The sequence below is a fragment of the Micromonospora sp. CA-111912 genome, from assembly GCF_050948415.1.
Classification (GTDB): Bacteria; Actinomycetota; Actinomycetes; order Mycobacteriales; family Micromonosporaceae; genus Micromonospora.
Window position 1 is genome coordinate 3,394,387 of record NZ_CP192007.1, and the last position, 43,114, is coordinate 3,437,500.

37 protein-coding genes (2 of these 37 running past the window's edge) are annotated in these 43,114 nt (G+C 73.9%); 25 read left to right on the forward strand and 12 right to left on the reverse strand.

The features are described from left to right. The 6 genes from ACQPZO_RS13920 to ACQPZO_RS13945 form a co-directional block, all read left to right on the forward strand. Nucleotides 1–1,423, forward strand: the 3' portion of a protein-coding gene (locus tag ACQPZO_RS13920) for a M6 family metalloprotease domain-containing protein (RefSeq protein ID WP_433350388.1). Its footprint begins 623 nt before the window's first position; only the last 1,423 of its 2,046 coding nucleotides appear in the window; its start codon lies off the left edge, out of view; it ends in the stop codon at nt 1,421–1,423. Nucleotides 1,424–1,514: 91 nt separating this feature from the next. Further along, on the forward strand, nt 1,515–1,949 hold the full coding sequence (locus ACQPZO_RS13925) for a hypothetical protein (protein WP_433350389.1): 435 nt from the start codon (nt 1,515–1,517) through the stop codon (nt 1,947–1,949). Further along, on the forward strand, nt 1,946–2,527 hold the full coding sequence (locus ACQPZO_RS13930) for a TlpA family protein disulfide reductase (protein WP_433350391.1): 582 nt from the start codon (nt 1,946–1,948) through the stop codon (nt 2,525–2,527). Before ACQPZO_RS13925 ends, ACQPZO_RS13930 begins: the two co-directional genes overlap by 4 nt. 271 nt (nt 2,528–2,798) lie before the next feature. Next, entirely contained in the window at nt 2,799–4,046 is a 1,248-nt protein-coding gene (locus ACQPZO_RS13935) for a glycosyltransferase family 4 protein (RefSeq protein WP_433350393.1), read from the forward strand. Between the two features lie 45 nt (nt 4,047–4,091). Further along, nucleotides 4,092–4,526, forward strand: a complete 435-nt coding sequence (locus ACQPZO_RS13940) for a VOC family protein (RefSeq protein WP_433350395.1) — start codon at nt 4,092–4,094, stop codon at nt 4,524–4,526. A 119-nt stretch (nt 4,527–4,645) separates the two neighbouring features. Then, on the forward strand, nt 4,646–5,116 hold the full coding sequence (locus ACQPZO_RS13945; protein WP_433350397.1) for a hypothetical protein: 471 nt from the start codon (nt 4,646–4,648) through the stop codon (nt 5,114–5,116). 76 nt (nt 5,117–5,192) lie between these two features. Here the strand turns inward: ACQPZO_RS13945 and ACQPZO_RS13950 are convergent, their stop codons facing one another. Next, nucleotides 5,193–5,723 (reverse strand): SRPBCC family protein, encoded by a 531-nt coding sequence (locus ACQPZO_RS13950; protein ID WP_433350399.1) that lies wholly within the window; start codon nt 5,721–5,723, stop codon nt 5,193–5,195. A gap of 556 nt (nt 5,724–6,279) precedes the next feature. Here ACQPZO_RS13950 and ACQPZO_RS13955 point away from each other — a divergent pair. The 4 genes from ACQPZO_RS13955 to ACQPZO_RS13970 are packed head-to-tail and all read left to right on the forward strand — an operon-like array spanning nt 6,280 to nt 11,494. Next, the gene (locus tag ACQPZO_RS13955; protein ID WP_433350401.1) at nt 6,280–7,779 is read left to right on the forward strand and encodes an O-antigen ligase family protein; all 1,500 of its coding nucleotides are present in this window, start codon (nt 6,280–6,282) and stop codon (nt 7,777–7,779) included. 26 nt (nt 7,780–7,805) lie between these two features. After that, nucleotides 7,806–8,939: a Wzz/FepE/Etk N-terminal domain-containing protein gene (locus ACQPZO_RS13960; protein WP_433350403.1), complete on the forward strand. Its 1,134-nt coding sequence runs from the start codon at nt 7,806–7,808 to the stop codon at nt 8,937–8,939. 9 nt (nt 8,940–8,948) lie between these two features. Next, nucleotides 8,949–10,652, forward strand: coding sequence for a flippase (locus tag ACQPZO_RS13965; RefSeq protein ID WP_433350405.1), 1,704 nt, complete (start codon nt 8,949–8,951; stop codon nt 10,650–10,652). Further along, a complete protein-coding gene (locus ACQPZO_RS13970) occupies nt 10,649–11,494 on the forward strand; it encodes a sulfotransferase family protein (RefSeq protein WP_433350407.1) in 846 nt (281 codons plus the stop codon). The genes ACQPZO_RS13965 and ACQPZO_RS13970 overlap by 4 nt, the downstream gene beginning before the upstream one ends. Nucleotides 11,495–11,578: 84 nt before the next feature. On the opposite strand, the gene ACQPZO_RS13975 is transcribed toward ACQPZO_RS13970, so the two are convergent. Genes ACQPZO_RS13975 through ACQPZO_RS13985 form a run of 3 tightly spaced genes read right to left on the reverse strand, consistent with a single transcriptional unit; the run spans nt 11,579 to nt 14,785 of the window. Then, nucleotides 11,579–13,072 carry a hypothetical protein gene (locus ACQPZO_RS13975; RefSeq protein ID WP_433350409.1) on the reverse strand — a complete coding sequence of 498 codons (1,494 nt, stop codon included), beginning with the start codon at nt 13,070–13,072 and terminating at the stop codon, nt 11,579–11,581. Next, complete coding sequence (locus ACQPZO_RS13980; RefSeq protein WP_433350411.1) at nt 13,069–13,857, reverse strand: sulfotransferase family protein; 789 nt, start codon at nt 13,855–13,857, stop codon at nt 13,069–13,071. The genes ACQPZO_RS13975 and ACQPZO_RS13980 overlap by 4 nt, the downstream gene beginning before the upstream one ends. Then, nucleotides 13,850–14,785 carry a hypothetical protein gene (locus ACQPZO_RS13985; protein WP_433350413.1) on the reverse strand — a complete coding sequence of 312 codons (936 nt, stop codon included), beginning with the start codon at nt 14,783–14,785 and terminating at the stop codon, nt 13,850–13,852. The genes ACQPZO_RS13980 and ACQPZO_RS13985 overlap by 8 nt, the downstream gene beginning before the upstream one ends. 234 nt (nt 14,786–15,019) lie before the next feature. Between ACQPZO_RS13985 and ACQPZO_RS13990 the strand changes: the two genes are divergently transcribed. From ACQPZO_RS13990 to ACQPZO_RS14015, 6 genes are all read left to right on the forward strand, one after another. Further along, nucleotides 15,020–16,264, forward strand: coding sequence for a glycosyltransferase (locus ACQPZO_RS13990; protein ID WP_433350414.1), 1,245 nt, complete (start codon nt 15,020–15,022; stop codon nt 16,262–16,264). Beyond that, nucleotides 16,261–17,253: a sulfotransferase family protein gene (locus ACQPZO_RS13995; protein ID WP_433350416.1), complete on the forward strand. Its 993-nt coding sequence runs from the start codon at nt 16,261–16,263 to the stop codon at nt 17,251–17,253. The genes ACQPZO_RS13990 and ACQPZO_RS13995 overlap by 4 nt, the downstream gene beginning before the upstream one ends. A gap of 2 nt (nt 17,254–17,255) precedes the next feature. Continuing rightward, entirely contained in the window at nt 17,256–18,167 is a 912-nt protein-coding gene (locus ACQPZO_RS14000; protein WP_433350418.1) for a sulfotransferase family protein, read from the forward strand. Between the two features lie 154 nt (nt 18,168–18,321). Next, the gene (locus tag ACQPZO_RS14005) at nt 18,322–20,184 is read left to right on the forward strand and encodes a CocE/NonD family hydrolase (protein ID WP_433350420.1); all 1,863 of its coding nucleotides are present in this window, start codon (nt 18,322–18,324) and stop codon (nt 20,182–20,184) included. Nucleotides 20,185–20,364: 180 nt separating this feature from the next. Next, on the forward strand, nt 20,365–21,081 hold the full coding sequence (locus tag ACQPZO_RS14010; RefSeq protein WP_433350422.1) for a YdcF family protein: 717 nt from the start codon (nt 20,365–20,367) through the stop codon (nt 21,079–21,081). A 252-nt stretch (nt 21,082–21,333) separates the two neighbouring features. Next, the gene (locus ACQPZO_RS14015; RefSeq protein ID WP_433350424.1) at nt 21,334–22,035 is read left to right on the forward strand and encodes a glycosyltransferase family 2 protein; all 702 of its coding nucleotides are present in this window, start codon (nt 21,334–21,336) and stop codon (nt 22,033–22,035) included. 86 nt (nt 22,036–22,121) lie between these two features. On the opposite strand, the gene ACQPZO_RS14020 is transcribed toward ACQPZO_RS14015, so the two are convergent. Next, nucleotides 22,122–22,715: a hypothetical protein gene (locus tag ACQPZO_RS14020; RefSeq protein WP_433350426.1), complete on the reverse strand. Its 594-nt coding sequence runs from the start codon at nt 22,713–22,715 to the stop codon at nt 22,122–22,124. 615 nt (nt 22,716–23,330) lie between these two features. Between ACQPZO_RS14020 and ACQPZO_RS14025 the strand changes: the two genes are divergently transcribed. The 3 genes from ACQPZO_RS14025 to ACQPZO_RS14035 all read left to right on the forward strand — a co-directional run bounded on the left by ACQPZO_RS14025 (nt 23,331) and on the right by ACQPZO_RS14035 (nt 26,336). Next, on the forward strand, nt 23,331–25,574 hold the full coding sequence (locus ACQPZO_RS14025) for a glycosyl hydrolase family 95 catalytic domain-containing protein (RefSeq protein WP_433350428.1): 2,244 nt from the start codon (nt 23,331–23,333) through the stop codon (nt 25,572–25,574). Nucleotides 25,575–25,725: 151 nt separating this feature from the next. Continuing rightward, nucleotides 25,726–26,046, forward strand: coding sequence for a hypothetical protein (locus tag ACQPZO_RS14030; protein WP_350889368.1), 321 nt, complete (start codon nt 25,726–25,728; stop codon nt 26,044–26,046). After that, on the forward strand, nt 26,043–26,336 hold the full coding sequence (locus tag ACQPZO_RS14035; RefSeq protein WP_433350430.1) for a hypothetical protein: 294 nt from the start codon (nt 26,043–26,045) through the stop codon (nt 26,334–26,336). Before ACQPZO_RS14030 ends, ACQPZO_RS14035 begins: the two co-directional genes overlap by 4 nt. A 56-nt stretch (nt 26,337–26,392) precedes the next feature. Here the strand turns inward: ACQPZO_RS14035 and ACQPZO_RS14040 are convergent, their stop codons facing one another. From ACQPZO_RS14040 to ACQPZO_RS14055, 4 genes are all read right to left on the reverse strand, one after another. Then, nucleotides 26,393–26,812: a hypothetical protein gene (locus ACQPZO_RS14040; RefSeq protein WP_433350432.1), complete on the reverse strand. Its 420-nt coding sequence runs from the start codon at nt 26,810–26,812 to the stop codon at nt 26,393–26,395. Nucleotides 26,813–26,833: 21 nt separating this feature from the next. Further along, the gene (locus tag ACQPZO_RS14045) at nt 26,834–27,529 is read right to left on the reverse strand and encodes a hypothetical protein (protein WP_433350434.1); all 696 of its coding nucleotides are present in this window, start codon (nt 27,527–27,529) and stop codon (nt 26,834–26,836) included. Nucleotides 27,530–27,627: 98 nt separating this feature from the next. Further along, nucleotides 27,628–29,685 (reverse strand): glycosyl hydrolase family 28-related protein, encoded by a 2,058-nt coding sequence (locus tag ACQPZO_RS14050; protein WP_433350436.1) that lies wholly within the window; start codon nt 29,683–29,685, stop codon nt 27,628–27,630. 89 nt (nt 29,686–29,774) lie between these two features. Beyond that, nucleotides 29,775–31,463 (reverse strand): discoidin domain-containing protein, encoded by a 1,689-nt coding sequence (locus ACQPZO_RS14055; RefSeq protein ID WP_433350438.1) that lies wholly within the window; start codon nt 31,461–31,463, stop codon nt 29,775–29,777. A 221-nt stretch (nt 31,464–31,684) separates the two neighbouring features. On the opposite strand from ACQPZO_RS14055, the gene ACQPZO_RS14060 reads away from it, so the two are divergent. Next, nucleotides 31,685–32,479, forward strand: a complete 795-nt coding sequence (locus ACQPZO_RS14060) for a hypothetical protein (protein WP_433350440.1) — start codon at nt 31,685–31,687, stop codon at nt 32,477–32,479. 156 nt (nt 32,480–32,635) lie between these two features. Here the strand turns inward: ACQPZO_RS14060 and ACQPZO_RS14065 are convergent, their stop codons facing one another. Continuing rightward, nucleotides 32,636–34,723: a cellulase family glycosylhydrolase gene (locus ACQPZO_RS14065; protein ID WP_433350442.1), complete on the reverse strand. Its 2,088-nt coding sequence runs from the start codon at nt 34,721–34,723 to the stop codon at nt 32,636–32,638. Between the two features lie 324 nt (nt 34,724–35,047). Here ACQPZO_RS14065 and ACQPZO_RS14070 point away from each other — a divergent pair, with 324 nt between their 5' ends. Beyond that, nucleotides 35,048–36,622, forward strand: a complete 1,575-nt coding sequence (locus ACQPZO_RS14070) for a Na+/H+ antiporter (protein WP_433350443.1) — start codon at nt 35,048–35,050, stop codon at nt 36,620–36,622. A 45-nt stretch (nt 36,623–36,667) separates the two neighbouring features. Here ACQPZO_RS14070 and ACQPZO_RS14075 read toward each other — a convergent pair whose 3' ends face one another. Together ACQPZO_RS14075 and ACQPZO_RS14080 are read right to left on the reverse strand one after the other, a co-directional pair. Beyond that, the gene (locus ACQPZO_RS14075) at nt 36,668–38,044 is read right to left on the reverse strand and encodes a lanthionine synthetase LanC family protein (protein WP_433350444.1); all 1,377 of its coding nucleotides are present in this window, start codon (nt 38,042–38,044) and stop codon (nt 36,668–36,670) included. Nucleotides 38,045–38,186: 142 nt separating this feature from the next. After that, on the reverse strand, nt 38,187–39,398 hold the full coding sequence (locus tag ACQPZO_RS14080; RefSeq protein WP_433350446.1) for a DUF418 domain-containing protein: 1,212 nt from the start codon (nt 39,396–39,398) through the stop codon (nt 38,187–38,189). Between the two features lie 213 nt (nt 39,399–39,611). On the opposite strand from ACQPZO_RS14080, the gene ACQPZO_RS14085 reads away from it, so the two are divergent. From ACQPZO_RS14085 to ACQPZO_RS14100, 4 genes are all read left to right on the forward strand, one after another. Beyond that, nucleotides 39,612–40,904: a sensor histidine kinase gene (locus ACQPZO_RS14085; RefSeq protein ID WP_433350447.1), complete on the forward strand. Its 1,293-nt coding sequence runs from the start codon at nt 39,612–39,614 to the stop codon at nt 40,902–40,904. Continuing rightward, nucleotides 40,901–41,566, forward strand: a complete 666-nt coding sequence (locus ACQPZO_RS14090; protein ID WP_405109308.1) for a response regulator — start codon at nt 40,901–40,903, stop codon at nt 41,564–41,566. Before ACQPZO_RS14085 ends, ACQPZO_RS14090 begins: the two co-directional genes overlap by 4 nt. Before the next feature lie 81 nt (nt 41,567–41,647). Beyond that, on the forward strand, nt 41,648–42,541 hold the full coding sequence (locus tag ACQPZO_RS14095) for an ABC transporter ATP-binding protein (protein WP_433350450.1): 894 nt from the start codon (nt 41,648–41,650) through the stop codon (nt 42,539–42,541). Beyond that, nucleotides 42,538–43,114: the 5' portion of an ABC transporter permease gene (locus tag ACQPZO_RS14100; RefSeq protein ID WP_433350452.1), read on the forward strand. The gene runs 491 nt beyond the window's last position; 577 of the gene's 1,068 nt are visible here — the first part of the coding sequence; it begins with the start codon at nt 42,538–42,540; its stop codon lies off the right edge, out of view. The genes ACQPZO_RS14095 and ACQPZO_RS14100 overlap by 4 nt, the downstream gene beginning before the upstream one ends.

The window sequence follows — 43,114 nt, forward strand, 5'->3', positions numbered from 1 at the left end:
CGTCGGCGAGGAGGTCGCCAACCAGTACGAGCTGGTGTTCATCCTCAGCGCGGGCCAGGACGAGTCGTCGACCTGGCAGGAGTTCGGGCAGATGATCTTCCAGAACAAGGAGGACGTGCCGGACGCCTGGGGCCCGCCGGACCCCAACCTGCCGAACTGGGCGAAGACCCGCTACGTGGACTGGACCTCGTGGAAGGCGGCGGCGACGCTGTGGCCGAACGCGGGCGGCGGCTCCTCGACGCAGGGGGAGAGCTCCGGCATGGGCGTCTACGCCCACGAGCTGACCCACCTGCTGGGCATCGGCGACAACTACAACAACCCGTACGGCGAGCCGCTGCGCAGGGCTTACACCGGCATCTGGAGCATGATGTCGCGCGGGTCGTTCAACGGCCCGGGCGGCCCGCACACCCGCTGGCAGATCCCGCCGACCAACGGCGGCTCGATGGGTTCGCTGCACACCGTGCGGGACAAAATCAAGATCGGCCTGCTCGGCGAGGAGCACGTGCTACGGCTGTCCCGGGAGTCGCTCGCCTCCTCGGGCATGGTGGTCGCGCAGGTAACCGCCCGCGCGGTCGACGCCGGCCCGAAGGGCCTGACCGGCGTGAACATCGCGCTGAACAAGGACCTGTCGCCGACGTGCGGCGTCAGCACCGACCCGCTGTGCGACGGCGGCAACTTCAACAACTACACCGTCGAGGTCGTCGACCGGATGGGCGCGGACTCCTTCACCCCGGACAGCGGCGTGCTGCTGAGCAAGACGAAGAACGCCGACAGCGCACCGTTCCAGTGGGTGGTGGACGCCAACCCGCAGGACATCGACATGATCGACTTCTACCGCCCGGACGGCACCCCGCAGAAGATCACCATGGGTGACTACCGGCAGCTCTCCGACGCGCTGTTCCACGCCGGAGCGGACACCGGCAGCCAGTACGAGTACGTCGACGAGGCCAACCGGCTGCACTTCTACATCATCGACCTGAAGCGGGACTCGGCCGGCTCGCTGTCCTACACGGTGGCGGTGCGCTCGCTGGACGGCACCGGCGGGCCGAGCAGCCACGGCGTGACGCTGGGCAAGGGCGAGGCGACCGGCAGCAGCAAGCCGACCAACCGCGGGGCGACCTGCTCGTTCGAGCTGACCAACACCGGTTCGTACTCGGCCGGCGGGCAGCAGCACCCGGAGAACGTCAGCGCGTACCTCAAGTCGGACGTCTACCGCCTGTCGGCGGAGGTGGCCGGCAAGGGCTGGCGGACCTGGCTGCCCAACCAGCTCGCCACCGCGCAGTTCGGCAAGTCCACCACGGTCAAGGTGTCGGTGGGCGCCACCGCCGCCGCCGCGGACGCCGGCTTCGTGAAGCTCACCGCGACCTCGGAGAGCGACCCGACGAAGACCGTGACCAAGCAGTGCCGGGTCGAGAAGTCCTGACCGGCACCCGAGGCTGACCCCGTTCCTTCCGGGGCCGCGGCGACGGCCAGCCGCCGCCGCGGCCCCGGAAGGCGGGCGAGAGGAGGACGACGTGCGGCGAGGCACCATGACGCTGCTGCCCCTGCTGCTGGCCGGCGCGACCGGCTGCGGCGCCGGCGGCGCCACGCAGGAGGCGGTCTCCCCGACGACGGTCCGGGTCCTGGTCCGTGACATCAACATCCGGGCCGAGGGCGTGGACTGCGCCGGCACCGGCCCGTACCTGCACTTCCACAACCGGGCACCGTTCCGCGTGCTCGACCCGGACGGTGCGGCGCTGGCCACCGGGCGGCTGTCGGCGGGCACCGCGGTGGCCGCCTTCGCCGAGGACCTGGGGGTCGAGCGGGTACCCACCTACTGCGAGTTCGCCGTCGGTGTGCGGGTGCCGCAACGGGCCTCCTACCGGCTCGAGGTGGACGGCCGGCCGGCGCTCGACCTGACGCCGGACAGCAGTGAGGGGCCGGCGCTGGTGGCGGTGGTCCCGTCATGAGGCGGGTGTTGCTGCCGCTGCTGCTGGCGGTGGCGCTGTCGGGCGGGTGCAGCACGCCCCCGCCCGAGCAGCCCGCGCCGGCACCCGCCGGTGGAGCGGCGACGCTGCCCGGGCCGGTCCCCGCCGACCTGGTGCTGCGCCCGGCGCCCGGGTCCGCCCCGGCCGCCCCGGCGTTCACCGGCACGCTGACCGACGGCACCCCGCTCGCCGCCGCCGACCTGTGGGCGCAGCGTCCGGTCGTGCTCACCTTCTTCAACTCCTGGTGCACCACCTGCGCCGGCCGCCAGGCCGCCCTCAGCGAGCTCGCCCGCAGCTACCGGGACCGGGTGGTCTTCGTCGGTGTGGCCGGCGCGGACCAGGCCGACGAGGTCCAGGACTACCTGCGCGCCCACCGGGTGGAGTATCCGGTCGTCCTGGACGACCAGCAGACGATCTGGCGCTCGTACGCGGTGCGGGAGCCACCGGCGGTCGTGGTGGTGGCCAAGGGCGGTGCGCTGCTGCGCGGCTGGCCGGGGGGCCTGGACGCCCCGGCGCTCGACCAACGGCTCCGGGAGCTGGTGCTGGCCGACCAGCCGTAGTCAGCCCGACCTCGCCCCGCCCGGCCACCGGAACATGTCCGAGTCGACCGTCGACCGGGTGGAGTCCGGCGGCTCCACCGCCTGACCTGCCCCACAGTCGTCAGAGGACGGACACGCTCCGTTCCCAAGGCGGCGCACCGGGTGCGCGGATGGCCGGACGTGCTGCTCAGGCTGGCTGTCCGGCCCCTGTCCGCCGGTCCACCGATGATCTAGCGTCCCGTGCGTCTGGTGCCTGTTCGCCACCTCGGGCGCAGCGAACCAAGGGGGGACAGTGCCGTTTCGTGAGGACGCCGTCGAGGCGACCAGCCCGTTCCGCCTCGACCGGTCCGGGCCGGGCGCGACCCGGCCGCCGGGCTGGCGCCCCCTGCGGGTGGCGATGATCGGGCAGAAGGGCGTGCCCGCCACCTACGGGGGGATCGAGCGGCACGTGGAGGAGATGGCCAGCCGGCTCGCCGCGTTCGGCCACGAGGTGACCGTCTACTGCCGGGACAGCTACGGCGACGTGTCCGCCGAGCAGTACCGCGGCATCCGGCTGCGCCGGGCCCGCACCGTCGCCAGCAAGCACCTCGACGCGATCGTGCACTCGACCACCTCGACCCTGGCGGCCCTGGCCGAACGGCCCGACATCGTGCATTACCACGGGCTCGGCCCGATCCTGACCGCCCCGCTGGCCCGCTACGCCTCCCGGGCGAAGGTGGTGCTCACCGTGCACGGGCTGGACAACCAGCGGGACAAGTGGGGTCGGGCGGCGCGCGCCGTGCTCGGCACCGCGTACCGGCTCAGCGCGTACGTCCCGGACGCCCGGGTGACGGTGTCGCGCGGCCTGTCGACGCACTACGCGACCAGGTTCGGGCGGCCCGCCCGGTACATCCCCAACGGGGTGACAGCCCCGCGGCACCTGCCGCCCCGCCAACTCGACGGCTTCGGCCTGCGTCCCGGCGGGTACCTGCTGCTGGTCGGCCGGCTCGTGCCGGAGAAGGCGGCGGACCTGCTCGTGCGGGCGTTCCGGCGGCTGTCCACCGACCTGCGGCTGGTCGTCGTCGGCGGCTCCGCCTTCACCGACGACTTCGTCGCCCGGCTCCGCCGCGAGGCCGGCGACGACCCGCGCATCGTGTTCACCGGCTTCGTCTACGGCGAGCAGCTCGCCGAGCTGTACTCGCACGCGGCGGCCTTCGTCCAGCCCTCCCGGCTGGAGGGACTGCCGCTGACGCTGCTGGAGGCCGCCTCGTACGGGCTGCCGGTGGTGGCCAGCGACATCGAACCGCACGTCGAGGTGCTGGAACGCGATGCCCCCGGCCGGCGGTTGTTCCGCGACGGCGACGGCGACGACCTGTTGCGGGCGCTAGCCACCGTGACCGCCGACGGGCCTGCGGAGCGGGCCGGCGCCACGCTGCTGCGTGACCGGGTGCTCGCCGAGTACAGCTGGGACGTGGCGGCCCGAGACCTGGAGCGGCTGTACCTCGAGTTGGCCGTCCGATCGCCCCGCCCGCGCCGCCAACCCGAGCCTCGGCGCCGCTGAACCGCTGGTGGCCCGACTGTCGCAGGTGCGCGATACGGTTCCCCCATGGCAGCCAAGATCGATCTGACGCTCGACTGTGCGGACGCGCAACTCCTCGCCGCGTTCTGGAGGACGGCGCTGGGCTACGTCGACGAGCCACCGCCCGCCCCCTTCGCGACCCGCGCGGAGTGGCTCGCGCAGTTCGACCTGCCGGAGGACGACTCCGAGGACGACGGCGCGTGGCTCTGCGACCCCGACGGCGTCGGCCCCCGTCTCTCGCTCCTCCGGGTCCCCGAGCCCAAGACGGCGAAGAACCGGCTGCACATCGACGTCCGGGTGCCGGGACACGGCGGTCCCGACGAGCGGTGGGCCCGGATCAGGGCGGAGTCCGAGCGCCTGGTGAAGGCGGGCGGGAGCGTGCTGGCGGAGTTCGACGGCCACCACGTGGTGATGGCCGACCCGGAGGGCAACGAGTTCTGCGTCGCCGCAGCCGCGCCCTGATCGGCCGCGCAGCCTCCAGCACGCGCAGCCCCACACCGCGCAGGGGACCGCGCCTGATGTCCTATCTTCCCTACGCCGCTCCGCGTCCACCTGCGGTGGCGGATCGATCGGAGACTCCCATGGGTGTTCTGTACGACTACTTCCGGGCGGCCGACGACGAGGCGGTCGCCGCGTCGATGGCCGCCACGAACGGCGGCCCGCTGGTGGGGGCGGCAGCCCCTCCCGAGGCGGACGTCGTGGAGGCCAAGGCCGTCGACCCCTCGGTGGTGCTCGGCCAGGCCGTGTCGCTCGCCCTCGACGTCCCGTGGGACGTCGGCCTCGTCGGCGACCGGCTCATCTGGCCCGACGCGGTCACCGCGGCAGCGGAGCACGACGGGCCCTGGGTGGTCAGGCTCGGCGACCGCGCCCGTGACGTGCTCGCCGCGCTTGCGGACGACCGGCTGCCGGCCCTCGCCGACCGCTGGTCGCGGATCGACGAGTTGTCCTGGGGCGTGCCGGTGGAAATGCTGCCCGTGCTCCGGCAACTCGTCGGGCTGGCCCGCCGGGCGCAGGCGAGTGGGCAGCACCTCTACTGCTGGATGTCGCTGTGACCGGTTGAGGCTCGGTGCTCTGGCCACGGACGTCGGCTCGGGGCTCCTTGGTCCGTGACCAGAGCAATCAGGGCAATCAGCGGTCGCTCTCCGCGAGCTCCTTGATGTTCCGCAGCCCCGCGTCCATGTTGGTCCGCAGCTGGCCGAGCCGGAAGGCCACCAGATCCTCCTCGCTCTCGGGCACCATGTCGATGAACAGGCTGATCCCGGAACGGGCGGGGCCTATCCGGGCCGTCTGCCGCAACCGGGTGCCGGTCGTCTCGGGCGTGATCTCGAAGCACCAGGCGGCCGCCGGCTCGGTGTGGTTGCCGTCGGGCCCGGCGAACCTGCCGTCCACGTCCAGGACGATCCACCCGAACCGGCGCTGCTCCTCCAGCTCCACCACCCGGCAGACGGTGCGCCACTCGCCGATCTGCTCGTGGCGGTTGTAGCCGACGAAGCTCGCCCCCAGCTTCGGGCTGTCCGCCCCGTCGATCCACTCCACCCGCTGCAGCTCGGGACTGAGCCGAGGAGGCAGGTGGATGTCGGTCACGAGATCCCAGACCCGCGGCGGAGCCGCCTCGATGTAGAGGTCACATTCCACGCTCGGGCCGTCGGTGTATCGCACGTTACCGCCTTCGGTGTCGGGCTGGGTCGCCCCGGTCGACCCGTCGTGGACGGCGGGGGAGCCGGGTGCCGCCACAGGGGCACCGACCGCGCGGCTCGCGGGGTCGGTGCGGTGGGCGGAGGCCGAACTCATCGACGTACGTGACCAGCTTTCTCAGGTTTATAGAGGGTTCCAGGGCGTCCCGTCAATCCTCGTCGTCCCGATCCGGCGACGGGCCGGCGGCCCCCGTCCGTGGGCGGGACACCCCGCTGCCGGGCGGGGCGGCCGCTCAGCGCACGTGGACGAAAGCCCGGGTGCGGTGGGCGATCCGCCGGGCGGCGTGGGCACGCGTCGGTCGGTCGCCGACTCGTGCCCACCCGGTGGATCACGACGCCGTCACTCCTCGTGAGGGGATCATGGGCCGTGTCGCCGTCGGGGGCCGGACGTTACGCCGTCCACGGCCGACGCAACGGCCCATGTTCCCGGGGTGACGGCAACCGTTAGATTAGGCCGTTCTCCCGGTCCCTCGGCGGTGACCGGCAACGGCACCCCCTGGAAACGAGTGGTCGGCGAGCGAGTGGACGGACAGCGACACGGCACGGTGCGTGACGCCGGCCCGCCCGACGGGGCCCGGCGTCGCCCGGCCGGCGACCCGACCGGGCGCCTGTTGACCGGTGGCGCCGCGCTGCTGTGCGCCGCGGTGGCGGTCGTCGCCGGCCTGGCGATGACCCGTGGCGACCGGGTGGGCGTGGTGCTGCCTCTCGTGGTGGTCGTCGGGCTGGCGGTCGGGGTGCTCGCGTTGACCCGCTTCGCGGCGTACGTGCTGCTGATGCTCGCCGTGCGCTCCTGCGTCGACCTGTTCAAGCTCAGCGGCCCGACCGCCGGCCGCGCCGACGCCGGCGGCGCCACCCGGACGCTGGACCCGTCGACGATCCTGGCCGTGCTGTTCCTGCTCGCCGCCGGTCTGTGGCTGGCCGCGCAACTGCGCGAGAGGGGCCGGCTGCGCGGCTCCCCGCTCGGCGTGGCGCTGCTGCTGGTCGGCGCGACCTCGCTGGTCAGCGCGCTGGGCGCCGCGCAGCCCGTGCCCAGCGCGCTGGAGGCGCTGCGCATCGGCACCGTGGTGGTGATGTTCGTCGTCCTGGAGCAGTTGATGCCGGACCTGCCGGCGATCCGGCGGTTCCTGCTCGCGGCGTACGCCTCCCTGGCGCTGGCGGTCGGCTACACCGCCGTGCTGGTCCTGCTCGGCGACCCACCGGCCGAGGTCAAGGGCGACTTCACCCGGATCAGCGGGCCGTTCAGCCAGTCGACCACGTTCGGCCGGTACCTGATGTTCATGGTGATCTTCGGGTTCGGCGTGCACCGGTATCTGGTCCGCCGGCTGCGGGTCGCACTCGGCGTGCTGCTCGCGGCGTCGCTGGTGTTCCTGCTGCTCACCAACACCCGCAGCGCCATCCTCGGCGCGGCCCTGGGCCTGGTCGTGGTCGCGCTGCTGCACCGCAGCCGGCGCCTGCTGGTGGCGCTGTGCCTGGTCGCGGTGGCGGGTGCGGCCCTGCTGCCGACGGTCGCGCAGCGCTTCGGGCAGCTCGCCGACAGCACCGCCGTCGGCGGTGACCCGACCGGCAACACCCTCGCCTGGCGGGTCGACTACTGGTCGGAGATCGTCTCCCTGGCCAACCGCAACCCGGTCACCGGCATCGGGCCCAACATGACCAAGTTCGAGGCCGACGAGGCGAAGAAGCCGCACAACGACTTCCTGCGCGCGTACGTCGAGACCGGTCTGCTCGGCCTGCTCGCCTACCTGGCGATGATGGTCCTCTGCCTGCACGCCGGGTGGACGGCGCTGCGCCGAGCCCCGCCGGGCACGCTGGGCCGGGGTATCGCGGTCGGTTTCCTCGGCTGCGCGGTCGCCTTCGTGGCGGTCAGCGCGGCCTCCAACGTGATCTCGAACGTGGTCACGCTGTGGTACTTCGCGGCGTTCGCCGCCGCGGCCAACGCGATCGCCCGGGGCGTGCCCGCGGGCGCGGACCGGGTCGTGACGCCCGTCGCGCCGACGGCGCTCGGGCGGGGCATCGGATGAGCTACCGGACAGTGGGGAGCGCAAGGGTGGAGATCGTCGACTATCTGCGGGTCGCGCGGCGTCGGCTCTGGGTCGTGGTCGGAGTCCCGGTGGTCGCCGCGGCGGTGGCCGCGCTGGTCGTCCTGCTCGGCCCCCAGCGCTACACGGCCACCTCGTACGTCGCGGCGCCGGCCCTGGTCGGCGGCAACGCGGCCCAGCAGTACACCGGCACGCAGGCGGCCAACCAGTTCGCGGCGGCCTTCGCCGCCGCCGTGACCTCCCCGCAGGTGGTCGACCAGGTGTCGGCCGACACCGGCGTCGCGGCGGGGGATCTGCGCGACGGGCTGACGGTCGAACAGGTCGGGGCGAGCAGCCAGCTCACCCTGGCCTACACGGCGACCAGCCGGTCCACGGTGATCCCGGTGCTCACGGCGACCGGGAAGCGCGCCCTGTCCTTCCTGTTCACCAGCCAGGTCAACATCGCCACCGGCGAGGTGCGGGCGGCCACCGACGAGCTGACCGCCGCCACCCGGGAGATCAACGACTGGGAGAAGACGAACAAGGTCAGTCAGCCGGACAAGCTCTACCAGGCGACCCTGCAGGAGATCGCCAGCATGCGGCAGCAGCAGTTGCAGATGCAGGCCGTCGGCAACGGCCGGGGCGCCGACGCCGCGGCCGGGGCGATCGCCGCCGGGCAGAAGCGGCTGGACGGGCTCGGCCCGAAGCTGCCCGACTACCAGGCGCTACTCGCCCAGCGGGACGGTGCCAGCACCGCGTTGTCCTCCGCCCGGCAGGGCCTCCAGCAGGCCCGGGCCCAGGCCCAGGCCGCCGACCCCGCCCAGGTGACCAGCCTCGGCGAGGTCCAGCCGGTCTCCCGGGGCCGGGCGCTGGCCGGTCTCGTGCTGCCGGTGGCCGGTGCCGGCCTGCTGCTGGCCGTGCTGCTGGTGGCAGTCCTGGAGCAGGTCACCCGCAGCCGTGCGGCTGCGGCCGGCCGGGCCACGCCGGCGCAACGGGCCGCAGCGACGGGGCCGGCCGCGGAGAACGGGCGGGCGGACGCGGTCGGGCCGGCCAGCACGAACGGTCGGGCCGGCGCGGTGAACGGGCGGGCGGACGCGAACGGGCGGCCCGCCGTGCTCGTGCCGCGCGACGCCGACGCCGTGCCCGAGCCGCGGCGCCGGTAGGCGGGCGGCGTGGCGGCCGAACCGGACCGGCACAGGGAACCGGCCGCCCCACCGGGCGGCCGGCGGCCGGCGGTATCCGACCCGCAGCCCGGTCCCGCCGCGCTGGGTGAGGCGGAGCCGCAGGGCGACCGGCACGTCCGGGGAATGGCCCGGGGCGGCGGCCTCAACCTGCTCGGCGCACTGCTCAGCCAGGCCGCGGTCTTCCTGATCATGCTGCTGCTGGCCCGGGTGCTGGGCATCCGCGAGGTCGGCCGGTACGCCCAGTGCTACGCCGTGCTGTCCCTGGCCGGGCTGCTCTCGCTCTCCGGCTTCCGGGCCGGGCTGACCCGGTTCGTGGCGGTGCACCTGGCGGACTCCGACGCGCCCGCGCTGCGCGGCACCGTCCGGCTGGGGCTGGCCATCTCCGCCGCCTCGTCGGTCGTCCTCGCCGCCGCGCTGGCGCTCGCCGCCCCGTGGCTCGCCGCCCGGCTGCACGATCCCGGGCTGGCGACCGGCCTGCGGCTGGTGGCGCTGACCCTGCCCGCCTCGACGATCTGCGAGGCGGCCCTCGCGGCGACCCGGGGCTGGCGGACTCAGCGCCCGTTCACCTTCATCGGCCAGCTCTACGAGCCGGGCACCCGGCTGCTGCTGACCGCGCTCGCCCTGGCCACCGGCGCGGGCCTGACCGGGGCGTACTGGGCGCTGGTCGGGGCCGGGTGGTCCGCCGCGCTGCTCGCCCTGGTCGCGCTGGGCCGGCTGGTCCGCCGGGTGCCGCCCGCCCGCCCGGTGTACCGCCCCCGCCAGCTCTTCGGTTTCTCCACCGTGAGCTGGGTGTCCTCGTTGTCCTCGACCGGGCTGATCTGGGTCGACACCCTGCTGCTCGGCTTCTTCGCCAACCCGGAGATCGGCGTCTACAACGTGGCCACCCGCCTGGTCACCGTCGCGATCTTCGTGCTCGCGCCGATCAACGCCGCGTTCGGCCCGTACATCGCGCACCTGCACCACCGGGGGGAACTGGCCGACGTCCGCCGGGTGTACGCGGTGGCCACCGGCTGGGTGGTCCGGCTGTCCATGCCCGCCTTCGTCGCGTTGCTGGTCCTCCCCGGCGACCTGCTGCGGGTCTTCGGTGGGGAGGTCGCCACCGGCGCGGCGGTGACCGTGGTCTTGGCCCTGGGCCAGCTCGTCAACGCGGCGACCGGCCCGTGCGGCACGGTGCTGAACATGTCCGGCCGGGTGGCGGTCAACATGGCCGACAACCTGGCCGCCCTGGTGCTCAACATGCTGCTCAACCTCTGGCTCATCCCGGCGTACGGCATCGTCGGCGCGGCGCTGGCGTGGAGTGTGTCGCTGATCGTGGTCAACGTCGCCCGGGTGCTCCAGGTCCGCGCGCTGGTGGGTGCCCTTCCATTCACCGTGGGCATGGTCAAGGGGATCGCCGCCGGCGCGGCGGCGCTGCTCGCCGGGCTGTTGGTGCGCTGGCTGCTGCCGGGCTGGCCGTGGCGGCTCGGCGTCGGCCTGCTGGCGATCGTGGCGGTCTACCTGGGGGTCGTGCTGGCGCTCGGGCTCGGCCGGGAGGACCTCATGGTGCTGCGGGCCCTGGTGCGCCGGCGCGGTCGCGGTGCCCCCACGCCACCCCCGCCCGGCGCACCTGCCGACGGCGGCGCACAAACCGACGGTGGCCCACCTGCCGACGGCGGCAGGCCGACCGCCGCCGGCACCGCGGTGGCCCGGTGAGCGCCGGGCCCCGCCGGGTCGCGGTGGACCGGCTGCGCCGGGCGGTACGCGGCACGCGGGCCTGGGTCCGCGCGGCCCGGCCCGGCCCGGTCGGCGCGCTGCCCGACTTCCTCGTCATCGGCGGGCAGCGCTGCGGCACCACGTCGCTGCACCACTACCTCGCCGCGCATCCCGACGTGCGGGCCGCCACCGGCAAGGAGCTGCAGTTCTTCAGCCTGCACGCCGGGCGTGGGCAGCGCTGGTACCGGGCCCACTTCCCGCCGGCCGTCCCCGGCCGGCAGAGCTTCGAGGCCAGCCCCTACTACCTGTTCCACCCCGCGGTGCCGGCGCGGGTGGCCGCGCTGCTGCCCGAGGCCCGGTTCGTGGCGCTACTGCGCGACCCCGTCGAGCGGGCCTACTCGCACTACCTGCACACCCGCTCGCTCGGCCGGGAGCCGCTGGCCTTCGCCGACGCGCTCGCCGCCGAGCCGGGACGGCTGGCGGCGGCGCTGCGCCGGGGTCCGGACACCCCGGCGGCCCACCGGGCCCTGCGCGACCACTCGTACGCCGCCCGGGGCCGCTACGCCGAGCAGCTCGACCGCTGGTTCGCCCACGTGCCCCGGGAACGGCTGCACGTGGTACGCAGCGAGGACCTGTACGCCGACCCGGCGGCGACGTACGCCGGCATCCTGCGGTTCCTCGGGCTGGCGCCGTTCACGCCGGACGCCTTCGCCCAGCACACCAGGCGGGCCGAGCGGGGCCCCTCCCAGCTCACCGACGAGCTGAGGGCCGACCTGACGGCCCGGGTCGCCCCGCACAACGCCCGCCTCGCCGACCTGCTCGGCTGGCCGCGCACCTGGTGACGCCGGCCCGCCGCGCCGGGGTGGGACGGTGCCGACCGGCGGGGGCTGGTCAGCGGGCGGGGCTGGTCAGCCGGCGGGGGCTGGTCAGCGGGCGGGGGCGAGGATCGCGGCGGGGTCGCCGGTGGACCGGATCAGCACCGGCTCCGCCCCGATGGTGACCGGCCCGGCCGCCCGTCGCGGCTCGGTGCCGACCGGGCCGCTGTCCAGGCCCGGCGCGGCCGGCAACGACACGCTCCCGCCGGAGGCCGACCAGAGCACCAGCGTGGTCAGCTCGCCGCGCCGGAACGCCACCCCGGTCAGCCCCTTCGCGGTCACCGGCTCCGCCGTCGCGTCCTCGGCCGCGAGCGCCAGCCCGGCCAGCCTCACCCCTGCCGGACGCACGGTGCCGTCCGGGTCGAGCAGGCCGTAGCGCACCTCGCTGCCCTGCCGGTTGTTCGGGTTGTACGCCAGCGGCAGCCAGAGCACCTGCTCGACGCCGCCGGCCACGAGCTGGACGACCGCCTTGACCATCTCGTCGGCCCGGCTGGCCGCGTCGCCGTCGCCGTCGCGCCAGAACTGGCCGACCTCCCACGCCTGGACCGGCACCCCGGCCGGGGTCTGCTCCCGCAGGTAGTCCAGCAACACCGGCACCCCGGCGAAGTGTTCGTAGAAGTGCAACTGCCGTACGCCGACGACCCGCTCGTCGAGCAGCTCCTCGGTGACCGCGAGGAAGGCCAGGTTCCTGGCGTTCTGCTCGGTGGCCAGGGCGGTCCGTAGCTGCTCCGGCCCGTCCACGGCCGGGATCTGCCGGCCCCGGGTGCCGACCCGGCGCGGGAAGTACGCCCGGTACGCGGCGACCGCCTCGTCCGGCCGGCCGGCCCGCACCAGCCGGTCGGCGACGCCCATCCCGTACGCCACGCTGCTGATCCCGGAGTCGACCACCCTCGCCTGCGGGTCGGCCGACCGGATCGCCTCCGCGGCCGAGGTGACCAGCCGCCGGTAGTCCGCCGGGCTGCCGGCCCAGTACTGCGGCGCGTTGACCTCGTTCTCGATCGCGTACTCCCGCACCCCGTAGGGCGCGTAGCGGCGTACCACGTCCCGGACGAACCCCTGGTAGGCGGCCAGGTCCCGGGGCATCGCCGACTCGGTCTTGTTCGCCTGGCCCCGGGTGTGCTGCGCGGTGCCGCCGGTGGCCCAGCAGACCCCGGTGCGGATCTTCAGGTGCAGGGTGATGCCGAGGCCCCGGCTCTCGCGGGCGATCCGGTCCACCGCCGAGAAGTCGGGGCTGCCCTGGGTCTTCTCGATGTCGCACCAGCTCAGCTCGTGGTACGTCGCCGAGCCGGAGAGCTGCTTCAGGTATGGCACGAACGACTCGTGGCGCGACCAGTCCCAGTGCGCGCCGAACGGGTTCCGCACCCCCGGCGTCGCCGACGGCCCCGGCCCGGCCGTGGGCCCGGTCGTCGACGTCGACGTCGACGTCGACGGGGTCGGCCGTGGCGTGGGGGAGGAGGGGCCGTCCGAGCAGGCCACCCCGGCGGCCAGGGCGAGCGCCAGCGCGCCGGCCAGCAGCGGGGCCCGCCGCCCCGGGCGGCGCGTCACCGGTACCCCAGCTCGCGCAGCGTCGCGCCGGAGAAGACGCGGACCAGCACCCGCAGGAACGGGTCCAGCTCCCGGCGGTACGTGCCGACCCGCGAGCCGTAGATGGCGGCGTCGGTGCGCGCGGCGGCCCGCCGGCGGTCCGCCTCGGCGGTGTACTTGCCCGCCACGTCGTGCTGCTTGCCGTCGTAGTCGAGCACTCCGGCCTCCCAGGGCTCGCCGAGGAACTCGAACAGCGACCGCATCGCCTTCTCCGGGTCGCCGACGGTGTCCTCGTAGCGCAGTTCGTGGTACCGGTCGGCGGGCAGTCGGCTGCCCGCCGCGCGGGCGACGCGGATGTAGCGGGGCCACTTGACCACGCACTTGACCGCCGACCAGTAGCCGAACCGCTTGCGGTGAGAGACGACCACGTCCCGGCCGTCCCGGATGACGTGCACGAACTGCGCGTCCGGGAACACCTCGGCGAGGAAGCCGATCGACAGTGCGTACAGGGGTGTCTTGTCCGCCCAGCGGGTCTTGCCGCGGGACCGGGCGTAGTCGGCGTGGATGCCGCCGAAGAAGTCGGCGATGCGGCCCAGCCAGTACTCCCGGGGGAACCCGAAGCGGGCCAGGCGTTCCCAGTCCCGGCCGACGATGCGCTGCATGTCGGCCAGGAAGCGGGTCTCCGGGCCGCAGGACACCCGGGAGTGCGAGTCGAGCACCAGACGCAGCATCGTCGTCCCGGACCGCTGGCAGCCGACCAGGAAGATCGGCCCCCGGGGCCCACCCTCCGCCGCCGGGTCAGCCACGGCCCACCGCCTGGTCCAGGCCGGCCCGCGCGTCCAGCCGCCCGGCCAGCTCGGTGCACAGCGCCCGCACCCGGCCGTCGAGCTCCAGCCGGGGCCGGCGGGGGACGCGCGCTCCGATGTGGTCGTGCAGCGCCGGGTCGTACGGCAGGTCGAGGAACGCGCACAGCCGCCGCGTGTACGCGGCCGGGTCGGCCACCAGCGCGTCGTACGAGCAGAGCAGCGTGTCGTCGCGGCCGGCCAGTCCGAGGGTGAAGAACAGCGAGTTGCGCACGTACCAGAACAGGGCGGCGGCGGTGTGCGGGGTCATCCGGTCGTAGTCGAAGCCGGCGATCAGCTCGCGGGCCGGCCCGTCCAGGCGCTGCCCCTGCCACCGGTCGCCGATCGTGCCGTCGGCGATCGCCCGCAGCGCCCGCAGGTTGGCGTCGCCGAACTTCGCCACCTCGGAGCGGGCCCGGTCGTCGACGTCCCGGTACGCCCACAGTGCCCGGCCGGGCCGCGGCCCGGCCAGGCCGAGCAGCTCGTCCACCCGGTGCGTGTCGCACAGCGGCTTGACCAGCACGTACCGGTGCCGGCTGCGGTGCACGGCGTCGGCGAGCACCGCGTCGGAGCGCAGCCGGAAGCGGTGGAACACCCGCCGGTCGTTCTCGTTGCGCACCTCGAACGACGGCGCCGCGTCCAGCCCTCGGGCCAGCATGTTGGTGCCGGAGCGTTGCAGGCCGACCAGGTACACGGGCACCGCCCGGCCGGGCGGCTGCGGGTGGGCCCGCCGCCAGCGCCGCTTCGCCAGCGCGGTGCCAACCCGCTGGACCGGGTCGAGCCGGTCCTCCTCGACGAGCCGCCGCACTCCCTCGGTGCGCGCCCAGCGCAGGTGCCGCACCACCCGCCGGGCGGTGTACGCCCACGCCGAGGGTTCGTCCTGGTGGGCCACCGGTTCCTCCTCGGGCTGACGGTCGGGCGGGGAACACGCTACCGGCTGATCATCGTGGCTGGCCAAGTGGCCGTGCGGCCAGCGCCTGATGGGCCGTGTGGTCAGTTGGGGATCATGACTGGACTCGTCCGCCCGGTTTGCATACCGTGGGGCCCCTGGTCACCGCTGCTGCCCGGTGCCCACCCTTCCCCACCCCTGAGCGGCCACTCAGCAGGCCACCCCTGGAGCAGGCCGATGCGTGTCCTCCACGTCAACAAGTTCCTCTACCGCCGGGGCGGCGCCGAGGGCTACCTCCTCGACGTCGCCACACTGCAGCGGGGCGCGGGCGACGAGGTCGCGTACTTCGGCATGACGCACCCCGACAACGACGCCCCGCTGCCGTACGCGCGGCACTTCCCGCCGCTGGTGGAGCTCGACCCGGCGCCGTCGGGGATCGGCCCGCGCGCGACGGCGGCGGCCCGGATGATCTGGTCCCCGGCCAGCCGGCGCGGCCTGGCCCGGGTGATCGACGACTTCCGGCCCGACGTGGTCCACCTGCACAACATCTACCACCAGCTCTCGCCGTCGGTGCTGGCCGCGGCGCGGGCCGCGCGGGTGCCCTGCGTGATGACGCTGCACGACTACAAGCTGGCCTGCCCCAGCTACCAGATGCTGGACCGGGGCGCGGTGTGTGATGCGTGCGTCACCGGCGGCCCGCTGCGGGCCGCCCGGCGCCGGTGCAAGGACGGCTCGTTGCCGGCCAGCGGCCTGCTGGCCGTGGAGTCCTGGCTGCACCGCTCCACCCGGGCGTACGGGCCGGTGCAGGCGTTCGTCAGCCCCAGCCGGTTCCTGGCGCGGGTGATGTGCCGGGCCGGTGTCTTCCCGGACCGGATGCACGTGGTGCCGCACTTCGTCGACGTCGCCGCGATGCCCGTGAAGTCGGCCCCGGGCGGGTCGGTGGTCTTCGCCGGTCGGCTGTCTGCCGAGAAGGGCGTCGACGTGCTGGTCGAGGCGCTCGCCCTGCTGCCCCCCGAGGTGTCGCTCGACGTGGCCGGCGACGGCCCGGCCCGCGCCGGGCTGACCGAGCTGGCGCAGCGGCGGGCACCCGGCCGGGTCCGGTTCCACGGGCGGCTGGACAAGGCCCGGCTGCACGCGCTGGTCCGGTCCGCGGCGGTGGCGGCCGTGCCGTCGCGGTGGAACGAGAACCAGCCGATGGCCGTGCTGGAGGCGTTCGCCTGCGGCGTGCCCGTCGTCGCCACCGACCTGGGCGGGCTGCCCGAGCTGGTCACCCCCGGCGTGGACGGCGAGGTGGTCGTCGCCGACGACCCCGCCGCGCTGGCCGCCGCGCTGCGCCGCGTCCTCGCCGACCCGGCGCGGGCGCACGGGATGGGCCTGGCCGGGCGGGCCCGGGTGGAGCGGGACTTCTCGCCGCAGGCGCACCTGGCCCGGCTGCGCGAGGTCTACGCGACGGCCGCGCGGGCGTTGCGGGAGCCGGCGTGACCCGCCCGGTGCGGGTGCTCTACCTGGCCGGCAGCGGGCGCAGCGGCAGCACCCTGGTCACCACCGTCCTCGGCCAGTACGCCGGGTTCTTCGCGGCCGGCGAGCTGCGTTACCTCTGGCAGCGCGGCGAGGTGGAGAACCGGCCCTGCGGCTGCGGCCTGCCGTTCCGGGACTGTCCGGTGTGGCGGGCGGTGCGCCGGGACGTGCCGGTCGACCGGGCCGGCGGGATCGCCGCCCGGCTGCGCGGCCGGCTGCGGCTGCGCGGGGTGCCCGCGCTGGTGCGCCGTCACCGGCGCGGCCGGCGTGCGGTGCCCGCGCACCCCGACGACGCGGCGCTGGCCGGCCTGTACGCCGCCGTGGCCCGGCACGCCGGGGCGCGGGTGGTGGTCGACTCGTCGAAGCTGCCGCCGTACGGGGCCCTGGTCGGCGCGCTGCCCGGTGTCGAGCTGCGGGTGCTGCACCTGGTCCGCGACCCGAGGGCCACGGCGTTCTCGTGGCGGCGGCGTCGGGGCCTCGACGGCGAGGCCGACGAGCGGCTGATGAGCCGGCCGCCGGTGTGGAAGGCGGCCCTGCTGTGGCTGGTCTGGAACACGCTGACGGCCCGGCTGTGGGCCGGCGACCCGGGCCGTTACCTGCGGGTGCGGTACGAGGACCTGACGGCCGACCCGGAGGCGACGCTGGGCCGGATCGCCGCGTTCGCCGACGCCGACCCGTCCACCGGGACAGACGCCGGCCCGTCCACCGGCCCCGACGCCGGGCCGTTCACCGGGCCCGCGACGGTGCGGCTGGCGCCCACCCACTCGGTGGCCGGCAACCCGTCGCGGCACCGCACCGGCCCGGTGCCGATCGCCGCCGACGTCGAGTGGCGGCGCGGGCTGTCCCGGTGGTCGTACGCCGTGGTGACCGCGCTGACCGCGCCGGGGCTGCGCCGCTTCGGCTACCCGTGGCGCCGGGGCGGCCCGGTGGCACCCCGGCAGGAGGAGGACTGAGGATGTTGGCCGTGGTGGTGGGCACCGGGCGGTGCGGCTCGACCCTCGTGCAGGAGCTGCTGTCCCGGCATCCCGGCGTGGGGTTCGTCTCCGGCGTCGACGACAAGCTGTCCCGGCTCAACCTCACCGGCCGGTTCAACGGGCCGCTGTACCGGCGGTCGGCGCCCCGCCCGGCCGGCATGACGTCGCTGCGGCACAGCCGTCGGCTGCTGGAACGCGGCCGGCTGCGGGTCGCCCCGTCGGAGGCGTACCAACTGCTGGACCGGCACGTGCTGGCCGGCTTCTCCCGCCCGTGCCGGGACCTGACCGCCGAGGACCTCACCCCGCACGTGGCGCGGCGGCTGCGCGCCTTCTTCGACGCCCGGCTCGGGCGGCAGCGCTGCCCGCTGCTGGTGCACCACGTCACCGGCTGGCCGCGCACCGGGTTCCTCCGGGCGGCCTACCCCGGGCTGCGGGTGGTCAACGTGGTGCGCGACGGCCGGGCCGTCACCAACTCCTGGCTCCAGATGGGCTGGTGGGACGGCTGGCGCGGCCCCGACAACTGGTACCTCGGGCCGCTGCCGGCCGACCTGCGCCGGGAGTGGGAGGAGTCCGCCCGGTCCTTCCCGGTGCTCGCCGCGCTCGGCTGGCGGATGCTGATGGCGGCGTTCGCCGACGCCCGGGCCGCGCACCCGCCCGGGCAGTGGCTGGACGTCCGCTACGAGGACCTGCTCGCCGACCCCCGCGCGGAGGCGGCCCGGATGCTCGACTTCCTCGGGCTGGACTGGACGCCGGCGTTCGAGCGGGGCTTCGGGCGGTACGAGTTCCCCGCCGGGCGCCGGGCGGCGTACCACGACGAACTGGGCCCCGCGCAGCTCGCGGCCGTCGAGCGGGCGCTGGCCGAGCCGCTGCGGCAGTGGGGCTACCGGGACTGACCGCCTCCCCCGGGTGAGGGGCCCACCCGTCGGACCGCGTCCGGCGAAGTTCCTACATGTGCAGGTGGTGGCGCTGGTCGCCGGCTCGTAGCGTACGCAGCCTCGGACCTCAAGGAGACTCATGGCTACAGTGGGAACGCGCTGGCGCACAGGCGTGGCCGTACTGTCCGCGGCGGTGCTCGCCGCCCTCGGCGCGGCACCGCAGGCGCTGGCAGCGGACGGCCCGCCGTCGATCGTCGTCCAGGACGGCGTCACCCAGCCGGTGTTCGGCTACGCCGACGCCATCCGGGAACGGCTCTTCATCGACTCCACCTTCGACAGCGACAACGACGGCCTGCGCGACATCATCGCGTTCGACCTGATGCGGCCGGCGGCGACCGCGAACGGGCTCAAGGCGCCGGTGGTGATGGACGCCAGCCCCTACTACTCGACGGTCTGCCGGGGAAACGAGTCCGAGTGCAAGGCGGACCTCGACGGCGACGGGCTGCTGGACAAGTGGCCGCTGTTCTACGACAACTACTTCGTGCCGCGCGGCTACGCGGTCATCCTGCTGGACATGGTCGGCACCAACAACTCCACCGGCTGCCCGACCACCAACGCCAACCAGGACAACCTGAGCGCCAAGCAGGCCATCAACTGGCTCAACGGCCGGGCCACCGCCCGCAACGCCGCCGGTGAGATCGTCAAGGCGGGCTGGCACAACGGCAAGACGGGGATGATCGGCAAGTCGTACGACGGCTCGCTGGCCATGTCCACGGCGGTGACCGGCGTGAAGGGCCTGACCACGGTCGTGCCCATCAGCGGCCCGACCGAGTACTACGACTACGTGCGCAGCAACGGCGTCGTCACCCGGGGCAACAGCTACGTGGCGTCGCTGGCCAACACGGTCACCAACCCGGAGCGCCGGGAGTACTGCAAGCCGGTGCGCGACGCGATGGCCGCCGTCGACGGCGACGAGCACGGCGACTACACCGCCTTCTGGAACGAGCGCAGCTACGTCAAGAAGGTCCCCAACGTCACCGCCAGCGTGCTGCTCTACCACGGCCTCAACGACGACAACGTCAGGCCGGACCACTTCAGCAAGTTCTGGTACGCCCTGGCGGAGAACAACGTGCCGCGCAAGCTGTGGCTGTCCCAGGAGGGCCACGTCGACCCGTTCGACTCGCGCCGCGCGGTGTGGGTGTCGACGCTGCACCGGTGGTTCGACTTCTGGCTCCAGGGCGTCGCCAACGGCATCATGGACGAGCCGCGGGTGGACCTGGAGCGGTCCGCCGACGTGTGGGAGACCCACGCCGACTGGCCGATCCCCGGCAAGGCCGACACCGAGGTGTTCCTCCAGCCCGGCACCACCGGCGCGGGCGGCCTCGGGCTGGTGCCGACCGCGAAGCCGGCGACCGGGGCGTTCCAGGACAGCCGCACGCAGAGCCAGAACACCATGATCCTCAACCCGGACGTGGTGCAGCCCAACCGGCTGGCCTTCCTCTCCGAGCCGCTCACCGCGCCGCTGCACATCTCCGGCACCCCGACCGTGCAGCTGCGGGCCTCCGCCGACCAGACCGACACCAACCTCGGGGCGATCCTGGTCGACTACGGCACCGACGAGCGGGTCGCCCACCGGGCCTCCGGCGAGGGGATCATCACCCTGACCACGGAGGACTGCTGGGGCGAGAGCAGCCCGACGGACGACGGCTGCTACAAGCAGACGACGAAGCGGGTGGCCACGGCCGACTACGAGCTGGTCACCAAGGGCGTGATGGACGCCCAGAACCGGCAGTCGATCCGCGTCGCCGTGCCGCTGGTGCAGGGGGAGTCGTACAACTTCAGCTTCCCGTTGCTCCCGGAGGACTACGTCTTCAAGCCCGGCCACCGGATCGGCGTGATCATCGTGGCCAGCTACCCGCAGTACTCCAGCCAGGCGGACACCACCGCCGCGAACCTGCAGGTCGCGCTGAAGAGCAGCAAGGTCGTCCTGCCCGTGGTCGGCGGCACCGCCGCCGCGCACGCCGCAGGCCTCTGACCTGCTGACCGGCTGGCCGCCCAGGTGGCCCGCCACCGGGGCGGCCCGGCGATCGACCCTCCGCGGAGGACCGTCGATCGCCGGGCCGCCCCGCTTCGTCGGCGGGTGCGGGACGGGTGGTTACCCTTGCCGGGGAAGCCGCCGAGGGGAGGGCACACGTCGCCGACCGCCACCGTGCTCGTGGTCTTCGGACGCGGCGTGCTGCGCGCCGGGGACACCTGGGCGCTGACCCCGGCCAGCATCGCCCGCGTGCGGGCAGCGGTGGACTACGTCGCCGCGAACGAGGCGTCCTTCGCCCGCGCCGCCGGGCAGGGCCGGGCACCCCGGATCGTGTTCAGCGGCGGCTGGGCGGAGGCCGCCGAGGGGGCGCATCCCCCGCCGCAGGGATGGCGGGAAGGCGACCTGATGCTGCGCCAGGCGCTCGCCGCCGGCCTCGACCGGCACGCGGAACTGCGCGCCGAGACACGCTCGCGCAGCACGCTGGAGAACCTCCTGCACACCGTCGAGGACGGCCTGCTCGACGGCCACGCCTTCGGCCCGGGGCAGCCGCTGGGCATCGTCTCGCACACCTGGCACCTGCCCCGGATCAGGTATCTCGCCCGCCGGACCCTCGGCCTGCGCGGCCCGGCGCTGCTCGACGTCCATGCCTCCGGTGGGGAGGCGCTGCCGAGGTGGTGGCGCGAGCCGGCCGCTCGGATCGCGTCCCGGCTGTGGTTCCTCGGGGCCCGCGACGCGGCGGGCCTGCTGCGCCGGGAACGCCGGCTGGTGACGTCGATGCGCCGCGTCGACCGGCTGGCACGCCACCGCCGGGACGTGGCGGGTGGAGACTGCGCCGGTGGTTCCGCCCTGCCACTGTCCGGGTGTCTCGGGCGAAGGCGTGACCGCGCCCGGCGCTGATCCGGCGGGACCGCTCCGGCGGAGCATGTGACGGACGGCCGCCGACGGGGTACAGGCTCCCGAGCCACCGGATCGACCTCGATGAGGACGACGGTCGCGGCGACATCGAGGAGGTCACGTGGACAGGATGGACGGTCCTTCGGGCGGACGCGCCAGGTGCGCTGCCGCCGCGGGCACGCCCGGACGTGGCGTCGGCGGGCACGGCGTATCCGGACGCGGCGTTGGCGGGCGGCGGTGATCGTCCTCGCCCCGGTGTATGAGCCGGGTCCCCGCCTGCCCGAGTTCGTCGCCGAGCTGCGCGACGCCGCTCCCGGCGTCCACGTCGTCGTGGTGGACGACGGCAGCGGACCGAAGTCCGCCCGGGTCCTCGACGCGGTGAGGGACCTCGGCTGCACCGTCCTGCGGCACGGGACGAACCGGGGCAAGGGCGTGGCCCTGAGGACGGGGTTCCGGCATATCGCGCGCGAGTGTCCGGGCCACGACGTGGTGTGCGCCGACGCCGACGGCCAGCACGGCGTCGCCGATGTCCTGCGCGTGGCCGGGCGCGTCGAGGAGACCGGCGTGATGGTGCTGGGCGTACGGCGGTTCGACGGCGAGGTGCCGGTGCGCAGCAGGGCCGGCAACGGCCTCACCAGGGTGCTGTTCCGCGCCGCGACCGGGCGCCCCGTGCGGGACACCCAGACGGGGCTGCGGGCGTACCCGCACGGCCTGCTCGACTGGTTGCTCACGATCCCCGGCGAGCGATTCGAGTACGAGATGAACGTCCTGCTGTACGCCGCCCGGGCCGGCCAGCCCATCGAGCAGACCACGATCGCCACCACGTACGTGAACGACAACGCCTCGTCGCACTTCGGGTCGGTCACCGACTCCGTGCGGATCTACCTGCCCCTGCTGCGGTTCGCCGCCTCGGCCCTGCTGACTCCTACCGGGATCTCCCGCCAACCCCGCCGCTGACGGCGACCGAGTCGGTCGTGGACACGCCGCTGGCCGGGCCCCCGTTCTCGGGGGCCCGGCCGGTTGGCTGTTCGGTGGTGCGGGGGTCAGCTGTTCCAGTGCTGGGCGACGAGGTCGGCGGCCTGCTGTTCCCACTGGGCGTAGTGGTCGGGGTAGGCGGAGACCTGCACGGTCTGCGCGGCCTTGGTCAGGGGCATGTCCTGCCATCCGTCGACCTGCTTCAGACCCTTGAGGAACGCCAGGGTCGAGTACTCGGGGTCGGTGATCTGCTCCACCGTGCCCCAGCCGGAGGTCGGGCGTTGCTGGAACAGGCCCTGCGAGTCGTGGTCGTTGCGGTCACCGAGGTGACCCAGGTTCTCCAGCTTCGACTCCTGCAGGGCGGTGCCGATGGAGACCACGGCGGCCCGTTCGTCCATGCCGGCCTTCTTCGTGGCGGCGATGATCGCCTTGACGTTGGCGGTCTGCTCGTCGTCAAGCTGGATGCGGGACTGGTCGCCCTGCACGCCGTGGGGGATCAGTTTGGCCTTGTCGAGGCCCGGCTTGTCGGCCTGCACGGCGACAGCGGTCGGGGTGGATTCGGTGGTGGGGGTGGCGTGGGCGGTGGCGGGGCCGGCGAACACGCCGCCGGCGAAGGCGAGTCCAGCGATTCCGAGAACGCTCTTACGCATGATCGTGTTCATGGGGGTGTCTCCTATCGGGGGTCGACACACGCCGCCCCTTGGGGAGGGGCGGGGGTGTGAGCACCACGTCGAGGCGCCCAACAGATCAAGGGGGTAGGTCGGTCCGGCGGCTCACCGCACCCGGGGGGTGCTGGTGGCGGCGGGTCCATGTGTAACGACCGGCGGCCGACCCGCATTCCCCGAGGGGTCACGGGGGGTCGGGCGGTTCAGCAGCGGGGTGCGCTACTCGATCGTCTGCCATGTGTAACGACCCCGGGCCGGCCCATGTTCCGCCGGACGGATGCCCCCGGTCACACCCACGGGCGCGCCGATCCGGACATTCGACGCAGGCGGGGCCTCGCGGGCGGGCATCGGGCCGATGCTCCAGCGTGGGGTCGGCGATGGGCCGTGTCCGGCGCGTGGAGTGCCCCGACGTCGCCGATCCGGAGCCGGGCGTCCGGCTCGTCCGCGCTGGACGGCAGTGGTCCACGTTGATGCAAGAGTGCGGATGAGCGCATAGGATTCACGATCGCTCGGGATTGTCACCGGTGTCCGGATGCCCGCCGAGCGCGCCGTCCCGCCGGGTCGGTGACCGGAAGATGATGTCGGGTCGGTGACCGGAAGGAGACGCCGTCGATGGCGGACACGTCGATGGCGGACACCATGCCCGCGTCCGCCCACCGGATCTGGGACACGGCCCCGGCAGCACGCTGGGAGGACGCGTTCCTTTCCGGCAACGGCGAGTGCGGGATCATGGTCTCCGGCGCCCCGTACGCCGAGCGGATCGTGTTCAACCACCACCGTTTCGTGCTGCCCAACGGCACCCGTCACGCCCGGCCGCCGCAGCTCGCCGACCGGCTGCCCGAGGTGCGGGAACTCGTCCTCGCCGGCCGGCGCGCGGAGGCCGCGGCGGTGCTCGCCGACGGGCGGGAGCTGCGCTGGACCCAGCCGTTCCACCCGGGGTACGCCATGACCATCGACGCGACCGCGCAACCGCCCGACGGGCCGGCGCCCGCGGACTACCGGCGCGGGACCGAGTTCACCACCGGGGAGGTCGTCGTCGAGTGGGACGGCGGGCGCCGGAGGGCGTTCGTCTCGCGGGCCGACGCGATCGCGGTTACCCACGTCGAGATGCCCGGGTGTGTCATCGGGCTCACCGGCGACCTGCCCGAGCGCCCGGCCGACGTGCGCTACGAGACCGCCGCGTACCGCCGGGGCGAGCACGTCTTCCTCCGGATCCGCGGGCTGTACCCGCCCGACGGCGACGGCGCGTACGGGTTCGAGGGGTTGACCCTCGTCCGGGGCGACGCGTGGGTCGTGGGGGACCGGGTGGCGGTGCGCGGCCCGACCCTGCTGACCACCGTGCTCGACCGCCGTGACGCGGCACCCTGGCGGACGGTCGAGCTGGAGGAGGCCCTGGTGGCCCGCTCCGGGGCGGACTACACCGAGCTGCTGGCCCGGCACGTCGCGGTGCACACGCCGATCTACCGGCGGGTGAGCCTTGACCTCGGGGTGTCGGCCGAGGAGCGGGAGCTGCCGGTCGGTGAGCTGCTCGCCCGGCAGCACGCCGACCGGGACCTGCTCCTGCCGGCGCTGCTGGAGCGGCTGTTCCACTCCGGCCGGTACCTGCTGGTCAGCGCCAGCGGGGTGCTGCCGCCCCGGCTCACCGGCCTGTGGCTGGGCGCGTGGGGCGCGGCGTGGGCGGGGGACTTCACCACCGACGCCAACCTCAACCTGCAACTGGCCGGGGCCAACATCGGCGCGCTGCCCGAGGTGACGGCGGCCCACGCCGCGCTGGTCCGGGGCCAGGTCGACGACTGGCGGCGCAACGCGGCGGCGATCTACGGCGTCCGAGGGCTGCTGGCGCCGGGCCGCACCGACGGCGAGCACGGCAACCTGTTCCACTTCCGGGCCGACTGGCCGTGGGCGGCGTGGCTCGCCGGGGCGGACTGGCTGCTGTACCCCCTGTGGGAACACCACCGGGTGACCGGGGAGCCGCTGGGCGAGCTGGCCGGCTGGCTGGAGGAGGCGGCCGTCTTCTTCGAGGACTTCCTCACCGTCACCGACTCCTGCGGCGCGGTGGTCGTCGTGCCGTCGTTCTCGCCCGAGACCGGCCCGCCCGACGCCGACGGCCGGCCGGTGTACCTGGCGGTCAACGCCACGATGGACATCGCCGCCGCCCGGCACGCCCTGGCCACCGCCGCCGAGGCGACGGGCGTGGACCGGTGGGCCGGGTTGCGCGGGCGGCTGCCCGCGTACCGGGTCGACGAGCGCGGGGCGCTGGCCGAGTGGGCCTGGCCCGGCCAGCGGGGCGACGAGGAGCACCGGCACGTCAGCCATCTCTACCCGGTGTGGCCCCTGGACGAGATCAACCCTGATGACACCCCCGAGCTGGCCGTCGCCGCGCACCGCGCGCTGGTGCTGCGCGGCGACGAGAACCTCTCCGCCCACGGCAGTCTGCACCGGGCGCTGGTCGCGGCCCGGCTGCGGGACCCCGCGCTGGTCGCCGGAAACCTGCTGAAGATCATCGGCAACGACATGTTCTTCCGCTCGCTGATGAGCTCGCACAATCCGGATCTGGAGATCTACAACGCCGACGCGGCGCACACCCTGCCCGCCGTGCTCGTCGAGGCGCTGGTGCACTCCCGGCCCGGCGTGCTGTGGCTGCTGCCCGCCGCGCCGGCCGCCCTGGCCCGGGGCGCTGTGCGGGGGGTCACCTGCCGGGGCGGGGTGACCGTCGAGGAGCTGACCTGGACCCCCGACGGCCTGCGGGCGCGGCTCGTCGCGGCGGCCGGGCAACGGCTGACCGTACGCAGCCCGCACGGCGACGCGGTCCTCGACCTGGCCGCCGCGGCGGCGGTCGACCTGGCCCTGCCCTGACCGCATCCGCGACGGCGGGCACCGGGCCGTCTCCCGCGCCGGCTGCGGGAGCGTGGCTTCGAGGGAGTGGGGTGGCGGGCGAGCAAGACATAGATATACGTCTAATTTTCTGGTAGGGTGTCGGCTCAGCCGAGACCCCGTGGGGGGACACATGCGCCCGTCGTCACCGCGCCTGGCCACTTCGCTGGCCGCCGGAGTCCTGCTGGCCCCGCTGGCCGGCGTCGCCGCATCGGCAGCCCCGGTGGTGCCCCGGCACGCCGTCGTCGTCTGCCAGACCGCGAGTTTCTACGACAACTACGACTCGGCCGGCGGTCCGTCCGGGCTCAAGCGCACCCTGACGTACGGCAACAAGATCGGGCACACGCCGGGCGCCCACCCGGTCTACAACGGCTGGGCCGCCGCCTTCGACTTCGGCCCCAACGACTGGGGATACCTGCGGATCGAGTGCGTCGGGGGGTACGACTCGTGGTGAGCGGCGGATCGTGGCCCCGGATCGCGGCGCTGGTGGCGGCCGTGACGGTCGCCGTGGCGGTCGCCGTTCCGGCCCCGGCCCGGGCCGCGAACGGCACCATTGGGGAACGCGAGACCGTGTGCGCCGGCGACCTGTTCGTGCGCACCCAGCCGAACGGGGCGTGGATGGGCACCCTCTACCAGGGCCAGACGTTCCTGGTAGAGGGCCCGCGCAGCGGCGGCTACGTCTACGGATTCGCCTATGGGCACCTCAACCGGCGCGGCTGGGTCCAGGACGGCTGGTTCTGCTGAGCCGCCCGTCGCCCGGGTGCCGCGTGTCGTCGGCGACGGGCGTCGGATGCGTGGAGTCAGTCGTGGACGTTGTCTTCGAGCAGAGTCTTGAAATCCTGAGCGAGCTGCACGACCCTGTTGCCGTTGTCGTGGTCGACGAGGCGGACCGCTCCGTTGGACGCGATCCAGATGGGATTCCCTGATCCGTCGTCGGCGATCACGACACCGTCGATGAGGGCTCCATGAGCGTCACGCGCCCAGGCCGTCAACTCGATGCAGCTTTCCCGCCCCAGGGTCGAGGCGTTGTCCCATGCGTGGACCGGTACGCCCACGAAACAGCCGCCCCAGCGGCCCACGAACTCCTCGTAGTCCTCGTCCGGCACGAGATCCAAGGCTTCGAGCCGGTTGCGAAGCTCCGCAGCGGGAACAGGGCGCCCGGGACCGTAGCGATCGACCGCGCGTTCGATGCACGCGACAAGCCCGGGACCCAAAGCCATAGCGGCGATCCTACGTGCCCATCACATGGGCGAGGGAATCTTGGTGGCGCGGTAGGAGTCGCCGCTCCGGGTGGGGCGCCAGAGGCGCCAGTGTTTCGCGGACAGCCGGAACGGGAGATGGCCTTGCAGATGACGAGCACCGGGGGACAGTCGTTGGTCGGCGGGCAGGTTGAGCCACAGGGAGAGTGAGGACGCTGCGGTGCCGAGGGTCGCGCGTACGCCTGAGTCGCCCAGAAGCCGGCCGTACCCGTCCACGGCGAAGCGACCGAAGGCGTCAGGGGTGATGTCGGGGTACGGGGTGCGGGCGTCCGGGTCGATGAGGCGCACGGGCGTGCTGTAGGTCAGCGCGGCCAGGGAACGTCCGTAAGTCGTGACCGCGTCGGGGCCGACGGCGACGAGGACATCGAGTGCGTGGTCCCCGGACTCGGGTGGAACGTTCCATTCCGTGTGGGTTCGCGCACGATGGCGGGGGCCGCCGAAGTGCTCGGTGGCGAGCGCTACCAGCTGCTCGGTCGAGGCGGGCGGTCCGCCTGCAAAGACCTCGAACGCCCACGATGCTGACGACACCGGTTCGGTGCAGGCATGGACGAAGCTCTGCAGGCGCTGGAATGCCTCGGCAGGATGCTTGGCGCGAAGCGAGTGCGCACCGCCCGCAGACCCGGGCAGTCCGTCGTAGGTCACCACCTGCGGGAACGTGATGCCCTGTGTCCGCGCCATACGCCCATCCTAGATCTCCGTTGTCGCGCGCCCCCTCGTGGCCATCACCGAGAGCGTGCCTCCGGTGGGCCCTTCCACCACCGCCCGCCGGCCGCGTCTCACCAGGACGCCGGTGGCGGCGGCGGTACGACCGGCGGGCGGTCGTCGCAGGTGATGGTGTTCGGCAGCAGCCACGGGGCGAGCCAGCCGCCGTCGTTGCCGCCGAGGTCGGTGAGGGTGAACTCGGAGCCGGCCGGGGTGAAGTGGAACGACCCGCAGTTGTTGACCCCGACCGCGCCGACGTTGCGGGCGTCCACGTTGCGGAACGAGGCGGAGCCGGCCGAGCGGGCGCTGACCACCGACGTGCCCGCCCCGTCGACCCGGATGTCGCGGAACTGGACGTTCCTGACCGAGTAGAGGTCCTTCACCGGCCAGTCGCTGACCAGCATGACGGCGTTGTACGTGCTGTCGAGGTAGTGGTCGCCGACCACCTCGACGGTCGCGTCGATGTCCCGGTCGAGCGCGTAGAACCAGATGGCCCCGAGCCCGATCTTCCAGTTCAGCTCGTACGTGCCGGCGCGGACGGTGGTGTTTCCGGTGATCAGCAGCCGCCCGGTGAACGCCTCCGCGCCGAAGCGGGACCCGATCTGGATCGCGCTGCCCTCCCGTACCGGGTCGGCGACCAGGTTGTTCGACACGGTGTTGTCGGTGCCGCCGTACAGGGCGATGCCGTTGGCGAGCACCGGCGACTGCACGGTGTTGTGGTCGAACCTGTTGCGGGCGTTGCCGACCTTCTCCGACCACATCGCGAGCCCGTCGTCGCCGGAGTTGCGGACGAAGGTGTGGGCGACCAGCGAGTCGGTGACGCCGGTGTGGAAGTTCAGCCCGTCGGCGATCTGGTCGACGATGACCGTGTTCGTGACCCGCACGCCGCTCATCGGCCCGTCGAACCAGACGCCCACCTTCGTGTGCCTCAGGTGCAGCCCGTCGATGGTGGAGTCGCTCATCGCGCCGCCGATCGCGTTGACCTGGTCGGTGTCGATCCGCTCGCGGACGTCGCCTTCGATGGCGAAACCGGAGAGGTGCACGTTGCGGCTGCCGCCGTCGGCGGCGTCGCGGCCGTAGAAGCCGACGCCGGTGTGCACCGAGCCGTCCGGGGCGGGCGTCGGCAGCGCGACCTCCCGTCCCCTGATGATCGTGTACCAGCTGCCGGCGCCCTCGATCGTCACGTCGTCGACGATGATGTGCCGGTTCACCTGGTAGGTGCCCGGCGGCAGGTAGACCGGCAGGTCCGCCCGCCGGGCGAAGGCGATGGCCCGGTCCAGGGCGGAGGCCGAGTCGCGCCGGCCGGTCGGGTCGGCGCCGAAGGCCAGCACGTTCGCGGCGGCGAGCCGGACCCGCGGCGGGCCGACCAGCTCGGAGTCGAGCAGGTCGATCACGGTCCACGCGGCGTTGCTGCCGGCGGGGACGGTGAGCCGGATCCGGTCGCCCGCCCGGTAGGTGCGGCCGAGCAGCAGGCGCTGCTCGTCGTAGAAGTGGCTGGGGCGGAAGGGGGTGGGGATGCTCGGGTACGGGGTGGTGGCCGACGGCACGCACCCGCACTCGGTGATCCACCAGTCCGGGTGCAGCAGCCCGGCGGCCGGGTCGTTGGAGAACGGGTACTGGTTGTAGAGCCACGCGTACTGCGAGGTGAGGGTCATCGTCCGGACCCGCCGCTGGTTGACCGCCACGTCCAGCGGCGCGGTGATGCCGCCGCCGCCCGGCGCGTCCGGGATGCTGTAGCGCACGGTGATCGCGTTGGCCGCGTTCGGGAGGGTGAACTCGACGTACCGGCCGGGGGTCAGTCGGACCGCCCGGCGGCCGGAGGCCTCCGCCGGCAGGGTGTAGGCGGTGCGGTCGGGGCCGATGACCTCGCCGTTCGTGGTGGCGTTCTCCGCCTCCTGCTCGACGAACCCGACGTCGGCCCCGCGCCCGGAGACCAGCCCCGGGTCGAGACCGGCCCGGGTCACCACGGGCCCGCCGGCGGTGGCGGGGCCGGCGGCGGCCGGGCCGGGCGCCCCGGCCAGGAGGCCGAGGGCGGTCGCGAGCGCGACGGCGGAGGCGACGACCGCCGGGGGACGGCGTCGAGGCGGTCGGCGCGGCGACCACCGCGACGCCGGGATGATGCTCCGGGACATGGGTGACTCTTCTCCGTGGGGGTGGTGGGAGCCGGCGCGCGGTGGCCGGCGGTGTGCTGCGTCGGGCGCGGGGGACGCCGCGCCCGCCGCTAGCCGGCGTACACCTCCAGCTGGGACAGCTGGGCCGCCGGCCAGCCGGTGTTGCCGGTGAAGCGGATCCGCACGTGCCGGGCCGGCGTGGCCGGCACGGTGAGCGTCACCTGGTTGCCGGTGGCCGGGTCGAAGACCCGCCCGGCCGACGCGACGAGGGTCGTCCACCCGGCGCCGTCCGGGCTCGCCTCGACCGACAGCGTCTGGGTACGCCGCTGCCAGACGGCGGCGGGCGGAAGCCGCAGCACGATCCGGGCCACCTGGTGGGCCGCGCCGAGGTCGACCTGCCACCACTGGGGGAAGACGCCGTTGGTGGACTCCCAGTAGCTGCCCCGGTCGGCGTCGACGGCGTTGCTGGCGACGTACCCGCCGTTCTGGCTGCTCGCCGACGTCGGCCGGCCCGCGGCGAGGTCGCCGCCGGGCGGGGGGCCACCGCCGAGCACGGGTGGCGTCGGCCGTACGGCGGTGAGGGCGAGCTGACCCTTGAACATCCGGCCGCCGTCGGCGGTGAGCCGCAGGTAGTAGTCGGCGGAGCAGGCGGTGCCGTCCTCGTCCAGCGCGCGGATGCCCGCCCCCGCCGGGGTGGTGGCCTGCGTCTCGCTGGTCTTGGCGATCTGGTTGCCCTCGTTGAACTCGTCGAACATGGACACGTAGAGGCCCTGGGCGCCGAGCCGGGTCAGGTTGTAGAGGTGCCGCCAGTAGAAGTCGCCGTGGCGGCGGTGCCCGGACGACAGGTCACCCGGCAGCACGCAGGGCTGGTAGTCGATGCCGTGCGCGGCGCAGTCGGCCTGGTCGGGGACGTTGACGTTGGTGTGGAACCAGTCGAGCCCGTCCAGGGTGCCGGTGCGGCCGACCATCCACGGCGAGATCATGTGGAACGCGTGGTAGACCTCGGAGAAGCCCTGCCGGGAGTCGTTGATGCCCTGCCGCCAGTAGGTCGGCACGCCGCCGATGACGTAGCAGCCCTGGGCCCTGAACCAGTTGACGACGTCGAGGCAGGGGGCGGGCGCGAAGGGGCGGCCGTCGTCGTTGAAGCCGAAGCCCCAGATGCAGACCACGGGCCGGCCGTTCTGCCGGGCGTACGCCGGGGAGGCGGTGTGCGCGGACATCCGGTTGGTCCAGTCGTCCTTGATCTGGGTCTGCATCGACGTCCAGCCGGTGACGTCGTACATGATGTAGAACTTGCGGCCGAAGCGCTCGGCCGCGCCGCGGACCTTGACGGTCATGGCGTCGCGCGTGGGCCCTTCGTCGCCGACCGGGTTGAACCGTTGCAGGGCGGCGGTGTCGCAGCCGTACTCCTGCATCCAGCGGAAGTGGGTGTCGACCGTCTGCTGGTCGTAGGAGGAGAAGAGCTGCGCCGGCTGGCCGTTGCCCAGGGCCGGGTACGCGGTGGAGTAGCCACGGGCGTACTCCCGCATGTCCGGCCAGGAGACGATGGTGGTGTTGGCCGGCGCGGGGGGCTGGAACCGGTCGCGGCTCCAGTGCCACCAGCCGCCGATCGGCGCCCCGTCGCCGGGGCAGCTGAACCAGCCCTGGTAGCCGACCGAGATCTTGCCGACGACGTCGCCGGGCGGGCTGGCCGCGAAAGCCGCGCCGCGAAGGGTTGACACCAGGTCGGTCGGGGAGACGGCGGCGAGGGCGGAACCCGCTGCGAGGGATCCGATCAGCCTCCGACGGGACACCGCCATGGCCCTGCTCCTTTCGGTTGTCCCACAGATGCATCGACGGCCATCGTGTCAGCAGCGGACTGTCGCATGCAAGAGTCGGACGTGTTGAAGAAATGTTTCGACCGATGGGTGAAAGATGTTGTCGGGGGTGGACTTGCGGTGGCGGGGCCGCCCGCTGTCGCCCGGCGAGGCGTACGGCGCGGCGGCCGGGACTGCGCGTGGCCCCGGCCGACAATGCGGTGGTGACGACATGGCACGCGGAGCAGAGCCGGCCCGGCGGTGCGCCGCCGGATCTCACGGCGGCGCACCGGTCCGGGCCGGCCGCCCGGGTACCGCAGCCGGCGCTCGACTACTACCTCGTCCACCCCGACGGCCCGGGCGGGAGCGCCGCCGCACCGGAAGGGCTCGTCGTCGAGGAGTTCGTGCTCGGTGAGGACTGCGCGGCGGTGCGCCTCGACTCCGCCGCGTGGACGCCGGCGGACGGCCACTGGTGGGACTGCGCGGCCTTCAGCCGGAGCATCCGGGTGGACGCCGAGCTGCGCCGTCGGGTGATCGGGGTGCCGCGGCACGAGGCGGTGACCGCCTACCGTCGGCTCGGCGGCGGCGAGCTGCCCGGCGAGGAGGCGCTGCGCGGCCACTTCCACGACGGGCAGCCGCTGTCCACGGCGGCCCCGCTGCGGCTCGACCCCCGCCCGGCCGGGACCGGGCCGCGCGACCGCCGCGTCTACCGGGTCCTGTTCGCCGCCGACCTGCGCCCGGACGGGCTGGCGAACCTCGGCGGCGTCTGGCGGATGGCGAGCACGGGTGACCCGGCCGACCCGGAGGCGCGGATCATCGGGGTTGCCGCCCGCCGGGTCGGGGCCGACTCCTTCACCTGGCACCTGCGCCGGATCGGCGGCGGTGGCCCCTGGTGCCTCGACCTGATCGCCGACCTCTCCGCCAGCGGTGGCGGCCCGCTCGGGCCGCTGCTGCGCGAGCTGACCACGACGCTGCGGATGCAGGGGCTCATCCCGGTCACGATCGAACGCTTTTCCTGACCGCCCGGACCGGGTCGAGGCGCCCGGACCGGGTCGAGGCGCCCGGACCGGGTCGAGGCGGCCGGAGCGCCGGGGCGGTGCCCGGTCGGGTGCCGACGGCGCGGCCCGGTCGCCCCCCACGTCAGGTACGACCGGGCCGCGCCGGTTCGGCCGGGATCAGCCGACGGTGCCGGTGACCGCGCTGCCGGACCTGGTGACCTTGTACGTCACCTTCTCGCCGCTCCAGAAGTGGAAGGTGAGGGTCACCGGCGCGTTGTCGTTCACCTCGGCGAAGAAGTCGGAGGTCAGGGTGATCACGTTGGTGCCGTAGTTCGGCGCGAACGTCCGGTCGAACTCCTTGAACGATGTCCAGTTCTGCGGGCCGGCGTTGCTCCCGTCGGCGTACTTCGCCTCCATCGTGGCGAGTTGGTCGCCCCGGAACTGGGTGGGGACGGCGAAGGAGGCGGTCGTCCCGGTGGCGTTGCCCAGGATCGGCCGGTCGTAGGTGAGCACGTTGATCCGCCACGGGACGCCCTGCGAGAACCGGGCGGACAGCACCGCGTTGACCCCGTACGCCCGGTTGCCGCTCAGCCGGGTCAGCGCGGACGCGGTGAGCGTGAGCTGGCTGCCGCTGACGGTGTAGTCGGTGCCCTGGGCGAGGTCGGTGTTGCCCTGACGCAGCCCCAGGAACGAGGTGCCGTTGAGGTTCAGGGTGATCGCCTTGGCGGTGATCGGGCTGGCCTTGGCGTTGAACACCAGGTCCGTCGAGGCGGTGCCCGAGCGGGTGGTCCAGCTCGATTTGAGCTGCGCGATCAGCTCCGGGTCGCTCCACTGGAACGTGGTCCGGCCGAGGTGCTGACCGTTGTCCCACAGCATGGTGGTGATCTTCTTGGTGCGCGCGTAGTGGCCCAGGTACTCGAAGAACTTGAGCTTCTCGCCCTGCTCGATGGTGCCGGTGTTGCGGTCGAAGCCGAGCAGGCCGTACTCGCCGAGGATCACCGGGATGCCCTTGGCCACGAAGGCGTTGTACACCCGGTCGAATGAGTCGGTGAGGTCCTTCTGCGCGGTCGCGTCGAAGTGGGTGCCGCCGGCGATGTTCACGCTGAACGGCCAGTAGCCGTAGTAGTGCACGGTGGCGATGAGGTTCGGGTCGCGCAGGGCGTTGAAGGTGGTCAGCAGCTCGTCGACGCGCGGCTGGTCGGAGGACGTGTGCAGGGTCGGTAGGACCAGCAGTCGCGTGGCGTTGTTGCCGCCGGACTGCCGCACGATGGTGTGGAACGAGGTGTTGAGCTCGGTGAGCAGCGTCGCGTTCTGGGCGTCGCCGGAGCTGCCGGTGAACTGCGGCTCGTTGACGCTCTCGAACACCAGCTTCGGCGACGAGCTGCGCAAGGAGCTGGCCAGCTGGGTCCAGATCGCGTTGTACCGGGCCAGCACTCCGCTGCGGTCGGTCGGCATGTTGGCGATCCACTGCCACGAGTCGTGGTGGATGTTGACCATCACGTAGAACCCGTCGGCGAGCGCCCAGCCGACGACCTCCTTGACCCGGTTCAGGTAGGCGGCCTCGATGGTGTAGCCCGGCGCGCCGCCCAGGTGTGCGCTCCAGGTGACGGGGATGCGGATGCTCTTGAAGCCCTGCGCCTTCACGTTGTCCAGCAGCGCCTCGGTGATCCGCGGGTTGCCCCAGGAGGTCTCGTCGGCGCCGGTGGCGTCGAGGGAGTTGCCCAGGTTCCAGCCGGGCTGCATGGCGGCCACGGCGGCCATCGCGTCACCGGCCGGCGGGGGCGTGGTGGGCGGGGGCGTGCTGGTTGGCGGCGCGGTGGTGGGGCCGGTGCTGCCGGTGCAGGCGACGCCGTTGAGCGCGAACGACGTGGGGTTCGTGTTCGCGCCGGACCACGACCCGTTGAAGCCGAACGACACGGTCGCGTTCGTGGCGATGGCGGCGTTGTAGCCGACGTCCGCGGCGGTCACGGCGTTGCCGGCGGAGGTGACCGTGGCGTTCCAGGCCTGGGTGACCCGCTGGCCGGAGGGGAAGGTCCAGGTCAGCTGCCAGCCGTTGAGCGGGTCGCCGAGGTTGGTGACGCCCACGTTGGCGCCGAACCCGCCCTGCCACTGGCTGCTGACCTGGTACGCCACCCGGCAGCCGGACGCCGCTTGCGCGCTGCCCGCCGTTGTCATCCCGAGGCCGGCCACCAGGAGCGCGACGGCGCCGGTGACCACGCCGATCCGCCATCGTGTTCGTCGTACGGTGCCTCGCATACCGGTCATGACACTCCTTGCCGGGGACAGTTGCTGCCGCTTCGATCGACCACGCCGGGGCGCCGCCGCGGGCGTGGGACGACGCCCGATTTGCACCGCAGATTAAGTTGAGGATCCAAACTTTGTCAATCGTTGCCGACCTATTTCATGCTGCCCGCGAGGAGGCCGCCGCCCCGTCCGCCGTCGCCCACCACTCACCGCCGCCGGTCGCGCCAATAGGCCGGTTCCAGCCTCCGGCATCCGGCCGCCGTAGAACCATGGTGGGGCGGGCGCCCCGGGACCTCCCGACCCGGCCGGCCGCACGCCGACGGTGAGGGGCGACGAGGGGACGACGTGGAAGGGCTCGTGCTGATCGTGGTGCTGGCGGCCACCGTGTTGGTCGGCACCACCCTCGGCGGGCGCTACCGCGTCGCGCCGCCCGTCCTGCTCATCGGCATGGGCGCGCTGCTGGCGCTCGCCCCGCCGTTGTCCGACGTGGTGCTCGAACCGGACGTGGTGCTGCTGCTGTTCCTGCCGGCGATCCTCTACCGGGAGAGCCTCACCGTCAGCCTGCGGGAGATCCGCGCCAACCTGGTGGTCATCGTCCTGCTCGCCGTGGCCCTGGTGGCGGTCACCATGGTCGCGGTGGCGGTGGTCGCGCAGGCGGTCGGGGTGGCCGGCCCGGCGGCCTGGGTGCTCGGCGCGGTGCTCGCCCCGACCGACGCCGCCGCCGTCGCCGGCCTGGCCAAGCGGCTGCCCCGCCGGTTCCTCAACATCCTGCGCGCGGAGAGCCTGATCAACGACGGCACCGCGCTGGTCCTCTTCGCCGTCGCGGTCGGCCTGATCACCGGCGGTGCCCCGCCCGGACCGCTCCCGCTCCTGGAGCGGGTCGCCGGATCGTTCCTCGGCGGCGTCGCGGCCGGGCTGGTGGTCGGCGGCCTGGTCGTCCTGGTACGCCGCCGCCTCGACGATCCGCTCCGGGAGGGCACGCTCAGCGTGCTCACCCCGTTCGTCGCGTTCCTGATCGCCGAGGAACTGCACTCCAGCGGCGTGCTCGCCGTGGTGGTCGCGGGTCTGGTGCTCGCCTACGCCGGGCCCCGGGTGGTCCGCGCGCCCTCCCGGGTGGCGGCCTTCGCCTTCTGGGACCTCAGCACCTTCCTGATCAACGGTGGCCTGTTCGTGCTGCTCGGGATGCAGATCCCCCGCGCGCTGCGCGGGGTCACCAGCACGTCCCTGGCGCGGGCGCTGGTCATCGCGGTGCTGGTCGCCACCACGGTGCTGGCGACCCGGATGGCCTGGCTGCACCTGTCGGCGTACCTGCTGGAGCTGATCGACCGCCGCAGGTCGCAGCGGGCCCTACGGGTCAGTTGGCGAATCCGCACGGCCGCCGGCTGGGCCGGCTTCCGAGGCGCGGTGTCCCTGGCCGCGGCGCTCGCGGTGCCGCTGTCCACCCCGGCCGGGCATCCGGTCCACGAGCGTGACCTGATCATCTTCTGCACGGCCGTGGTGATCGTGCTGATCATGCTGATCCAGGGCACCACCCTCCCGCTCGTGGTCCGCTGGGCGGGCCTCGTCGGGGACCAGCAGCGGGTCGACGAGGCCCGCCGGGCCCGGTTGCGGGCCGCCGAGGTCGGGCTGGCGGCGCTGCCGGAGGTTGCGGGCGGGCTGGGCGCGGCGCCGGAGGCCGTCGACCGGGTGCGCGTCGACTACCAGGCCCACCTCGACGACATGCGGGCCGCCGTGGGGGAGGAGTCCGAGCGGGCCCGCGACCTCGAGCGCCGGCTGCGGCTGGCGGTCCTGGAACGCAAGCGCCGCGAGATCACCCGGCTGCGCGACGCGAACGAGATCGACGACACGGTGCTGCGGGAACTCCAGGCCGCCCTCGACATCGAGGAGATCCGGCTGCTGGGCCCGACCGCCCCCGAGTGACGACCGACCCACCCCGCCCCTGCGCGGACCCGCACCGACGGCCGCTCACCGGGGTCGCGGTCCCGGCCGCCCGCACACCGTCGCGCCGCCACCACCATCGGCGGCCGCGACGCGCAGCCGCTGCGGGACGGCCCACCACTGCTCGGGTCGGTCGACGACGACGGCGGTGGTCGGGGCCTCGCACACCCGGGCGAGGCGCAGCAGGAACGCGGCGATCCCCGCGGCACCCTGCATCCAGGCCGTCCCCGGCGGAAGCAGTGGCGGATCCCGCCGGTGCTCCACGAATCGCCACCGGGCGCCGGCGTCGTCGAGGACCGCCCGCTCGACCAGCGCGTCGCCCATGGTCCGGGCGGACCGCAGCAGCAGTTCCGCCCCGGCCCGATCGGGGCAGCCCTGGGCGGCGTCGAGCAGCATGTCGCCGACCCCCGCGGTGCCGCAGCAGCGGCCGTCGTTGTCCCAGAAACCCGGGCGCAGCCGGCGCGGCAGCCCGGCGGCGAGCACCGAACGCAGGCAGCGTTCCCGCAGCTCACCGACCGCGAACCCGGCGACCTTTTCCACCCCGGCGAAGGCCAGCGCGGCGAACAGGTACGACGTCCCCGTCGGCCCGTGGCACCAGCCGTACGTCACCGGCTCCACCTCCCGCCGCGAGGCGGGGATCGTGTGCGGCACGACGAAACCGTCGTCGTCCAGGCAGCCGACGGTGAGTAGGTGCCGGGCGCCCGCGCGGGCAGCGTCGAGGAACTCGTCCCGGCCCAGCGCGTGCCCGGCGACCGCCAGCGCCGTGGCCACCCCCGCCGTGCCGTGCGAGTAGTTCGGCGTGCTCGACGGGTGCCCCGGCCGCAGGCGCCAGTCCAGCCCGGCGGCGGTCGGCTCGGCCACCCGCAGCAGCGCCTCCCCGCCGGTCGACATGATTCCGGCGGCGTCGTTCCCACCCGCCCAGGCGGCGGCCAGCACCACACCGGCCGTACCCATGATCAGGTCGGTGAGTGGCCCCCGGTGGTCCGGCCCGAGGTCCAGGGTGGTGTCCCACCCCGCCGGGGTGCGCAGCTCGGCGAGCCGGCGCAGCGCGATCCCCTCCCGTCCGGGGGAGAGCAGGCGCAGCGCGACCACGTCGCCGGCCAGCCCGTCGCTCAGGGACGGCTCGGCGCGCACCGCCGCCCCGGCCGACAGCCGGTTCACGATTCCCGCCGCGAGGGACCGCTCGGCGTCCGACAGCGCCCGGTGCCGCTCGACCTCGGCCAGGACCGGGGCCAGCCCGGCGATCCCCGCGTACAGCGAGTCGCGGTCCCCGGCCGGGTCGCCCGGTGGCCCGCCGTCGGAGACCGACTCCGGCAGCCACGGACCGTCCTGCTCGCGGACCTGACCGAGCACCCACGCCCACCCCGCCTCGCCCAGTTCGCGGTACCCGCCTGCGTCCGTCACCCGGCCACCGTACCGACGGGCGCGACACGCCCCTGGCGGTGGCCGGGGTGTTCGCCCTGGCCTCCGCCGACGGACCGCCGCCGTCGCCCGCCGACCACGTGGCGCTGCGGCTGGTCACCTGCGGCGGCCCTTGCTGGCGGAATCAGGACCGCCGCCGCTCCAGCCGGCGCAATGCCGCCTGCTGGGCCGCCTCCAGAGGGCCCCGCCCGAACCTGGCCGTCCACCAGCGCGCCACCAGGACCAGCGTGCCGCTGACCCCCGCCCAGAGAGCCAGCACCCACCAGGGTTCGGCCCCCGGCCAGGCCGAGGCCAGCCCCAGCCCCCAGCCGTAGCAGAGCACGACGCAGAGCACGTTCTGCAGGACATAGGACGACAGCGCGGTACGACCCACCGCGGTCAGCCCGGCCGTCACCGGGCCCGAGCGGCTCCGGTGCTCCAGCAGCACCCCGACCAGGCCGAGGTAGCCCAGCGCCAGCAGCGGCGCGCAGACGTACCGGTCGATCAGGAACAGCTCCGGCCCGGCCAGCGTGGTCGCGGCGTTCAGCGGGAGCCCGACACCCAGCCCGAGGCGGAGCAACCGCCGGCGCACCGTCCGGCCCCGGTCGTCGGCCTCGAACGCGCCGGCCCGGAACAGGCGCACCCCGAGCAGGAAGAGGAAGACCAGCAGCGCGAAGCTGAGGATCGGCTCGGCGCGCAGCGGCAGCCAGTTGACCAGCCGGAAGTCGACCTGCGCGAGATAGCTGCCCTCGGTGAACAGCCGTGCGGGTGCGGCCTCCTCGGTTGCGGAACCGGGCTCGCCGGTGGGCGGGGCGAGCGCCAGGGCGAGGGTGAGCAGCGTCATGAGGACCACGTGCAGCGCGCCCGCCGCGTACATCGTCACCCGCTGCGCCCGCTCGGAGCGGGCCAGCAGCCACGCCACCAGCAGCGCCGTCACCGCGTACCCCATCAGCACGTCGAAGGCGAAGACCAGGACGAAGTGCAGCGTGCCCTCGACGAACAGCAGCAGGGCCCGCCAGCCGTAGCGGCCCGGCCACGCCCTGCCGCCGGCCAGCGCCGAGCGGTGCTGGATCGCGAGGCCGACCCCGAACAGGACGGTGAGCAGCGCGAGGAACTTGCCGTTGGCGAGGAACCGGAACACGGCCTCGACGACGACGGCGACCGGTCCGCCGGACAGGTCGGCGGTGGCCGACACCGCGGCGGCGTCGGCCAGGAACCGGGCCTCCGAACCCGGGGCGGCGAAGATCCACACATTGGTGGCCAGCGTCCCCAGGATCGCCACCCCCCGCAGGACATCGAGCAGGGCGATCCGGGGCGTGGCGGTCGGAGCGGGAGTGGCGGTGGCGGCTGCGGTCATGTGGTCCCCTGTTGCGGCGCGACTGACCCTGTCACGGTGTCAGCCGGGACGCCGCCGATCGTCATGCCGGCCGGTGAGATCGGGGTGCTGCTTTCGACGGACGAGGGATCCGCCGGGTGATGCCCGTCACGGCTGACGCACCACACACCCCGCCAGGAGCAGGGGGCAGGGCCCGTCCCACCCTCACCCCCGGCTCGTGAGAGGGTCCGACGGGTGAACACCGCCCCGACGATCGCCGACGACGCGTGGCGCCGCCCCGGCCCCACCCCCGAACAGCAACGACACGACCTGTACGTCGGGCTGGCCGTCGCGGTCGTCGCGCTGTTCAACCTCACCCTGACCAGCAGCGCGGGCGTGTTCATGTTCGGCGACCCGCCGTCGTGGCCCGAGCGGCTCCTCTGGTCGGTCGCGGTCACCCTCCCGCTGGCCTGGCGACGTCGGCGGCCCGAGGCGGTCGCCGTGGTCGTCGCGGTCGCGTTCATCGCCGGCCAGGTCCGCTCCACCCCCGAGGCACAGCTCTCCTCCGGCGCCCTGTTCGCCGCGATCTACACCCTCGGGGCGTGGGGACCCGACCGACGCCGTTCGCGCGCCATCCGGATCGCCGTCATCGCCGCCATGTTCGCCTGGATCGCCCTGGCGTACGCGATCAGCTTCTCCGACCTGCCGCCCGGCGCGTTCGCCGACGCCGCAGGCCCGGTGCCACCCGTGCTCGCCGCCATCGTCAACGGCGTGCTGCTCAACGTTCTCATCTTCGGCTTCGCGTACTTCTTCGGCGAGACCGCGTGGACCGCCGCCCGCCGCGAACACCAGCTCGCGGCCCAGGCCGAGCAGCTGCGCCGCTCCCGGGCCGAGGCCCACGAACGCGCCATCCTCACCGAACGGGTCCGCATCGCCCGGGAGTTGCACGACTCCGTGGCCCACCACGTCTCCGTCATGGGCGTGCAGGCCGCCGCGGCGCGGCGCGTCCTGGACCGCGACCCCGCCAAGGCCCGCACCGCCCTGGGCGCGATCGAGCAGAGCGCCCGCAGCGCCGTCGACGAGCTGCGCCGGATGCTCGGCCTGCTGCGCCAACCCGATGGCGCGGAACCGGACGAACGGCCCGCGACGACCGGCGTCGACCGGATCCCCGAGCTGCTGGACAACGCCCGCGCCGCCGGCCTGCGCACCCACGTCGGCGTCTACGGCGACCCCGTCCCGCTGCCCGGCCCCGTCTCGCACACCGCGTACCGGGTCGTGCAGGAGGCCGTCACCAACACCGTCAAGCACGCCGGGGCGAGCATGATCGACGTACGTGTCCGCTATCTCGCCAGCCAACTGGAGGTCGACGTCAGCGACGACGGCCGCGCAGCCGCCCCGCCCAACCCCGCAGGAATGGGACTGATCGGCATGCGCGAACGGGTCGCCGCCCACGACGGTGAACTGGAGACCGGCCCCCGCACCGGCGACGGCTTCCGCGTCCGGGCACGCCTACCGCTGACCAGACCGGCCGTGGGTAGGGCGGCGTGAGCGCCATCCGGGTCCTGCTCGCCGACGACCAGCGCCTCGTCCGCACCGGCTTCCGGGTCATCCTCGAGGTGGAGGACGACATCAGGGTGGTCGGCGAGGCAGCCGACGGCGCGCGGGCCGCTGAACTGGCCGCCACGCTGCGCCCCGACGTCGTGCTGATGGACGTGGAGATGCCGGGCGTGGACGGCCTGGAGGGCACCCGCCGGATCACCGCCGTCCCCGGGGCGCCGGCCGTTCTCATCCTCACCACCTTCGACCGGGACGACTACCTCTTCGCCGCCCTCCAGGCCGGGGCCAGCGGGTTCCTGCTCAAGAACGGCACCCCCGAGGATCTCGTCGACGCTGTGCGCATCCTGCACCGGGGCGACGCCCTGCTCGCCCCGGAGATCACCCGACGGGTCATTGCCACCTTCGCCGCTCCGGCCGGCCGCGCCCCCCGGACCGACCCGACCCTGCTCGACGGGCTGACCCCGCGCGAGCGCGAGGTGCTGGAGTTGCTGGGCCGTGGCGTCACCAACGCCGAGATCGCCGCCGCGCTGTACCTCGGCGAGGCCACGGTGAAGACCCACGTCAGCCGGGTGCTGGCCAAGCTCGGGCTGCGCGACCGCACGCAGGCGGTGGTCTTCGCGTACGAGCACGGGGTGGTGCGCCCCGGCGGGTGAGCCGGTCCACCCCGTGGCGGACGCCGGGGTCCGCCTCCGGCCGGACGGCAGGAGACCCCGCCGACGGCTAGCGTCGAGCGCATGATCAACCTGCTCCGCGTCGAGGGGGTCAGTCGCAGCTTCGGCGACCGGCGGGTCCTCACCGACGTCTCCTTCGACGTCCCGGCCGGCCGGATGACCGGCTTCGTCGGCGCCAACGGCGCCGGCAAGACCACCACCATGCGGATCATCCTCGGCGTGCTCGCGCCCGACTCCGGCACCGTCACCTGGCGCGGCGCCCCGCTAACCCCGCAGTCCCGCCGCCGCTTCGGCTACCTGCCCGAGGAACGCGGCCTGTACCCGAAGATGAGCGTCCGCGACCAACTCGTCTACCTCGGCCGCCTGCACGGTCTGACCGCCGAGCAGGCCCGCGCCAACACCACGGACCTGATCGACCGGGTCGGGCTCGGCGAACGGGCCGGCGACCTGGTGGAGACGCTGTCCCTGGGCAACCAGCAGCGCGCCCAGATCGCCGCCGCCCTGGTCCACGACCCCGATGTGCTGGTGCTCGACGAGCCGTTCTCCGGGCTCGACCCGGCAGCCGTCGACACCCTCGTGGCCGTGCTGCGCGAGCGGGCCGCCGCGGGCGTGCCGGTGCTGTTCTCCAGTCACCAGCTCGACGTGGTGGAGCGCCTCTGCGACGACCTGGTGGTCATCGCCGACGGCGCCGTCCGCGCCGCCGGCCCGCGCGACGAGCTGCGCGCGGCGTACACCCGGCACCGCTACGAGCTGGTCGCGGACGACGACCTCGGGTGGCTGCGGGACCAGCCCGGGATCACCCTGGTCGACCTCGACGGCGCCCGCGCCGTGTTCGACCTCGCGCCCGGCCACGACGACCAGCGCCTCCTGCACGCCGCGCTGGACCGGGGCCCGGTGCGCGCCTTCCGCCCCGTCGCACCCTCCCTCGCCGAGATCTTCCGGGAGCTGACCCAGTGACCACCTTCGCCGCCGCCCGCCTGGTCGCCGCCCGCGAGATCCGCGTCAAGCTGCGCGACAAGACCTTCCTGATCAGTACGCTGTTCTTCCTGCTCTTCGCCGCCGGCTCGGCCATCCTCCCGGCCCTGCTCGCCGGCGGGCCCACGTCGGTGGCGGCGTCCACGCCGGCCGCCGCCGACGCGTTGCGCCAGGCCGGCCTGGACGTCCGCCCGGTCGCCGACGACGCCGCCGCCGAGCGGCTGGTCCGCGACGGCGACGTCGACGCGGCGGTGGTCGCCGGCCCGCGGGTCCTCGCCCTCGACGAGCGTCCCGACGACGTGGTCCGCGCGCTGAGCACCGAGCCGCCGGTGCAACTGCTGGACCCCGACGTCCTCGACCCGCTGGCCGCGTTCCTCGTCCCGTTCGCCTTCGCCATGACGTTCTTCTTCACCTCCCAGCTCTTCGGGGTGCAGATCGCGCAGAGCGTGACCGAGGAGAAGCAGACCCGGATCGTGGAGATCCTCGTGGCCGCCGTGCCGGTCCGGGCGCTGCTCGCCGGCAAGGTGATCGCCGGCGGCGTGCTGGCCCTGGGGC

What these genes read in the sequence shown, in the direction of transcription:
- ACQPZO_RS14095 (WP_433350450.1), top strand. Translation starts at nt 41,648, where the DNA reads ATGATCAACCTGCTCCGCGTCGAGGGGGTCAGTCGCAGCTTCGGCGAC.
- ACQPZO_RS14030 (WP_350889368.1), top strand. Translation starts at nt 25,726, where the DNA reads ATGCGCCCGTCGTCACCGCGCCTGGCCACTTCGCTGGCCGCCGGAGTC.
- ACQPZO_RS14025 (WP_433350428.1), top strand. Translation starts at nt 23,331, where the DNA reads ATGGCGGACACGTCGATGGCGGACACCATGCCCGCGTCCGCCCACCGG.
- ACQPZO_RS13990 (WP_433350414.1), top strand. Translation starts at nt 15,020, where the DNA reads ATGCGTGTCCTCCACGTCAACAAGTTCCTCTACCGCCGGGGCGGCGCC.
- ACQPZO_RS14020 (WP_433350426.1), bottom strand. Translation starts at nt 22,715, where the DNA reads ATGAACACGATCATGCGTAAGAGCGTTCTCGGAATCGCTGGACTCGCC.
- ACQPZO_RS14040 (WP_433350432.1), bottom strand. Translation starts at nt 26,812, where the DNA reads ATGGCTTTGGGTCCCGGGCTTGTCGCGTGCATCGAACGCGCGGTCGAT.
- ACQPZO_RS13945 (WP_433350397.1), top strand. Translation starts at nt 4,646, where the DNA reads ATGGGTGTTCTGTACGACTACTTCCGGGCGGCCGACGACGAGGCGGTC.
- ACQPZO_RS13940 (WP_433350395.1), top strand. Translation starts at nt 4,092, where the DNA reads ATGGCAGCCAAGATCGATCTGACGCTCGACTGTGCGGACGCGCAACTC.
- ACQPZO_RS14055 (WP_433350438.1), bottom strand. Translation starts at nt 31,463, where the DNA reads ATGGCGGTGTCCCGTCGGAGGCTGATCGGATCCCTCGCAGCGGGTTCC.
- ACQPZO_RS13930 (WP_433350391.1), top strand. Translation starts at nt 1,946, where the DNA reads ATGAGGCGGGTGTTGCTGCCGCTGCTGCTGGCGGTGGCGCTGTCGGGC.
- ACQPZO_RS14000 (WP_433350418.1), top strand. Translation starts at nt 17,256, where the DNA reads ATGTTGGCCGTGGTGGTGGGCACCGGGCGGTGCGGCTCGACCCTCGTG.
- ACQPZO_RS14050 (WP_433350436.1), bottom strand. Translation starts at nt 29,685, where the DNA reads ATGTCCCGGAGCATCATCCCGGCGTCGCGGTGGTCGCCGCGCCGACCG.
- ACQPZO_RS14080 (WP_433350446.1), bottom strand. Translation starts at nt 39,398, where the DNA reads ATGACCGCAGCCGCCACCGCCACTCCCGCTCCGACCGCCACGCCCCGG.
- ACQPZO_RS14065 (WP_433350442.1), bottom strand. Translation starts at nt 34,723, where the DNA reads ATGACCGGTATGCGAGGCACCGTACGACGAACACGATGGCGGATCGGC.
- ACQPZO_RS14045 (WP_433350434.1), bottom strand. Translation starts at nt 27,529, where the DNA reads ATGGCGCGGACACAGGGCATCACGTTCCCGCAGGTGGTGACCTACGAC.